Below are 56,156 nucleotides of genomic sequence, written 5' to 3'. Positions count from 1 at the left end.
TGCGATCGCGGCCCCGCTCGTCCCGCGCCGCCAGCGCGCTCGGAATCGAGGTGGTCAACAGCAGCAGCGCCACCCCGAGACCCACGCCGACAGCGGTCAACAGTGTGCGGATCCAGCCTTCCCGGCCGCCGGTGACCGCGAATCCGGCGCCCATCCTGAGATCACGGAAGACGTTCACGCGGCGCGCGCCATGTCTCGGGACCGGCCGTCGCGCACGACGATCTCCCGGTCTGAGTAGGCGGCGATCCGCGACTCGTGGGTGACCAGGACGATCGCGGCGTCGGTGGATCGGGCCGCCCCGATCAGCAGTTGCATCACCCGTTCGCCGTTGAGCGAGTCCAGCGCGCCGGTCGGCTCGTCCGCGAAGACCACCCGGGGACGGATCACCAGCGCACGGGCCACCGCCATGCGCTGGCCCTGGCCGCCGGAGATCTCGCCGGGCCGCTTGCGCGCGAGGTCGGCCACCTCCAGGCGCTCCATCCACTCCCGCGCCCGAGCCTCGGCCTCCTTGCGCTTGACCGCGTTCAGCCGCAGCGGCAGCGCGACGTTCTCCAGGCAGGTCAGTTCGGGTACGAGTTGGCCGAACTGGAAGACGAAGCCGAAGTCGCTGCGGCGCAGCGCGCTCCGCCCGCCGTCCGACATCGCGGTCAGGTCGCGGCCGTCGTAGCGGATGGTGCCGGAGTCGGGGCGCACGATGCCGGCCAGGCAGTGCAGCAGGGTCGACTTGCCCGATCCGGACGGGCCCATGATGGCCACCACCTCGCCCGAGCGGATGGTGAACTCCGCGCCGGCGAGGGCGGGCGTCGATCCGTAGGTCTTGTGCAGGTCGTGGCCGCTGAGCAGGGAGTCGGTCACTTGCGGATCTCCAGGGTGAGTTCGCCGAGCCGGGCGGCGGTGAGTTCGAGCCAGCGCAGGTCCGCCTCGAGGTGGAACAGCGCGTGGTCGCAGATCAGTCGGTCACTGAGGTCGCCGTCGATCTTGCGCCGGGTCAGCTCGCGCATCATGGTCAGGTGTTCGGCACGCTGGGTGTCGAGGATGTCCGCGGCGTCGCGGCCGGTCAGCAGCGCGAGGACGACCTTGGTGTAGAGCGTCGACTGGAGATAGGGCTCCGGCGTCTCCGGCCGGCCGAGCCACTGTTCGACGTCGGTGACACCGGCGTCGGTGATCGCGTAACGCTTGCGCTCGGGACCACCGCCGGATTCGAGCCCGTCTATCTCGACGAGGCCGTTCTTCAACAACCGCGACATGGTCGAGTAGACCTGGCCGTAGGCGAGGGTACGGTCGCGTCCGAAGCGCTCGTCGAAGCTGCGCTTGAGGTCGTAGCCGTGGCAGGGTCCGGACTCCAGGAGCCCGAGCAGGGTGTGGCCGATTGACATGCCGAGCACTATACGCACCAGGTATACCTCGTGTGTATAGCGGGGTGCCGTGAGCCCGTCGCCGTGCGGCGACGGGCTCACGAAGGGAAAAGCGCTAGAGACCCAGGTCCTTGGTGACCGCGCTCGCGCGGGTGAAGACCGAGCGGGGCTGGGCGCCGTCGCAATACTTGTTGCCCGACGACACGATGCCGATCAGCTTGCCGCCGGCCACCAGCGGCCCGCCCGAGTCGCCCCGGCAGATACTGGTTCCCGGGTTGGCGGCCGGCGGCAGGCCGCACACCTTGGTGGCCGTGGTGTCCCCGGGGAAGGTGTACGGCTCGCAGGACGCCACCGGCGACAACACCAGCGTGGTCCGCTGCTGCCGCGTGGTGGGCACGCCGCCGTCGCGCTTGCCCCAGCCGTAGACGGTCGCGGACTTGCCGAGGGTGTAGAGCGCGCCGTCCTTGGCGCCGGCGATCGGCAGTGTCGGGTCCTCGAGGGACCGGTCGAGCGTCAGTACCGCCGCGTCGTACGTGAGCGTGCCCTGGGTGTACTTCGAGTGCACGCGCGCGCCGGTCACCTTCCGGGTCCGACCGCCGGGCGCGGTCAACTCCACCTTGCCGGCGACCACGGTGATGCCGGTCGGGTCGTCCACCGCCGTGGCGCAGTGCGCCGCGGTGAGCACCTTGCGCGGGGCCACCAGCGTTCCGCCGCACAGCAGTTCGCCGTCGGCGGTGTACAGCGCGACGGTGTACGGCGCCGCTCCGGCCGGCGCATCGGTACCGTTGCGCACCGCCGAGGCGGACGGCGCGCAGAGTCCGACGGCGGCCAGGGCGACGACCGCCGCGCCGAACACCTTCGCCGCGCCGGGCCGGCGGGTGTCCGGCGTGTGCCGAGTACGAGTCATCCCGGGTACCCCTTTCGATCGCACGCCGGCGCAACGGGGGTTCCCGCCGCACGACGACGCTCCTGCCCCATGGACGCACACCGTCGCCGTCCGGATGCGTCCGCGCGGGATCCGTCACCCGAACGGGCGCCGACTCAGTCCTCGTCGACGTAGCGGGCCGGTCGGGTGTTCACCAGCTTGATGATGTGGAAGCCGTACTGGGCCGGAACCAGGTCGCTCACCTGCCCGGGGCGCAGCGCCACCAGGGCCTCGGCGAACGCGTCGGCGTAGTCGTCCTCCTGCCCCCAGCCCAGGTCGCCGCCCTTGGCCGCGGACAGCGGGTCCTTCGAGCGTTTGCGCGCGAGTTCGCCGAACCGGCCGGGGTCTCGGGCCAGTTCGTCGAGGATGGCGCGCCCCTCGCTCTCCGTCTCCACCGCGATGTGCAGAACGTGGTATTCCAGTGCGTCGGACAAGGTCGCTCCCGGGGTCGTCGCCACCCGGCGCGCCCGGGCCGAGCGCGGTCACCGAGTTGTCGATCAGGTGGATGATACGGCCGCCGCACAAGCACCCCGGGGAGGTGCCGACGGTGCGTGCGGCGGCTACTCCGCCGTCGCGTCGACGAAGGCGGCCAACGACGCCTGGTCCCAGGCCAGCCGGCCCGCCGCCAGATCGGCCGATACCGCGTCCACCCAGCGCAGTTCCGCGTCGGTCATCGCGCGCAGGTATTCGTCTTCCAACACCACCACACGCGGCAGGTTCATCCGCGTGGTCTGCGCCGCCTCCGCATCCAGATCGGCGAGCCGGGCGACCAGCGCCTCCCGACGCCGGGTCAACAACTCGCGCGCCGTCTCCGGGGTGACCAGCGCCAGGAAGGACAGCGCGGCCGGGAATTCGGGGAACTCGTTGCGCGGCGTACCCACCATCTCCGCCATCCAGGCGTGGCACGCGACGCGGCCCGCCTCGGTGATCTCGTAGACGGTCCGCTCCGGGTACTGCTGATCGCGCTCGGTCTCGCGCACCGCGATCAACCCGGCCTCGCGCAGCCGATTGATCGTCTTGTACAGCGACGCGCGCTGGCCCACGTTGACGACCTTGTCCTTGCCCCACTGCTTGATCCGCTGCTGGATCGCATACGGGTGCATCGGGTCGCGGTAGAGCAGGCCCAGCAGCGCCAGCGCAAGCGGTGACCTGCGGAAAGTCGTCGTCATGCGGCCAACCCTACTGGATTTCCGGCAACTAGCCCCGAGGGTACTAGTTGCTTAAACACTAGTCGCCATGCGACTATCGATTCATCGAAGCCATACACCGTCCCGAAGCCCCACAGCGATCCCGAGGAGCCTCCCGATGAACACCGCCGACCCGGTCCGCATCCACGCCGACCACGCCACCACCAAGCACCTGGGCCACTGGACCACCGCGACGACCTTCGAGGTCCGCGAACGGCGGGCCGCCGCCGTGCTCGACCTGCGCTCGCCGCGGATCGAGGAGGGCGACATCGAGATCCGGGTCGACCTGGACCACGCGATGCTCAAGCTCCTGGTCCCCGACGACGCGGTGATCGAGCAGAGCGGGTTGCGCTGGACCGGTCGCGGCCGGGTCAAGGACTCCGCCGCGCCGACTGCCGCCGAGGGCCGGGTAATCCGCCTGGTCGGTGCGATCGACCACGGCGAGGTCCGGATCCACCGCAGCGGCGTCGCGGTGTTGTCCGCGATGTTCAGCCGCGAGTTCGTCGAGGACGTACGACGCGCCCGCCGCGAGGGCACCACGCCCACCGTGGCCGACCCCGCGCACACTCCCTGACCGGGTAATTCCCGACATCCACCCGGGTCGGGCCCCGCCTGCCCCGCCCCACCCTCACCTCGGAGTACAGACATGAACCGCGTCAGGACCGCGATGATCATCGGCGGCGGCATCGCCGGACCGGTGACGGCGTGCGCGCTGCGCAGGGCCGGCATCGAGGCCACCGTGTACGAGGCGTACGCCGACATCGCGCCCGGCGACGCGTCGGGCGGCGCGCTGAGCATCGCGCCCAACGGGCTCGACGCGCTGCGGGTGATCGGCGCCGAGGAGGCGGTGTGCGCGATCGGCGAGCCGACCTCCGACATGGTCTTCGAGAACGGTCGCGGCCGACGCCTCGGCGCCGCCACCGGTCTGCCCGGCCTGCCCCCGAGCCGCACCGTGCTGCGCGCCGACCTGCACCGGGTGTTGCGCGAGCACGCCCTCGACCACGACATCCGCATCGAACACGGCCGCCGGCTCGTCGGGGTGCGGGAGGAACCCGACGGCGTCACCGCCGAGTTCGCCGACGGGAGCACCGCGAGCGCCGACATCCTGATCGGCGCGGACGGCATCCGCTCCACGGTCCGCACCCTGATCGACCCCGCCGCGCCCGCCCCGAAATACGTCGGCCTGCTCGGCTTCGGCGTCGGCGCCCACCTGCCGGGCGACCGCGACGCCCGGCCCGCCCCCGGCACCATGCACTTCGCCTTCGGCAAGCGCGCCTTCTTCGGCTACTGGACCCAATCCGACGGCGGCGTGGCCCTGTTCAGCAATCTGCCGCACCCGCCGATGACCACCGCGGAGGCCCGCGCGGTCCCCGCCGAACGGTGGCTCGGCCTGCTGCGCGAGGCGCACGCGGGCGACGTCCCCGCCGAGGCGGTGCTGCGCGCGGCCTCCGCCGACGACCTCCTGGTCGCCGGTCCGCTCGAACTGATGCCCCCGCTGCCGCACTGGCACCGCGAACGACTGGTCCTGGTCGGCGACTCCGCGCACGCCCCCTCGGCCAGTTCCGGCCAGGGCGCCTCACTCGCGATGGAAAGCGGTGTACAACTGGCCCGCTGCCTGCGCGACTTGCCCGACCCGATCGCCGCGTTCGCCGCATACGAGGCGATGCGCCGACCCCGGGTCGAGAAGATCGCCGCCGCTGCCGCCAAGACCAACAACAGCAAGGCCGCGGGGCCGCTCACCAAGGCCGTCATGGCCCTGCTGATGCCGATCATGACCCGCACCGTACTGACCCCGGAACGGATGTTCGGCGAGGCGCAGCGCCACCACATCGACTGGTCCGCGCCGGCCGCCGCCTGACCGACCCCTCCCACCCCCACCCGCTCCCCAACGCCCGTCGACCACCTCGCCCTTGCGGGGTGATCGACGGGTTTCGCGCGTTCCGACCCATTTCGCGCACCCGCCCGACCAAGAACTTGAACGTGTTCAAAAACAGGTCTAGAGTCACCGGCGTCGGCTGGTTTGAACACGTTCAAAAAGGAGCCGGTCCATGGACATGACCGTCCTGACCTATGCCATCTACCTGGGCATCAGCATCGCGCTCACCGTATGGGTGGCACGCACACTGAGCCGCAACGGACAGATCTTCCTGCAGGACGTCCTGCGCGGCCGCGAAGAACTCGCGGCCGCCGTCAACCACCTCCTGGTGGTCGGCTTCTACCTCGTCAACCTCGGCTTCGTCGCGCTCTACCTCAAGGTCGGCGACACCGTCGACGACGCCCGCGGCTCGGTCGAGGCGCTGTCCGTCAAGCTCGGCACCGTGTCGCTGGTCCTGGGCGGTCTGCACCTGCTCAACGTCTACGTGCTGAGTCGGATCCGGCGGCGCGGCCTGGACGAGGCGACCGATCCGGGCACGCACGCGCCCCAGCGGGCCCGGAAGTTGTCCGGCCGCGCCTACGGTCCGCCGATCGCGCCCCAGGGCTCCACCCACCCGGCTCCCGGGGTCTGATCCCGATGACCATCTCCCAGGGGAACACCGCGCCGGGCCGATCGGAGGGGACGGCCCGGCGCGGTACCCCCGCCCCACCTCCCCCGGTCCGCCGGATCACCGTCCTCTTCGACTCCGACTGCCCGCTGTGCACCGCGCTGTCCGGCTGGATCGCCCGGCAGCCGACCCTGATCGCGGTCGATCTGGTGCCGGCCGGCTCGCCGCGCGCCCGCAACCGCTATCCCGACCTGGACCACGAGGCCACCCTGCGCGAACTCACCGTGGTGGGCGGCTCGGGCGAGGTGTGGTCCGGCGCCGCCGCGTGGGTCACCGTGTTGTGGGCACTGCGCGCGTACCGCGGCCTGTCCTTCCGACTCGGCACGCCGATCGGGATGCCGATGGCCCGGGCCGCCGTCCTGGGCGCGGCCCGGATCCGCTCGGCCACACACCGGGGACCGCTGCCGCCCGACCCGGACGGGGACCCCTACCGGGAACCCTGGACGGTCGTCGAGTGTGACGACGCCTGCGACCTCGCCCACTAACCTTGCCTCTCGTGGAGCACGTGGCAGGCACCGACGCAGCGAACCCGACCGACGGCGGCGACAGGACGGACCCGGGCGGGCGCCCCGGCAAGAGCGAGCAGACGCGGTCCCTGATCCTGGAGACCGCGCTGCGGCTCTTCCGCGAACGCGGCTACGACAAGACGACCATGCGGGCCATCGCCCAGGAGTCCGGCGTCTCGGTCGGCAACGCCTACTACTACTTCGGCTCCAAAGAGCACCTGATCCACGGCTTCTACGACCGCCTCACCCACGAGCACATCACCCGCTGCCGGCAGGAGCTGCGCGGTGTCCGCGACTTCGGCGACCGACTCCAGGTGGTGTTGTCGGTGTGGCTGGAGGTGGCCGAGCCGTATCACGCGTTCGCGGTCCAGTTCTTCCGCAACGCCGCCGACCCGGAGAGCCCGCTCAGCCCGTTCTCGGCGGAGTCGTACCCGATCCGCGAACAGGTCACCGAGCTGTTCGCCGACGTGCTGCGCGGCTCCTCGCTCCGCATCGACGACGAACTCGGCGAACTTCTCCCGGAGTTGTTGTGGCTGCACCTGATGGGCATCGTGCTCTTCTGGGTATACGACCGCTCACCCGAGCGCACCAAGTCCCGCGCCTTCGTGGCCCGCACCACCCCGATGGTGGAACGCCTGATCACCCTGTCCCGCTACAAGGTCTTCCGCCCGCTGGTCCGCGACGCCGAACGCCTGATCCGCGACTACATCGTCCCGGAGGGCGTCACGCCCCCCGACCCGCCGAAGCGGCACGGATAACCCACCACATGCGTTCGGGAGGCGTGGCGCGGCGCGGCCGATTACGCCCGCACTCACCATGTACTCGGCGATGACGCTTCCGCACGTCACCTCCCGCCGGTCCTTGTGATGCCACGCAAACCCTGCGGTCGTGCGTGCCTCTTGTGTGCCCATCATGGCCATGATAGCCATGACGGATCGTCGGTTCGCACGGAAGTGGGCAACATGCGGGGTTTCGAGGTCGTCGTGGTCGGAGCCGGGTCGGCCGGGTGCGTGGTCGCCGCGCGGTTGTCGCAGCGCCACGACGTGCTCCTGCTGGAGGCCGGACCCGCCGCACTGCCCGAGGAGTTGCGGCGGCTGTCGCGCCCGATCCGGGCGCCCTACGACTGGGGCGACACGGTCGTCTCCGGCGATCGGGACCTGCGGTACGCGCGCGGCCGGGTGGTCGGCGGCTCGTCCGCCACCAACGGCGCGGTGGCCATGCGCCCCGAACCCGAGGACTTCGACACCTGGCCCGAGGGCTGGTCCTGGGCCGACATGTTGCCGTGCCTGAACCGGATCGAGCACGATCTCGACTTCGGCGACCGGCCCTACCACGGCACCGACGGGCCGATCCCGATCATCCGGCACCCGCGCGCCGACTGGGCCCCGCTCCAGGCCGCGTTCGCCGCCGGTTGCGCGGCCGTCGGCATGCCAAACTGCGCCGACCACAACGCGCCCACCGGCACCGGCGTCGGCCCGATTCCGATGAACCGCCGGGACCGCACCCGGGTCTCCAACGCCGCCGCCTACCTGGCCGGCGCGGCCGACCGGGTCACCGTACGCGCCGACACGCACGTGGCACGCGTGCTGGTCGAACACGGCCGTGCGGTCGGTGTCGAACTCGCCGACGGCGCCATCGTGCCCGCCGGTCGGGTGGTCCTGGCGGCCGGCGTGGTTCAGTCCCCGCTCCTGCTCGCCCGCTCCGGGCTCGCCGCCGCGAACCCGCACGTGGGCCGGCATCTGACCGACCACCCGGTGGTCTCCTTCGCCGCCCGGGTCGACCCCGACGCGGTCCCGGCCGACGCGCCCACCCTCCAGCTGATCGCCAAGGCGACCGCCCGCCGCCGCCACGACCTCCAGCTGACCCCCGTCGCCCGGCGCGACCCGGACGGCACGTGCGAGCTGGACATCAGCGTGAGCCTGCAACTCCCCGCCGGCGCCGGCACGGTGACCCCCACCGCCGCCGACCCCGCCGCACCCGCCCGGATCGACTGGCCGTTCCCGGCCCACCCCGACAACCTGGCCCGACTGCGCGAGGGCCGCCGCCTCGCAGCGCGCATCGCGCGCGAGAGCGGGATCCTCCTCGACAACACCGAGGCAGACCGCGCGGCCGCGCTCGGCGACGCCGAGTCCGACGAACTGATCCGGCGCACCCACTACGCGTTCTACCACGGCGTCGGCACCTGCCGGATGGCCGAAGACCCGGCCGCCGGCGTGGTCGACCCGACCGGGGCGGTATTCGGGTTGCGCGCATTGCATATCGTGGACGCGTCCGTGATCCCGACCGTGCCGCGTACCAACACCCACCTGCTGGTGACCGCGCTCGCGGAACGGTGGTGCGATCTGGATACCGCGTGATCGTTCGATCCAGTCAGGAGTCGTCTTGTCCGGTGTTCCCCTGTTCCCGCCCACCGACCCGCACCTCGCCGCACAGGTCGGCTTCATCCTGGAGATCGACCGGCTCAAGGGCGTGGTGCGGCGCAACCTGATCGCGGACGCCTCCCGGCGCGAGAACACCGCCGAGCACTCCTGGCACCTGGCCATGCTGGCCGGCACGCTGGCCGGGCACGCCGCGACCGATGTCGACGTGGCCCGGGTGACCCGGATGTTGTTGATCCACGACCTGGTCGAGATCGACGCGGGCGACACCTTCTACTACGACAGCGTCGCCGAGGCCGACCAAGTCGAGCGCGAGCAGCGCGGCGCGGACCGTATATTCGGCCTGCTTCCGGCGCCGCAGGGCGATGAACTCCGGGCGCTGTGGGAGGAGTTCGAGGCCCGCGAGACGCCCGACGCGCGCTTCGCGAAGGCGATCGACCGATTCCAGCCGTGCCTGCTCAACTTCCACACCGAGGGCGGCACCTGGCGCGAGTACGACCTCACCCGCACCGAGGTGCTGGCCAAACAGGGCAGCACGATCGAGGACGGCTCCCCGTCGTTGTGGGCCTACACCCTGGAACTGATCGACGAGGCGGTGCGGCGCGGCTACCTCAAGCCCTGACCGATGAGCCCCGACCGATGAGCCCCGACCGACGAATCCCGACCCACGCGCCCCGGCCAACCGTTTTGCCGGCGCCGGGTTACGCTGCCGAACATGACCAGTGACGCATCCTTCACCACCCACGTCACCCAACGTCTCGCCGCGCTGCCCGGAGTGGCCGCCGTGGTACTCGGCGGGTCTCGTGCCCAGGGCACCCACCGACCCGACAGCGACTGGGACTTCGCGGTCTACTACCGCGACGGCTTCACCCCCGACGCGATCCGGGGACTGGGCTGGCCGGGCGAGGTGTCGGAGTTCGGCGCCTGGGGCGGCGGGGTCTTCAACGGCGGCGCCCGGCTCACCGTGGAGGACCGGCCGATCGACCTCCACTATCGCGAACTCGCGGACGTGGAGCGGAGGTTGGCCGAGGCACGGGCGGGCCGCTTCGAGGTCGAGCGGTTGATGTTCCACCTCGCCGGCGTGCCCACCTACCTCGTGGTCGCCGAACTCGCGGTCAACCGGGTGCTGTTCGGCGACCTGCCGCGCCCGTCCTACCCGTCGGCGCTGCGCCGCGCCGCACACGCCCGGTGGAGCGACGACGCGCGCCTGACCCTGACCTACGCGGACCAGGCGCACGCCGCGCACGGGCATGTCACCGACGTCGCGGGGGCGATCGGCCGGGCGGCCTGCGAGGCGGCACACGCGGTGGCGGCCGGTCGCGGCGAGTGGGTGACCAACGAGAAGACCCTGCTCGACCGTACGGGCCTGCGCGACGTCGACGAGATCGCCGGCCGACTCACCGCGTCCACCCTGTCCACCGCGATCGCCGAGACGCGCGAACTGCTCGACGAGGCCCTGACGGCGAGCCGCCCGGACTGACGTGTCACCGTAACCCTATAGTACGCGGTCACTTATCACTCTCGGGTGGTACTTCCGTGTCATTCGCCCCGTCGCCGGCCATCCGCCGCATCAGGTCGGCGGCGAGGCGCAACACCTGCCGCTCGGTTTCGGTGAGCGATCCCATCGCCCCGGCCAGCCACGCGTCCCGCTCCGCCGCGTCGCGCACCAGCGCCGCGCGGCCGGCGGGGGTCAGCGTGAGCACCGACTGCCGCCCGTCCCGGGCGTCCCTGGCCCGGGTGAGCAGACCGTCCCGGGCCAGCTCCGCGAAGACCCGGGTGAGCGACTGGGGTTGCTGATGCTCGGCGGCGGCCAGTTCGCCCGGAGTACACGGCCCGTGCCGCAGCAGCCGGCCCAGCACCACCACCTTGTTGCTGCTCAACGCGTCGGCCGACCGACTCGCCCGCATGCGCCCGGCGACCGCGGTGATCCCGCGCCGAATCGCGGCCACATCGCCCGACGCGACCGGCCCGTCGGCCCGTCCGCCGCCCTGCCCGGTGGCCGTCGACGGCTCCATGCTCGCTCCCGCTCCGGTCATATTGCCAAGCTATCACTTACCATTTACTAAGCTTGCGCTTACGATTTCCGCCATGGAATCGCCTCGCGCGACCACCGTCGCGATGGTTTCGGTGCTCGCCGCCTACGGCTCGGCCCTCCTCCTGCAACGCACCGCCCACCTACACGCCGACATCGTCGTCGCGGCCGTGGTGATCGCGCTGACCCTGGCCCGCACGCAGCGCGACGCCGACCCGCTCGACCGCGCGCTCGCCTGCGTCGTCCTGCCCCCGGTCGCCATGCTCGCCGCCGAGATCGGCTCCCTGATCCCGCGTCATCCCGCCGTCGGCGGCACCCTGTTCGCACTCGCCATGGCAACCACCGTCGAACTGCGCCGCTTCGCCTCCCGGATCGCCGCCGCCGCGAATGTCGCGGCGCTGCCCCTGGTGGCGAGCCTGGTCCTGCCCGCCGTCGGCACCCGTCCCGCCGATCACACGCACACGTTGTGGGTCGGCCTGAGCACCCTGGTCACCGCCGTCTGGGTCGGCGCGGTGCACCTGGCCATCCCCGGCCCCGGCCCCGAGCCACGTCGACCCGGCACCTCCACCGGCACCCGGCGCCGCCTCCCCGCGAGTACGCGGATGGCCGTGCAGACCGGTCTCGCCCTCGGCGCGGCCTTCGCCCTCGGCCGCCATCTCTGGCCCACGCACTGGTCCTGGGCGGTGCTCACCGCCTACCTCGTCTGCGCCGGCACCCGCGGCCGCGGCGACGCGCTGCACCGGGGTGTGTTGCGCACCGTCGGCGCCGCGGCCGGCACCGCCTTCGCCGGCGTGCTCGGCGGCGCGTTCGCCGCCCACGACGCCGGCGCGATACCGGTCATGTTCGCCCTGCTCGCCCTCGGCTCCTGGCTGCGCACGATCGACTACGCCTACTGGGCCGCCTGCGTGACCGCCGTACTGTCCCTGCTCTATGGCTACTTCGGCCAACCCGCCGGCGACCTGCTGGTGGATCGCCTCGCCGCGATCCTGCTCGGGGCCGCGCTCGGCGTGGCCACCGCCTGGCTGATCCTGCCGATCCGCACCGTCGACATCCTGCGCCGCCGGGTCGCCGACGCCCTGGCCGCACTCACCCCGCTCCTCGCCGGCCCCATCGGCGCACCGTCGTCCACCGACCACCCGGTGCACCGCTTCGACGCCGCGGTCGCCGCGCTGCACCCGCTCGAACCGGCCCTGCGCGCCCACCACCGACTGGTCCGCCGACACCGCCCGGGCCCGCACCCCGTCCAGGCGATCGACGCGGTACGCGCCTGCGTGGGACCGGCCCACCGCCTCGCCGAACCCGCCCCCGGGCACACCCCGACCGCCGAGGCCAGGACCGCCGTGGCGGCCAACATCGGCGCCGTGCGCCGCGCGATCGGTCGTCGACCCGGCACGCCGTACCACCCGCTGCCCATCACCCACCGACCCCCGGGAAGCCCGCTCACCGACCTCGACACGGCACTCGCCGGCCTCGCCACGATCTTCCATCCGGCCGCACCGGAGCCGGCGGACGAGCACCCGGACGGTTTCGCCCCAGGGCCCGGATAGGCTCGGCGAATGCATTCCGTGGCGGTGGACTGGGACGACGCACACTGGCTCAACCCGCCGGCCGGCGCCGAGCGCGACGGCGACGCACTGGTGGTCACCCCGGTGCCGGGCGCCGACTTCTGGCGACAGACCTCCTACGGCTTCACCCGCGACACCGGGAGTGCGCTGCTCGCCGACCTGCCGCCGGGCACGGCGGTGGAGGTCACCTTCGAGGCGGAGTTCGACACGCTCTACGACCAGGCCGGGGTGTTCGTCCGGGTGGACGAGCAAACCTGGGTCAAGGCGGGCGTCGAGGTCACCGACGGCGCGCTGCACGTCGGAGCCGTGGTCACACACGGTGTCTCCGACTGGTCGATCGCCCCGGTACCCGAGTGGGCGGGCGGCCCGATCACCGTCCGGGTCAGCCGGGCCGGCGACGCGCTCACCATCCGGGCACGGCCGGCCGACGAGCCCTGGCGGACCATCCGACTCGCCCCGCTGTCCCCGGACGCGTCGGCCACCGCCGGGCCGTTCTGCTGCTCACCGGAGCGCGCGGGCCTGCGGGTGCGTTTCACGCGCTTCGTCCTCGGCCCCGCCGACGCGGGCCTGCACGAAAACCCCTGAAGCAGGCACCCTCAAAACAGGCACCCTCGGAACAACCACCCTGAAACAGGCGCCTCTGAATCAACCGCCCTCGAAGCCGGTCGGTGACCGCTCAGGTCTCGCCCGCCGGGGGAACGCTCACGCCGTACTCCCGCGCCTCGTGCAGCGCGTCCTCCAGCTCGTCGAGCGCCGGCGGCAAGGCGTTCGTGTCGTGCGCGTCACTCGCCTCCGTCAGCACGGAACGGGCCCGGATCACCCGCTCGCGCACCGCCCGGACGACCTCGGCCTGGTCGATGGCCGACTTCTCGTCGTATCCAGCCGTCATCACTTCCTCATTTCCCGCAGCCCCCGCGCGAGTACCCGTACACCCATTGGTGTTCCGACCTGAGGCGGGTTTCAACCGGCATGGGGCGTACGGGCGCGAGAAGTGCGTCAGGAAGTGTTTGGGGAGGCGTCCACCTCGACGAACGTACGCCCGGTCTCGCGGGCGCTCGCCCGGCCGCCCGTCAGGTCGGTCAACCGCCCCACGAAGCGGTCCCGGTCCGGCTCCGGGACACACACGTCGATCGCCACCTCGGCGCCGTAGCGGATGTCGCGCACCTCGTGGCCGAGCCCGCGCAGGTCGTTTTCCAGCCGCCCGGCGTGCGCGTGGTCGACATCCACGGTCAGCACCAGCATCGGGCGCAGCTCGACCACGCCGACCGCGTCCACCGCCTCGGTCACCGCCGAGCCGTAGGCGCGGATCAGGCCGCCGGCGCCCAGCATGATGCCGCCGAAGTACCGGGTCACCACCGCCACCGTCTCGGTCAGCTCGCGGCGCCGCAGCACCTGGAGCATCGGCGCACCGGCCGTGCCCGACGGTTCGCCGTCGTCGTACGCCTTCTCCTGCCCGCCCGCGATCCAGGCCGAGCAGTTGTGCCGCGCGGACGCGTGCAGCGCCCGGCGGCGGGCCAGGAACGCCTGCGCCTGCGCGTCGTCGGACACCCGCGCGAGGGCGCACACGAAGCGGGAACGCCGAACCTCGACCTCGACCTCACCTTCGGACTTGATCGTGAGCAGCGGCATGACCGGGGCCTTCGGTACGGGATCGACGGACGCCCTCCACGGTAGGGCCCGACGGCGCCCGACCCGGGCCCGGGCTCACCGTGCGCGGCTACGCCGGTACGATCTGCCGCCCCGAGGCCGCCACGAACGCGCGCAGCAGGGTGGTCTCGTCCCCGCGCCGCCAGGTGAGCGTCACCGCCGACTCGGTCAGCCCGGTCACCGGCAGGAAGGCCACGTCGGGGCGGCCGTTGTACGCGGCGAACTGGGCGCAGAACAGCAGCACGCCGTGGTCGCCCGCGATCAGCGACAGCACCTCCTGGAGGGTGCCGGCGCCCGGTCCACGCGGGATCGGCCGCCCGCCCGGGGTCACCGTCGGCGACTGCAGCTCACGCCAGGGCGCGGGCGCGGGTCCGGCGATCTCCACGAACACGCAGTCGGCCAACTCCTCCGCGTCCACCCGCGCACGCCGCGCGAACGGGTGCCGCGTCGAGACGCCGAGCACCAGCGGGTCGGCGGCGATCACCGGGCCGGTGCACAGCGTGGGATCGCCCACGGGCAGGGTCACGAAGGCGGCGTCGATCTCGCCGCGCAGCACCGGGCCGAACGGGTCCGACAGCGGCGTCTCGACCAGGTCGGCGCGGGCCTGCGGGTGCCGGGCGCGGAAGTCGCCGACCAGGTCGAGGAGAGCGCCGTACGGGGTGCCGACGAAGCCGATCCGCAGCACGCCCTCGATGCCCCGGGCGCGGGCCTTGGCCCGCTCGACCGCGCCGGTGAGAGTGACGTAGGCGGGTCGTACCTCGGCCAGGAACGACTCGCCCTGCCGGGTGAGCCGGACCCGGCGACTGCTGCGCTCGAACAGTCGTGCGCCGATTCGGTCCTCCAGTTGCCGCAGCAACTGGCTGACCCGGGCCTGCGAGGTGTAGAGCCTGGCGGCGGTACGGGTGAAGTGCAGCTCCTCGCTCAGCACGACGAAGCACTCCAGCTCCCGGAACTCCACACTCATCCCGTTCCCCTCCCCCGCTCGGTCCCGGCACCGGGCGCCGGGCCCGGGTGGGCCGTCTCCCATGTTCCGACCTGCGAGCATAAGCGGCCCCTATGCTCGCATGCGATCTTCGCCGTTGTTCGGGATCGGGGCCGTGCCCAGGGTGGAGGGCATGTCCAACCCGGTCGTCGACACCGACGCGTACCCTCCCGCCCCTGCCCGACCCACTCCCGCCGACCCGGCGCCCGGGACCGCGTCCGCGCGTTCCTGGCTCGCGGTGGCGGCGATCGCCGTCGGCACCTTCGCGGTGGTCAGCACCGAGATGATGCCGGTCGGCCTGCTCACCCCGATCTCGCACGGCCTGCGCGTCTCCGACGGCACCACGGGCCTGGCCATGGCCCTGGCCGCCGTGGTCGCCGGGTTCGCCGCCCCGACGGTGTTGGTCGCCGCCGGGCGGGTGGATCGGCGGGTCGTGCTCGCCGCGATGATGATCGTGCTGCTCGCCGCCAACACGATCGCCGCCCTCGCGCAGAACTTCGCCACGCTCCTGGTGGCCCGCGTCCTGGTGGGCGTCAGCATCGGCGGCTTCTGGGCGATCGGCGCGAGCCTGCCGATACGACTGGTGCCCGCCGGTTCGGTCGGTCGGGCCTCGGCGGTGATCTTCGGCGGCGTGTCCGTGGCCTCGGTGGTCGGTGTGCCGGTGGGCACGATGATCGGCGAGTGGGCGGGCTGGCGGGCCGCCTTCGCCGCGATGGCCGGGCTCAGCGCGGTGGTGCTGGTCGCCCTGCTCGTCCTGCTCCCGCCGCTGCCCGCCGAACGGGCGGTGCGGCTGCGCGAGATCCCGGCGCTGCTGCGGCGCGGTGGGGTGGTGGCCGGTGCGTCGGCGCTGGTCCTGGTGGTCACCGGGCACTTCGGCGCGTACACCTACGTACGACCGGTCCTGGAGGAGCTGGGCGGCCTGGGTCCGGGGCCGATCGGCGCGCTGCTGCTGGGCTACGGCGTGGCCGGGGTGGTCGGGAACGTGCTGGCCGGGGCGTACGCCACCCGCCCGCCGCACCGCACGCTCGCCCTCGCCGCCGGGCTGCTCACCGCGGCGGTCGTGGTGCTCGCGGTGTCGGGAACGTGGACGCCGGGGACCGCGGCAGCGATGCTCGTGTGGGGGTTGGCGTACGGCGCGGTGCCGGTCGCGTTGCAGGGGTGGATGTCGCGGGTGGCGCCGGACGCGCCCGAGGCGGGCTCGGCGGTCTTCGTCACCGGGTTCCAGCTGGCCATCTCGCTGGGTTCGCTGCTCGGCGGGGTCGCGGTGGACGCGGTGGCCACGTCGAGCGTGTTGTGGTTCGGCGCGGCCCTGGCCGCGGCGACCACGCTGCTCGCGCTGGTGTGGGGCCGGCGTGCCGGGCGCTGATCGGGGCCCGGGGCCGCCCCGGCGACACGTCCGATTCGTTCAAGACCACGAGCGCCGCGGCCGGCTAGCGTGCGGGCATGACTTCTCCTACGCCCCGCTTCCACTTCATCGGGCTCGTGGTCGCCGACATGGCCGCCTCGCTCGCGTTCTACCGGGCCCTGGGCCTGGCCGTCCCGGCCGACGCCGATGCCGAGCCGCATGTCGAAGTGCCGCTGCCGGACGGCCCGTTGCTGGTCCTCGACACGATCGCGACGGTCCGCTCGTTCGCCCCGGACTGGACCCCGCCCACGGGTGGCCACCGGGCCTCGCTGGCCTTCGCGTTCGCCGACCCGGCGGAGGTCGACAAGAAGTACGCCGACCTGGTCGCGGCCGGGTTCACCGGATACCGGGCGCCGTGGGACGCGTTCTGGGGACAGCGGTACGCCGTCCTGCACGACCCGGACGGCAACGGCGTGGACCTGCTCGCCCCGCGGTCGCAGGCCGCGTAGCCGGCAGGGGACCGCGCGCTCAGCCCAGCAGCGTGCGCAGCGGCACGCCCGCCAGCGCCTTGACGTCGCGGGCGAAGTGGGCCTGGTCGGCATATCCGGTGCCCGCCGCGACCCGGGCCGGCGGCATCCCGGTGCGGGCCAGGTCGAGCGCCCGTTCCAGGCGCAACACCCGGGCCAGCGTCTTGGGCCCGTAGCCGAAGGCGGCCAGCGAGCGGCGGTGCAGTTGACGCTCGCTCAGTCGCACGCCGGCGGCGACCGTCGCGACGTCGGCGCCGGCCCGCAACTCGCCGACCACGGTGCCGGCGAAGCGGGCCGCCTCGGGGTCGCGGTCGCGCAGCCGCGCGGCGGCCAGTTCCTCCAGGAACGCCGCCGGGTCGGGGGCGGCGGCGAGGCGTTCGCTCAGGATCCGCACATCGCGCTCGCCCCACACGTCGGCCAGCGGGATCCGCCGATCACGCAGCGCGTCGGCGGGCGTCCCGAGCAGCGCGGGCCCGACCCCGGGGGCGCAGCGCACCGCCGCGTAGCGCGCCCCGACCCGGTCCTCCACCACGTGGGCCAGCGTGTCGGGACCGGCCACGACCAACTCGTCCCCGGACCAGATCAGGTCGATGCAGCCGTCCGGGAGCACCCGCGCGGATCCGTCCGCCTCGACGGTTCGGGTCCAGACGATCAGCGGAGCCAGGTGGGAACGACGTTCGACGTACACCACCCCATTATCCCCGCGCCGCCGGAGGTACGGTTGAGCCGTCAAGCGGGCACGGCCTGAAGAGGGCAGGGGTAGTCATGGGCAACGAACGACGGTCCGACCTCGAACCACAGCCGGACGGCGAAGCACGACCCGACACCGGGCAACGGCTCGACGCCGAGCGGGGCCACGACCACCCGCAACCGCCGGCCGAGGCACGCACGGCGGCCGACCCGGAGGCCGATCAGGCCGCCCGCGCAGCGCGTTGGGGCCACCTGCCCGAGCGGGTGGCGGCGGCCGACCTGGTCGAGGAGAAGCCGGCCGACCCACCCAACGACCCCGAGTTCGGCCGCGACCCCGACCGCGACTGGCTCCTGCGCTACACCCCCTGACGAGGCGAGCGCCGGGCGGTCGGGGACTACCCGGCCGCCCGCCGCGTCGCCGGCGCCGCCGGGTGCAGCGACGCGTATTCCAGCGGCGCCGACGGGTCGATCGAGACGTCGAGGGGAGCCGGGGTGACGCCGGCGCGGATCAGCAGGTCGCCGACGGCCGCGATCATCGCGCCGTTGTCGGTGCACAGGCGCGGCGGCGGCACCCGCAATTCGATGCCCGCGGCGGCGCAGCGTTCCGCCGCGAGCGAGCGCACCCGGGAGTTGGCCGCGACACCGCCGACGACGACCAGGGTGCGTACGTCGTGGGCGCGGCAGGCGGCGACCGCCTTGCGGGTCAGCACGTCGGCCACCGCCTCCTGGAGCGCGGCGGCGCCGTCCGCGACCGGGAGTTCGGCGCCCTGTGCACGCACGCGCTCGGCCCAGCGGGCGGCGGCGGACTTCAGGCCGGAGAAGGAGAACGCGTACGGGTCGTCGCGCGGGCCGGTCAGTCCGCGGGGAAAGGCCACCGAGGCGGGGTCGCCGTCGCGCGCCGCCCGGTCGATGGCCGGGCCGCCCGGGTAGGGCAGGCCGAACACCCGGGCCACCTTGTCGAAGCACTCCCCCGCCGCGTCGTCGAGGGTGTCACCGAGGTGCACGATCGGGTCGCGGGCGAGGTCGCGCACCAGGAGCAGCGAGGTGTGTCCGCCGGAGACGATCAGCACCACGCTCGGGTCGGGCAGCGGCCCGTGTTCGAGGGTGTCGGCGGCGACGTGTCCGGCCAGGTGGTGCACCCCGTAAAGGGGCACGTCCAGGGCGAGCGCGAAGCCCTTGGCGGCGGCCACGCCGACCTGGAGCGCGGTGGCCAGGCCCGGCCCGGTGGTCACCGCCACCGCGCCGATGTCGCCGCGGCGCAGCCCCGCCGACTCCAGCGCGGCCCGGACCGTCGGGGTCACCGCGTGCACGTGCGCGCGGGCCGCGATCTCCGGCACCACACCGCCGAAGCGCACGTGTTCGGCGATGCTCGTGGACACGGCGTGGCCGAGCAGCCGGCCGTCGCGGACCAGGCCGACCCCGGTCTCGTCGCAGGACGATTCGATGCCGAGGACGATGGGAGAAGCGCTCATGCGCCGAGCCTAGTTGCCGCCCTTGGGTATTTGCACATCACCTGCAACAAACCGGCGACGCTCTCCCGGGTGGATCCGGGATCGCCCGCGAATCCTTGACACCACCTGTCAGGGACCCCTCCATACCGTGGCGGCATGAACTACGACGACATCGTGATCACCGGCGCCCGGGAACACAACCTCAGGAATGTCTCGCTCCGCATCCCCAAGAACCGGATCGTGGTGTTCACCGGGGTCTCCGGATCGGGCAAGTCGTCGATCGTGTTCGACACCATCGCCATCGAGTCGCAGCGGCAACTCGCGGAGACGTTCCCGGCGTTCGTCCGCAACCGGCTGCCCAAACACGAGCGGCCCCGGGCCGATTCGATCGAGCACCTGTCCACGGCGATCGTCGTCGACCAGCGCCCGATCGGCGGCAACTCCCGCTCGACGGTGGGCACCATGACCGACATCCATCCGCTGCTCCGGGTGTTGTTCTCCCGGCACGGCACCCCCTCGGCGGGGCCGGCCAACCACTATTCGTTCAACGCGCCCGGCGGCATGTGTCCGACCTGCGAGGGGCTCGGCCGGACCGTACGACTGGACCTGGACGCGCTGATCGATCCGTCGCGGTCGATCCGGGAGGGCGCGATTCGCCACCCCGCGTTCCCCGTCGGCGGCTGGCAGTGGCAGCTGTACTCGCACCACGGTCTGTACCCCACCGACGTCCCCGTGCGCGAGTTCACCGACGAGCAGTGGCGGTTGTTCCTGTACGGCACCGGCGCCAAGGTGGAGATCGTCAACAGCAACGGCCGGCACCACATCGACTACGAGGGTCTGGTCGACCGGTTCAATCGGCTCTATCTCAAGCGGGACACCTCGGCGCTGGCCGAGAAGAGTCGCGAGACGCTGGCCCGATTCGTCACCGAGGGCGCGTGTCCGGACTGCGCGGGGGCCAGGTTGAACGCGGCGGCGCGGGCGTCGCTGATCGAGGGGCGCTCGTTGCCGGACTACGCGGCGATGGAGATCGCCGACCTGGTGCCGGTGCTCACCGGGCTGAGCGATCCGGTCGCCCGTCGGGTGGCAGAGCCGGCCGCCGTCGCGTTGGAGCGGATCGTCGCGATCGGGCTCGGCTACCTGCACCTGGACCGGCCCACCTCGACGGTGTCCGGCGGCGAGGGGCAACGCCTGAAGTTGGTGCGCCACCTCGGGTCGAGTCTGACCGGGATGACGTACATCTTCGACGAGCCGAGCGTGGGCCTGCATCCGCGCGATGTGGTGCGGCTCAACGACCTGCTCACCCGGTTGCGGGACAAGGGCAACACCGTGCTCGTGGTCGAGCACGACCCGGATGTGATCGCGATCGCGGACCACGTCGTCGACGTCGGCCCCGGCGCGGGCGTACACGGCGGCACCGTGGTGTTCGAGGGCCCGTTCGCCGACCTGTGCACCGCCGACTCGCCGACCGGGCGGGCGCTGCGCCGGCCGGCCGCGCTCAAGCCGATCGTGCGCACCGCGACCGGCGTGCTGCCCATCCGCGGCGCGAACCTGCACAACCTGCGCGACGTCGACGCGGACATCCCCACCGGCGTGCTCACCGTGGTCACCGGCGTCGCGGGCTCCGGCAAGAGCACACTGATCTCGGACGTCCTGGTCGCCGCGCATCCGGAGGCGGTGGTGGTCGACCAGTCGGGCGTGGGCACCACCTCGCGTTCGACGCCGATCACCTACGTGGGTGTCCTCGACCGGCTGCGCCGGTTGTTCGCCAAGGCCAACGACGTGGACCCGGGGTGGTTCACCTTCAACTCGACCGGCGCGTGCCCGGAGTGCGAGGGGCGCGGCGTGATCCGTACCGACATGGCGTTCATGGACCCGGTGACCACCCGCTGCGAGGTGTGCGAGGGACGGCGGTTCCGCAACGAGGTGTCGGCGTACACCCTGCGCGGCAAGTCGATCGTGGACGTGCTGGCGCTGACCGCGGACGAGGCGGTGCACTGGTTCGTCGAACCGGAGCTGCGCGCCCGGGTGACCACGCTGGTCGAGGTGGGACTGGGCTACCTGACCCTGGGCCAACCGCTGTCCTCGTTGTCCGGGGGCGAGGCGCAGCGACTCAAGCTGGCGAGCGAGCTGCACAAGACGGGCAGCGTGTACATCCTCGACGAGCCGACCACCGGCCTGCACATGTCCGACGTGGACACCCTGGTCGGGCTGCTCGACCGGCTCGTGGACGCGGGCAACACGGTCGTGGTGGTCGAGCACAACCTGGACGTGATCCGGCGCGCCGACCATGTGCTCGACCTGGGTCCGGGCGGTGGCAAGCACGGCGGCACGGTCGTGTTCGAGGGCACCCCGGCCGAGTTGGTCGAGGCAAAGCACTCGGCGACGGGCGAGTTCCTGCGCGCCGCGCTCGCGTCCGCCGAGCGGGCGCGGGTGGGCCGACCCGCCACCGCGGCACGGGAGTCGCGGGCCGCCGGGATCGACGTCGGGGCGACACGATAGGCATGTCGGATGGCGAATACGACTGTCGACCCCCGTGACCAGTGGTTCTCCTCCGCGCTCGGCGGCCTCGTCACCGGCTCGGGCATGTGGTACCGCGAGATCCTGGCGGGCTTCACCCGGGTCGGCGGCTACCTCGACGGCACCTGGTCCCCGCCCGCCGAATCCGACGGGCCGGGCTGTGTCGGCGACGGGTCCTGGCCGGCGCTGATCGGCCGGATCGAGGCGGTCGCGCTGCGCGCGGCGGCGCCGTCGACCAAACCCGAGCACCGCGAGGCGCTGCTCGCGCTGCTCGACCTGTGGGCGGACACGGTGTTCGCCGACCCGACCGCGCGGATCCGCGTCGGCAACGCACGCGCCGAGGCGACGGCGGTGCGCGACGACCGGGGGGCCACCATCGCGACCTCGTGGCCCCGGGACGGCCGCTGCGACGTGCTCCAGGTGTGGACCGGGGACGCGGCGCCGCCCGAGTTCGGCGGGCCGGTCGAGTGGGTCGACGCGCCGCGCGGCTGGGGCGACGCGGGGCGGCTGCGCCGGTTGGTCGAGACGGTGCGCGCCCGCGGGCCGATGCCGTGGCGTGCCGACGCGGGCGGCCGACTGGCCGAGGCGACCGGGGTCTCCCGCGCGGCGTCGGCGTTGCTGCTCACCGGCAACGCCGGGGGCATCAACACCCTGCCCCGGATGGAGCCGGACCAGCGCCGGGAGTTGGGCCTCGGCCCGGCCGAACTGGAAGCCGGTTGCGACGAGTTGCGCCGCCTCACCGAGACCGACCGCCTGGAGGTGTTCGCGGGCGTGCTCCCGGACGATCCGGCCGACCTGTGGGAGCCGACCGGCGCCGACGCACTCGCCGAGCGCATCGGCGCCACGTGGGTGGCGCGGTTCGGGCGCACGATCCCGGTGCCGGAGGAGACGCTGGCGGTGCTGGCCGAACTCGACCACGTCACGCTGCACACCCCGGCCGCCCGAATCTGCGCCGCGTTCCTGGCCCCGGCCACCCACCCGCTGAGCGGCGTGGACCACGATCCCTGGCTGGCCGAGGGCCTCGGCGGGGTGTACTGCACCAGCGAGGAGCAGGGGGTGCGCTGGTTCGAGGAGTTCCTGAAGTCGCTCGCCGGCGCTCTGCCCGTGATCTACGCCGAGTTGCCCGCCGGGGACCCGGTCCGGGCCCAACTGCCCGCCCTGCTGGCCGAGTTGCGCGCCCGGTTCGATCATCCGGGCCTGCTCCTCGCCGCCGGCTACGCGGCGCGGACGTGCGACTCCGCCGACCGGCTGCGCGAGTTGTTCGGCGATCGCCCCTACGTCGGCCCGATCCCACTCACCACGACGACCTTCGACGACGGCCTGACCATCGCCTCGATCGCCGAGCCCACCGACCGCCACCCGGACCCGAGGAGCCGCCTGTACTTCCGGCCCGCGTTCTACGCCGACGACGAACGTTCGACGCTGCTGCGCGAGGTGGCCTCCGACGGCGCGTACGCCCGCGACGTGGTCGACCTGATCCGGGGCGACTGGAGCAGGCGGGTGACGGAGCGCATCACGAGCGGCGCGCTGCCGGTCGGCGGGTACGAGTGCGACCCGGCCGTCGCCGCGCCCGAAACGGTGGCCCGGGTCGCCAAGGCGCTGTCGGTGGACACCGACGCGGCGGCCCTGTACCTGCAGATCCTCGTCCTCGAACGCCCGAGCGATCGCCGGGTGCGCCGCTGGAACGGCTGGAACACCGCACGCCACAAGCGGGCGGCCGGCGCGCTGGAGGCGGCCGGCGTGGTGGTCGCGGACAAGCGCGCACGGGCCGGGCGCGGCATCTTCCTCCCGGGCGACTGGGCCAAGGCGACGCACAAGTGGCTGTGGCCGATGGAGATGTGGAAGGCCAGGCTGCTCGGCGTGCACGTGATCGGCGACCGGGTCTGGGGGCGGCACACCTGGCGATCGACCCTGCCCGAACTGTTCGCCCACGCGTGGGACGTCGTCGAGCGGGGCGACGGTCCGGCCTGACCGGGTCGGGCAGCCGTCGACCGCACCGACCGCCGACCGCCGAACCGAAGAAGGGAACTCGGTACGCCGTACGGAATTACTCCGCATAGCGTACGGTACGCCATACGGAGTTTTTGACGAAGGGCGTTACGAGTGGCACGGGAACGGGGTGGGCACGCGGATCCCGCGCGCACGCTCGCGCTGTTGTGGCGTACGGGCGACGGGCCCACCCGGGGGCCGAAGCAGGGGCTGACCGTGGATCGTGTCGTTCGCGCCGCGATCGAGCTGGCCGACGCCGAAGGGCTCGACGCGTTGTCGATGCGCGCGGTCGCCGAGCGCCTCGGCGTCGGCACCATGTCGCTCTACACCTACGTGCCGGGCAAGGCGGAGCTGCTGCACGTCATGTTCGACACCGTGCTCGGCGAGTGCGCCCCGCCCGATCCGACCGGGATCGGCTGGCGCGCGGCGCTCACACAACGTGCTCGCGCCGACCGGGAGTTGGCCCGCCGGCATCCGTGGGTGGTGCGCCTGTGGGGACCCGGCCTGCTGCTGATGGGCCCGCGACTGACCGCCCGGGCCGAGGCGGGGCTGCGCACGGTCGCCGACCTCGGGCTGTCCGACGCGGAGATGGCGTACGTCGTCGGCCTCGTCGACGGCTACGTGCGAGGCGTCGCCCAGGTGACCGTCGACGTCGGTCGGGACGCGCTCGCCGGCTACGACGACTGGTGGGCGGAGAGCACCCCCTACCTGGAGCAACTGATCCGGCCCACCCGCTTCCCCACCCTCACCCGGGTCTGGGAGGGCGGCGTCTACGACCAGGCCCCCGACGCGGGCTTCGAGTTCGGCCTGCGCCTGGTCCTGGACGGCGTCGAGAACCTGATCCGCTCGCGGCGCTCGCCCGCCGCGTCCCCGGCACCCCAGGAGTAACGGACATCGCCACCCGCGCCTCGCACCCCCCGCTCGACCTGACCCGCCACGCGGCCACCTTCGCGCCCGCCGATCCGCCACGCGCCGGCACCGTCGCGTTCTGGCCGCACGAGGACGGCCCGGACACGATCACCGTGCTCGACGCCGACGGCGTGGCCCACACCCATCCCGCCGTACGGTTGCCCGTCACCGACGCGGTCCGGGTGCTCTCCCGGGCCCGGCGCGCCCCCGACGCGCATCCGGCCGCCGCGTTCTGGGGCGCGGCCACCGTGCTGGCCCTGCAACTGGTGGCGCGCGGGCGCATGTTGCCCGGACTCTCCGCCGCCGACCACGACGCGTGGCGGGCCGGCCCGCTGGACGCCGCCGACGTCGAGCGGGTGCGGGCGCTGGCCGACGCGATGCCCGGCGAGGCGCGGGCGATCCCGACCGACGGCGGCACCCTGCTCCCGGCGGCGACCCCGCTGGTCCGGGCCTTCCTGGACGCGGTCGCCGACACCATGCCGCGCACCGCCGCCGGGCCGCACGCGGGCGACGGCGCGTTCGCCGCTCCCGCCGCGCGGAAGTTGCCCGCGCTGCGCCCGTGGTCGGACCGGGTGGCCGCCGGGCACGACCGGGGTGTCCGGATCTCGCTGCGGCTGGAGAGCAACGACGTCGAGCGTGCGCCCTTCGTGGCGATCGTCCAGGCGCACTCGCTCGCCGACCCGACCGCCGTGGTCGACGCCGACACGCTGTGGACCGGCACCGACGCGCGCTTCGGCGAACGGGCCCGGCCCGACGTGCTGGTGGCGCTGCGCCGGGCGGCCCGGATCTGGCCCGCCCTGGAACCGCTGCTGACCGCGAGCGTCCCGGACCGCGTGGTGGTCGCCGACGACGACCTGGGCACCCTGCTCGGCGCCGCGACCGCCCGACTCGCCGCCGCCGGCGTCGAGGTGCACTGGCCCCGCGACCTCGTCCGCGACCTCACCGCCCAGGCCGTGATCGGCGCCCACGACCACGCACCCCGGGACCTGCGCGCCTTCCTCGGCGGCGACACCCCGCTCGGCTTCGACTGGCAACTCGCGCTCGGCGGCGACACGTTGACCACCGCCGAACTGGACGCGCTGGCCGAGTCGCACCGCCCGGTGGTGCGCCTGCGCGACCGCTGGGTGCTGGTCGATCCCACCGTGATGGCCAGGGCCCGCAATCGTTCGATCAAGCCGCTCACCCCGATCGAGGCCCTGACCGGTGCGCTGACCGGCGGCATCGAGGTGGCCGGCAAGCGCATCGAGGTGGGTACCTCGGCATGGCTGGACGAGTTGCGCGCGCGAATCGCCGACCCGGACGGCGGCGGCGAGCCGATCGGCGCGCCCGCCGCGCTCGCCGCGACACTGCGCGACTACCAGCTGCGCGGACTGCGCTGGCTGGACCGGATGACCTCGCTGGGCCTGGGCGGTTGCCTCGCCGACGACATGGGCCTGGGCAAGACGATCACCCTGATCGCGCTGCACCTGCACCGCGCGGCCGACACCGAGGACCCGGCCGGCGCCGCGCCGACCCTGGTGGTCTGTCCCGCGTCGCTGCTCGGCAACTGGGAGCGGGAGATCACCCGTTTCGCGCCGGGCACCCCGGTGCGCCGCTTCCACGGCGGCGCCCGCAGCCTCGACGACCTCACCACCGGATTCGTCCTCACCACCTACGGCACGATGCGCCTGGACGCGGCCCGCCTGGCCGCCGTGCCGTGGGGCCTGGTGGTCGCCGACGAGGCGCAACACGTCAAGAACCACACCTCCGCCACCGCCAAGGCGCTGCGCCGCATCCCGGCGCGGGCCAGGATCGCGCTCACCGGCACACCGGTGGAGAACCGGCTGAGCGAACTGTGGGCGATCCTGGACTGGACCACCCCGGGCCTGCTCGGCACCGCGAGCACGTTCAGCCGACGCTGGACCAAGCCGGTGGAGGCGGACCGCGACGGGCCCACCGCCGAGCGACTGGCCAGGCTGGTCGCGCCGTTCCTGCTCCGCCGCCGCAAGTCCGACCCGGGCATCGCGCCCGAGTTGCCGGCCAAGACCGAGACCGACCAGCCGGTGGCGCTGACCCGCGAGCAGGTCGGACTCTACGAGGCGGCGGTGCGCGAGGCGATGGCCGAACTCGACGCGGCCGGCTCCGACATGGCCCGGCGCGGGCGCATCGTCAAACTGCTCACCGGCCTCAAGCAGATCTGCAACCACCCGGCCCAATATCTGAAGGAGCCCGAGCCCCGCCTCGCGGGCCGCTCCGGCAAACTCGAACTGCTCGACGAGTTGCTGGACACCATCCTGGCCGAGGACGGTTCGGTGCTGGTGTTCACCCAGTACGTGGCCATGGCCCGACTGCTGCGCACCCACCTGACCGCCCGCGGCATCGGCAACCAACTCCTGCACGGCGGCACCTCGGTGGCCCGCCGCGACGCGCTGGTCACCCGGTTCCAGGAGGGTGCGGTCCCGGTCTTCCTGCTCTCGCTCAAGGCCGCGGGCACCGGCCTCAACCTCACCCGCGCCGACCACGTGGTGCACTACGACCGCTGGTGGAACCCCGCCGTGGAGGAGCAGGCCACCGACCGGGCGTACCGGATCGGGCAGACCCGACCCGTGCAGGTGCACCGGTTCATCGCCGAGGGCACCATCGAGGACCGGATCGCCGAGATGTTGCGGGACAAGCGCGCGCTCGCCGACTCCGTGCTCGCCCACGGCGAGACCGCGCTGACCGAACTCTCCGACACCGAACTCGCCGACCTGGTCCGGTTGAGGAGTGCCCGATGACCGCCGCCGCGTCGGCCCGCGCCTTTCCCGCCTTCGCCCCGCGCCGCGCCCAGGGCCTCGCGGGCCGGACCTGGTGGGGCCGCGCCTGGACGGAAGCCCTCGAACACGCCGCGCTGGACGGCCGGCCGCTGCGCGACGGCCGCGCGTACGCCGCCTCAGGCCGGGTCGGGCCGATCACGATCGCACCGGGCCGAATCACCGCACGCGTGTCCGACGCCGACGGCACGTCGTACCGCACCGAGGTGCGGATCGAGCCACTGGACGACGCGCGCTGGGAGCGCCTGCTCGACCAGGTGGCCGCCGAGGCGGGGCACCTTGCCGCGCTCCTGGAGCGGGAGTTGCCGCGCGAATTGGTGGCCGCCGCCGCGGACGCAGACGTGTCCCTGCTGCCGGGCATCGACGAGCTGGATCACGAATGCGACTGCCCCGACTGGGAGTTGCCGTGTCGGCACGGCGCCGCCCTGGGCTATCAGACGGCCTGGCTGCTGGACGCGGACCCGTTCGTGTTGTTGCTGCTGCGCGGCCGGGACGAGCCGGCCGTGCTGGAGCGGTTGCGCGCGCGGCAGCCGCGTCCCACCACGAAAACGGACGACGCGGCCGGGATCGACGCGCGCGCGGCGTACCGTGCGGTCGACGCCCTGCCGGCCGACCCGCCGCCGGTGCGCGAACCCGCCGCGCCGCTGCGCGTCGCCCCCGCCCCGGGCATCCCGGCCGGCGAGCTGGAACGACTGGCCGCGGCGGCGGCGCGGCGGGCCCGGGAACTGCTCGCGGAGCGGGACGAGGCCACCGTCCGAAATCCGCCGGCGGAAGAGATAACCCGATGATCGTGCGGGGCTTTCGGCCCTAGGATGAACGGCGCCGTATCGCCGACCGGACAGAAATGAACCGAACCATGCACACCACAGCGGGCTCCCCTCGTCAGGTCCTGATCTTCGATGCGGACGACACTCTGTGGGAGAACAACATCCTGTTCGAGCGGGTCATCGACAACTACCTCGACTGGGTCGCCCACCCCACCCTGGACCGGACCCAGATCCGGGCGATCCTCAACGACGTGGAGGCCGCGAACGCGATCACCCACGGCTACGGCAGCAAGATGTTCCTGCGCAGCCTGGGTGAAACGCTGGAGCGGCTGTACGCCCGCTCCGCCACCGAGGCGGAGCTGCGGCACATCGACACGTTGGCGGTCGCGCTCTTGGAGGGCCGGATGGAACTGGTGCCCGGTGTGGTGGAGACGCTCACCGCGCTCGGCGCCCGGCACGACCTGATGTTGCTCACCAAGGGCGACACCGAGGAGCAACAGCGCAAGATCGACGCCTCCGCGCTGGCCCACCACTTCCGCAGCACGCACATCGTGCCGGAGAAGGGCGTCGACACATACGTCGACCTGATGCGCACCCACGAGCTGGTGCCGGAAACCACGTGGATGATCGGCAACTCCCCCAAGTCGGATATTTTGCCGGCGCGCGGCGCGGGCCTGGGCGCGGTGTTCATCCCGAACGCGCACACCTGGGTCCTGGAGCAGAGCGCGTTGGATCCGCACGACGAACGGGTGCTCACCCTGGACGCGTTCCCCGACCTGCTCCGGCACTTCTGATGGCCGCCGACCGGGCCGCGGACCGGCCCGCCGGGCCCTCGGTGTCCTGCGTCTTCGTCTGCCACGACGGCGCCGGGCGGGTGCTGCTGGCCCGCCGCGCGGCCGCCGCCCGGGACGAGCCCGGCACGTGGGACACCGGCGCCGGCGCGCTGGAGTGGGGCGAGACGTTCGAGGAGGCGGTCACGCGCGAGGTGCGCGAGGAGTACGGCACCGAGCCGCTGTCCATCGAGCCCCTCGGCGCCCGCAACGTCCTGCGCGGCGACCCGATCGCGTCGCATTGGGTCGCGGTCGTCTTCGCGGTCCGGGTCGACCCGGAGCGGGCGACCATCGGCGAACCCCACAAGTTCGACGCCCTGGCCTGGTTCACCCCCGACGCTCCGCCCGTACCGCTGCACTCGCAGTGCCCGGCCACCCTCGACCTCTTCCGCACCCACTCCGCCTCGGCGTGTTGACCGGCCGGCGCCTTCTTCATACGACACGTGTCAATGCGCACCGCTTGACCGAAAAGCCGTTGATATTCAGTAAACAAGCCAATGATGCGGAACTCGACGCCATCAAGCGAACCGCCTGTGTACGTTCGTGCTCGGTCCGGGTGACGTACCGCGTCACCTCGGCCGAGCAAGGCTCTTCACTGGAGGGCGGGCGTGCACGATCGGACGTCGGGCACGGAACAGCGTCGATGTCCGAGAGGAGACACGACCCGCCGGGGACAAGAGAGGAAGCCTCATGGCGGACATCGATCTCGGACTTGCCTCGGACTGGGACGAGGGCGACACCCACGGCCGGGTCAAGCTGCGGCAGAACCAGGTCTACCCGACCTCGCCCAAGAAGGACGTGCTGATCAGCTCGCCGGTGAGCATCGAGCTGTCGGTGAACACGAACCACTCCTCCTCCCAGGAGGCGGACAAGATCTACTTCACGACGTACCACGGCTCCACGAAGAAGATCATCGCGGTCCTCGACTCCGACGGAAACCTGCGCATCAGCGGGAAGCTGATCACGGACCAGAAGGACCTGACGTACTGACGGGTGACGCGCGTCGACCGCCCCGTGCCGGCGACACCGCGCACGACAGGCGCCGCGGCACACGGGCACCTATCGGCATCGGCGGCGCCGCCGTAGCCGAGCCCCGAGGAACGTGAACGGCACCAGGTCGCCCGAGCGCGTCCGAACGACGGTGGGGGTGGGGGCAAGGGCCCGCCGCCGCTCCCACCGTCGTTCCCGGCCGGCGGAGGTCTCGCGCGCGGTCGCGCGGATCAGGCGGGCTCGGCCGTGCGGGCCCGAGGGCGAAAGCCGTCCACGGCCAGGGCGACCCGGGCGGCGAGGATGCCGGCCGCGGTCGCCTTCGACAACAACGGGGCCACGCCCGGCACCGGCGGCAGCACGAACGAGGCGGGGATCGCGACGGTACGGGCCGCGCCGAGCACGCGGCAGCGCTCCAGGGCCCGGCCCAGGTCCGGGTCGCCGCCGATCAGCGCGACCTCGACGATCCGGTGGGTGCCGTACTGCCACACCAGCCGGGCCAGTCGGTACAGTTCCGCGTCCTCGTCCGGTCCCCCCGCCGGCGCGGTGACCAGGATCGCGGCCCGCGCGGGCACCCGCGCCGCCGCCGCGCGCAACCACCCGATCAGCTGCCCGGTGCCGCCGAACGGCCGGCCGAGCACCACCCGCGAGCGCTCCGCCGCCGGCAGCGCGCGCAGCGTCCGCGTGGTCTCCGCGAGCAGCCCGGCGTCCCGACCCAGCGTCATCGGCACCACGCACACCCGGTCCGCCCCGCGGTCCAGCAGCACGGACACCGCCCGTTGCGTCCGGCGGCCGGCGGCCACCGGGGTCACCTCGGGACCGAGCAGTCCCGGCAGCGCCGCGCCGTGCGCGCTCTCGTGCCCGCCGACCGCCACCACGGCCACCCGCTCCGCCACGACTCAACCGCCGTTCGGGGCACGACCGCACCCTGGCCGGCCGGCTGCCTCGCGGGGTTCGGGATTCATCGTGGATTCCTTTCTCGGCTGGCCGCGCCCGGGATGGTCGTCTCGTCCCGGGTATCCAACGAACCGACGCACCAACCCCGGCCATCGGAGTGAAATCCGACCATCCCCCGATCATCCGACCGCGCGGCGCCACGAGCACCGTCCGGATCCGGATCAACCCGCCGGGTCTGGCCGGTGCGCGAGTTCGTCGACGACGAGGTCGCCGGTCGGCAGGTGCGGCAGGCGGTACACCGCGTGGCCCACCAGGTGGGTGGCCACCGGGACCGTGGTCAGTTGGAAGAACGCCACCATCACCAGCATCCCGACGTCGATCCCGCTGCGCAGCCGCAGCCCGAGGCCGAGGGTGACCAGGAGCAGCCCGAGCACCTGCGGCTTGGCCACGGTGTGCATCCGCGACAGGGTGTCCGGGAAGCGCAACAGGCCCACCCCCGCGACGAAGGCGAGCGCGCAGCCCGCGAGCAGGCAGCCCACCGCCGCGCCGTCGGCGAACTCACCCGCGCGCACGTCGGCTCCCCTCCCGGGCGGAGAAGCGCACGATCGACACCGAGCCCAGGAAACCGACCAGGCCGAGCGCGAGCAGCACCGGAACGGTGGTGGTGTGCCGGTTCAGCGTCGCCTCGGCGGCGATCGCGGCCAACATCACCGCGAGCAGCATGTCCACCGCCACCGCCCGGTCCAGCGTGGACGGCCCGCGCACCAGCCGGATCAGCGCCATCAGCGCGGCCGAGCCGAGCAGCACGATCACGGTGCCGCCGACGAATGGATTCATGGGTGCTCTCCGGGAGTTCGAGCGGACAGGGACGGATCCTCCGACCCGGCGCGGTCCGCGCGGGTCCCGAACGCGCCGACCGCGCGGGCGGCCAACCGCAGCGCCGCCCGGCGGGCCGCCACCACCGCCGCCGGTGTGTCGGCGCCGAGCGCGTGGATGAACAGCGTGGTCGACCGGCCCCGATCGATCTCGATCACGATGCTGCCGGGCAGTACGTTCAAGGCCAGCACAGTGAGGGTGAGCACCAGGTCGGAGCGGGGCGCCAGTTCCACCGCGAGCACCGAATTGCGCGGCAACCTGCCCGGCCACAGCGCCTGCCACGCGACGCGCAGCGAGGACACCACCAGGTCGAGCCCGAAGCGCAGCACGAAGCGCACCAGCCCCCAGGGCCGGAAGGCGAGCCGATCCCGCGCCGGCGACAGCGGCAACAGGACGAGCATGAGCACCGCCGACACCACCCCGGTGAGCACGTTGGCCACGGTCAACGTGCCCCACAGCGCCACCCACACGGCGGTCAGCCACACCACGAGCAGCGGCGAGACGCGCCGTCGGCGGCGCGCCGCGTCGACCCGGGTGGCGTTCATCGGCCTCCGCTGCGGTGCACCCCGCCGGGCAGCGGGACGGCGTCGACGTAGGCGGAGCGGTCCACCAGTTCGGCCCCCGTACGATCGGCCAGCGCGACCAGCGGGCCGGCCCACACGGTGAAGGCCAACCCCATCGCCACCAGTGCGCAGGTCGCCACCGTCATCGTGCGCGGCAGCACACTGGTGGTCGCCGCGACATCGCGCCCGCTCAGGCTCGCGCCCGAGGAGTAGGCGGTCGCCCCCGAGTGGTCGGCCGTACCGCCGAACACCTGCCCCCACACCCGGGCCATCGCGTACAGCGTGAGCAGGCTGGTCGCCACCGCCGCGCCGATCAGCACGTACGAGGTGACCGTGCCGAACTCCGCACCCGCGCGCAACAACAGCCACTTGCCCAGGAATCCGGACAGCGGCGGAATCCCGCCCAGGTTCATCGCGGGCACGAAGAACAACACCGCGAGCACCGGCGACATCCGGGCCAGAGCGCCGAGCCGGCCCAGGTCGGTGCTTCCGCCGCGCCGCTCGATCAGCCCGGCGACCAGGAACAGCGAGGTCTGCACGGTGATGTGGTGGACCGCGTAGAACACCGCCCCGGCCAGCCCCGCGGCGCTCGCCAGGGCGATCCCGAACACCATGTAGCCGATGTGGCTGATCAGCGTGAACGACAACAACCGGTTCAGGTCGCTCTGCACGATCGCGCCCAGGATGCCCACGATCATCGTCGCCGCGGCGACCACGAGCAGCAGTTCGCGCACCCGCCCGTCCGGGAACAGCAGCGTCTGCACCCGGATGATCGCGTACACCCCGACCTTGGTCAGCAGCCCGGCGAACACCGCGGTGACCGGCGCGGGCGCGGTCGGGTACGCGTCGGGCAACCACGCCGACAGCGGGAACACCGCCGCCTTGACCCCGAACGCGATCAGCAGCATCGACTCCAGGATCAACCGCACCCCGGGGTCCACCTCGGGCAACCGCACCGCGAGCTGGGCCAGATTGACCGTGCCGGTGGCCGCGTACACCATCGCGATCGCGGCCAGGAACACCAGCGAGGACAGCAGGCCCACCACCACGTAGCCCGCGCCCGCGCGCACCCGCGCGGCGGTGCCGCCGACGGTCAACAACACGTAGCTGGCCGCGAGCAGCACCTCGAAGCCCACGTACAGGTTGAACAGGTCGCCCGCCAGGAACGCGTCGGCCACGCCGGCGACCAGGATCAGGTAGGTGGGGTGGAACACCGACAGCGGCGTGGCCTCGTCCTCGTCCGCGCGTCCCTGGCCGATCGAGTAGATCAGCACGCCCAGGGTGACCGCGCAGGAGATCACCAGCATCAGCGCGGAGAGCCGGTCCGCCACCAGCACGATGCCGGTCGGCGCGGGCCAGCCCGCCATCCGCGCCACCACCGGACCGTCCCGGTCGGCCGACACGAGCAGCGCGACGGCCACGCCGAGTACGGCGGTCAACACGCCGACGCTGATCACCCGCTGGCCCCGCGGCAGCCGGCCGCCGATGGCCAGCTTGAGGCCCGCGCCGAACAGCGGCAGCAGCACCGGCAGCGGGACCAGGTGATTCATCGGCGCGGCTCGTTCCCGACGTGGTCGCCGCCCCGGTCCGGCCGGAACGCCGTCGCGCCGTGACCGGACCCGATCGTGGTCGTCTCGCGCGGAAACTCGGTGTCCGGCACCGCGTCCACCACGCCGTCCGCCCGCGCCACGGCCGCGCGCTCGGCCCGCGCCTGCCGGTTCAACTCACGCCGCGCGGCCCGGAAGCGGGCGCGCAACTCGCGCTGCTGGACCCGGTGTTCGGACTTGATCCCGCGCAGCCGCAGGCGCAGCTCGGCGCGCCGCTCGCGGGCGATCCGCTGCTCCTCGGGCTGCCCGCCGTGCCCGCGCTCGTCCACGCCGAGCCGCCGGCACTCGGCCGCGTAGTTGGCCCGCGCCTCGACCGCGAGCCTGCGCACCACCGCCCCCCTGGCCGCGGTCTGCTCGCGCAACTCGCGCCGCAGCCGCCGGTGTTCGGCCCGCAGGTCGCCGCGTTCGGCGCGGCGCACCACGCGCAGGTCCTCGGCGTCGTCCTGGATCTCGTCGGTCCCGGTCAACTCCCAGTGCCGGTGCACCATCGACAACACGAACGCGGTCACCGCGAGGGTGATCACGATCGCGGTCAGCACCATCGCCTGGGGCAGCGGGTCGTTCATCCGACCCGGGAGGGTCACGCCGAGCACCGGCGCGCCGCCCGCGCGGCCGCCGCCGGAGAGCACGATCAGGTTGGCTCCGTTGCCGATCAGCACCACGCCCAGGAGCACGCGGGTGAGGCTGCGTTCGAGGATCAGGTACACCCCGACGCCCACCAGGACCGCCGCGGTGAGTACCAGGATCAGGGTGGGGCTTTTCATACGATCACCGTCCGTTCGGCGTCGGGGTCGTGGGTCTGTTCGATGCGTCGGTCCAACTCCGCGCCCAACGCGCTCAGCACGTCCTGCACGAGGCCGACCACGAGGAGGTAGACGCCGATGTCGAAGAACACCGACGTCGCGATGTGCACGCCGCCGAAGACCGGTAGATCGGCGTCGAGCACGGTGCTGCGCAGCGGTGCGCCGCCGACGATCAGGCCGACCAGGGCGGCGCCGGCGGAGACCACCAGGCCGGTGCCGAGCAGCCGCCCGGCGGGCAGCGGCGCGGCTTCGGCCAGTTCGTACCGGCCGCCGGCGAGGTAGCGCACCAGGAGCGCGAGTCCGGCGGTGATCCCGCCCGCGAAGCCGCCGCCCGGCGTGGAGTGGCCGCTGAACAGGAAGTAGAGGGAGAGGACGAGCACGGTCGGGAAGGCCACCCGGGCGACCACCTCGAACAGCACGGTGCGCCGCCCGGGGGCGAGCGTGCGGGCGGCGACCAGGCGGCCGGCCGGCTCGGGTTCGTGGCCCGGACGCGCGTCGTCACCGTCGGCGGGCGGCGGCGGCGCGTCGGCCGCGCGGTCGACGAGCCGGGGCAACTCCCGGGTCCGGCGCACGAAGATCAGGCTGGTCACCCCGATCGCGGCGACCGCGAGCACCGCGATCTCGCCCATCGTGTCCCAGGCCCGGATGTCCACCAGCAGCACGCTGACGATCTCCTTGCCCCCGGCCTCCTCGGCCGCGGCGGCGAACGCCTCGGACACCGGGGGCCGGGTCCGCGCGGCGAACGCCGACACCGCGACGCTCGCGAGCACGCCGCCGGTCAGCACCGCGATCACGATGTGCACGGCGCGGCGCACGGGTCGGATGGTGTCGCGGAAGCGGCCGGGCAGTCGGCGCAGCACCAGCAGGAACACCACCAGACTGACCGTCTCCACCAGGCCCTGGGTGAGCGCGAGGTCGGGGGCGCCCTGGAGGACGAACAACGTCGCGCAGCCGTAGCCGGTGACGCCGACGAGCAGCACGGTGGGCAGCCTGCCCCGGGTACCGGCGGCGATCAGCGCGGCGGCCACGACCAGGAGGGCGACCACGACCTGGGCGGCGGAGTCCCACCAGCGCGGCGTGTCCGGGAAGGGCAGCGGGAGTCGGCCGAGCGCGGCGGCGGCGGTGGTCGCGATCAGGCTGAGCAGGATCACCCCGACATACACCGGCATCGACCCGCGCTGGGTGGTGCCGGTCAGCTGCAACGCGCCCCGATCGACGCCGCGCACCAGCAGGTCGTACAGCCGCGAGGGCTCGACCCGCGCGGTGGCCAGTTGTACCCGTACCACCGGCTCGCGGGCCAGGAACAGCACGATGCCCAGGCAGACGGCGGCGGTCGACAGGTTCAGCGCGATGCCGGGGCCGTGCCACACGGCCAGGTGGTAGTCGGTGCCGTCGGCCGGGAACAGGTCGGCGTACGAGGAGATCCAGTGGTCGAGAGAGGGCGCGGCCAGGCCGAGCCCGAGGCAGCTCGCGCCGAGCAGCAGGGCGGGGGCCAGGAGCAGTCCGCCCACGGGCGCGCACGTGGTGGTGGGCACGCCGTGCTTGCGGGCGAAGGCGCCCCACACGAAGCGCAGGCTGTAGCCGGCGGTCAGCGCCGATCCGGCGACCAGGACGCCGAGCACGGCGGTGTCGGCCCGGCCCCGGTCCAGGAACGCCTCGTACACCGCCTCCTTGGCGACGAAGCCGACCGTCGGCGGCAGTCCGGCCATGGACAGCGCCGCGACCGCGGCGACCAGGCAGGTGACCGGCATGGCGCGGGCCAGGCCGGACAGTCGGCGCAGGTCGCGGGTGCCGGCGCCGTGGTCGATGATGCCGACCACGAGGAACAGGGTGGCCTTGAACAGGGCGTGCGCGACCAGCATCGCGATGCCGGCGAGCGCCGCGTCCCGGTTGCCGGCGCCGGTGACCACGGTGAGCAGGCCGAGTTGGCTGACCGTTCCGTAGGCGAGGACACGTTTCAGGTCGTTCTCGCGCAGCGCGCGCCACCCGGCCAGGAGCAGCGTGACGCAGCCGGTGATCAGGACGATCGGCCGCCAGGGCGCGACTTCGGCGAAACCCGGGGCGAGCCGGGCGATCAGGTACACGCCGGCCTTGACCATCGCGGCCGCGTGCAGGTAGGCGCTGACCGGGGTGGGCGCCGCCATCGCGGCGGGCAGCCAGGATCCGAACGGCACGATCGCCGACTTGGCCAGCGCGCCGACCAGGATCAGCACGATCGAGGTGGTCACGAGCGTGCCGCCGGGCGGATCGGCCAGGATCTCGGAGAGCCGGTAGGTGCCGGCTCGTTCGCCGAGCAGGATCAGCCCGACCAGCATCGCCAGGCCGCCGAAGGTGGTGATGGTCAGCGCCTGCATCGCGGCCCGGCGCGAGCCCCGGTGTTCGCTGCGATGGCCGATCAGCAGGTAGGAGAAGACCGTGGTCAATTCCCAGAACACGTACAGCAGGATCAGGTCGTCGGTGGTGACCAGCCCGATCATCGCGCCGGCGAAGGCGACCAGGACCCCGGCGAAGGCACCGAGCCCGGGCTCGTCGTCGTCGAAGTAGCGCGCGCAATAGACAAGGACGAGTACGCCCACGCCCGCCGCGAGGAACACCATCAGCAGTGCCAGGGCGTCACACCGGAAGGCGAGCGCGACGCCTTGCTGGGGAATCCACGCCCGCGACTCGACCAGGGCGTGGCCGTCGAACACCGAGCCGGCCTGGGCGAGCGCCCAGCCGGTGGTCGCGACCGGCAGCGCGGCGAGCACCACGAAGGCGTTGCGCCCGAGACGGCGAACCAGCCAAGGAGCGATCGCCGCGACCACGAAGTACGAGGCCACCGAGAGGATCATGACGCTACGTTAGGACGTAATCACTCAAAATCACCTCAAATCGGAAAAATGTCTTGATTTTCCCCTCGCTCCGACGAGCATCCGCCCTCATCCGAGAACCGAGCGCACCGCCTCGGGGCTGCGTCCCACCACCGTGTGACCGTCGTCGGCCGTGATGATCGGCCGCTGGAGCAACACCGGATGCGCCGCCAGCGCCGCGACCCAGCGCCCCCGATCCCCGGCTTCACGCCCCCAGTCGGCGATGCCGAGCCCCGCGGCGACCGCCTCCCCGAGGCGGGTGATGTCCCAGGGCTCCAGCCCCAGGCGCCCGAGCACCGCCTCGATCTCCGCCACGGACGGCGGCTCCTCCAGATACCGCCGCACGGTGTAGGCGGCGCCTTCCGCGTCCAACAGATCCACGGCGGCCCGACACTTCGAACACGCCGGATTGAGCCAAATCTCCACGCCACCGTCTCCCGACCCCACCGACAAGAACCGCCATTCAACCCCACCCCGCTCCCCGACGGCGAACGGCCGGAGCCGCGTTCGAAACCCCGTGGGAATCGGGGACACGGAGGGGCGGGCCCGAGGCGTTCGACCGTTCCGACTCCCCCACCACACAACGCCGGCCGGGCCACCCGAGGCCCGGCCGGCGCTCCCCCGTTCACGCGATGATCAGTCGCGCAACCCCATCGTGTCCGCCGGGTTTTTGCGCAGCGCGACCCTCGCCGGCGCCACCGTCGAGACCAGCGCCAACACCGCCGCCACGACCACCACGGTCGCGTAGGTCAGCGGCGGCGCGTAGGGCGACGCGCTCTTGGTCATGCCCATGCTGTACGCGGTCAGCGTCGCGTAGGCAACCAGCGAACCCAGCCCGGCGGCGAGCAGGACCACCGCTCCGGTCTCCCAGCGCAACATGCGCATCACCTGTCGGCGTGTGGTGCCCACCAGTTGCAGCAGCGCGAACTCGCGCCGCCGGGCCGAGGTGGCCATCACCAGCGTGTTCACCACGGCGATCCCGGTGAACGCGATGATCAGCCCCATCGCGACATAGTTGACCTGGGCCTGGGTGCCGGCCTGGTCCCGCCGGGCCTGTTCGACCTCGCCGCGGTCGAGCACCCGGACCCCGGGGAAGTCGGCCATCGCGCGCCGCAGCGGCTCCCGGGACAACGCGGGTGTCCCGGAGATCAGCACCGCCGCGGCGGCGGGCCGGTCCACGTGCGCCGCCGTCACCGCGTACGGCAGGGTCAGGTCGCCGAAGCCGAGGCCGCGTTCGTAGACCGCGACCACCTTGAGCGTGACCACCACGCCGTCGCCCATGGTGACCTTCAGGTCGTCGCCGACCCCGACCCCCTTGGTCTTGGCGGCCAGGTCGCTCACCGCGACCGTGGTGTCGGTCATCGCCGCCGACGATCCGGACTTCGTCTTCAAGTCGAGCGTGCGCTCCAGGCCCTGCGGCGTGACGCCCTGGGCGGGGAACTTGTCCTGGCCGGCCCGCACCAGCGTGTGCAGCACCTCGGTGACCACCTCGACCCCGGGCACCGCGCGCGCCGCGTCGGCCGCCCGGCCCGGTACACCGGGGCCGGCGGCCAGCGTGTACGACGCCAACGTGCCCGCCTTCGCCTGCTCCTGCGCGGCGTGGCTCGCGGTGGTCTGGGTGAACAGGATGGTCGAGGCCATCGCCACCGCCAGGCTCAACGGGGTGACCACGGCGGCCACCCGCTCGGCCGCGGCCCGGGCGTTGCGCGCGGCCAGGAAGCCGCTCACCGGCGACAGGCGCCCGACCACCGCGCCGAACACCGCGGTCGCCGCGCGGGCCACGATCGGACCGAGCAGCGCGATCGCGACGGCGGCCAGGATCACCGTGAGGAACGTGACGGGGGTGGACTTGGGCTCGGTGTCCAACCCGCTGAGCACCAGCAACAACACGGCGTAGCCCGCCGCCGCGATCAGCCCGCCGATCAGTCGCCCGACGCCCACCCGGGGCCGTTCGATCGCCGCGTCGGCCAGGGCCTCGGTGGGCCGCACCCGCGCCGCGCGCCGGACCGACACGCGGGCCGCGGTCCAGGCCGCGACCAGGGTCAGCAGTGCCGCGCCGATCAGCGGGAACGGGCCGAGCTTCAATTCCAGCGTGTCCGGCATCGCGCCGAACGCCACGAACCGCCCGTGCAGCCAACGGGCCAGGCCGAGTCCGGCGAACGCGCCGAGCGCGCCCGCGAGCAGGCCGACCACCAGCGCCTCGCGGCCCACCATGCGCCGGATCTGCCGGGGCGTCGCCCCGATCGCGCGCAGCAGCGCGATCTCGCGCCGGCGCTGCTGGATGGACAGCGCGAACGTACCCACCACGACCAGGACGGCCACCAGGAGCGAGGTGCCGCCGAGCGCGCCGCCGAGGCTGATCAGGGTGACCCGGGCCTTGGCCGCCGCCGGGAACTCGGCGGGGCCACGATCGGTACCGGTCCGTACCTGCGCGCCGGTCCCCGCGAGGGCCGTCTTCGCGGCCTTGCGCACGGTGCCCGGGTCCGCGCCGGGGGCGGGGAACAGGCCCACCGCCGCGACCTGTCCGGGGTGTCCGGCCAGCCGCCGGGCGTCCTCGGCGCCGAAGAACACGGTGGCCTGCCGGGCCAGCGCGTCCCGACCGGGCGGCGTCGCGACGCCCACCACACGGTAGGCGCCGGGGGCCGGTCCGGCCTGCACGGTGACCGTGCCGCCGACCTCGACCCGGGCCCGCCGGGCCAGGTCCGCGTCCAGCACGACCTCGCCGACCGCAGCCGGAGCGCGTCCCGCGCGCAACCCGAACGGGGTCAGCCGCGCCGACTCCCACGCGTGCCCCCACGCGTTGTCGTCGGTGTCCAGGGCCCGGCCGCCGGCGGTGAGCACGTGGGCGGAGAAGGTCAGTTCGGGCACCACCTCCACGCCGGGGATCGTGCGCAGCCGGTCCACGGCGGCGGCGTCCAGCCAGGCGTGCTCGGTCAGCGGCTTGGACTTGACCTTCGTCTTGCCCTTCTTGTGCTTGGTCCAGTGCAGGTTCTGGTCGGCGGTGATCACGGTGTCGGTGCCGGCGTAGCGTTCGACGCGGATGTCGCCGCGCAGGCCGGTTTCCAGGAGCGCGCCGCACGCGGTGACCAGGGCGGCGGCGCAGATCAGCGCGACGAACGCGCCGACGAAGCCGCCTTTTCGGGCGCGCAGCGTACGCAGGGCGAGGAAGAGCATCAGGCGGCCCACGCGCCCAGATGGGTCATCCGGTCCGCGATCCGCTCGGCGCTCGCCCCGGCGAGCCGGTCGGTGATCCGGCCGTCGGCGAGGAACAGCACGTCGTCGGCGTAGGAGGCGGCGACCGGGTCGTGGGTGACCATCACCACGGTCTGCCCCATCGTGTCCACCGTGTCGCGGAGCAGGACCAGCACCTCCTTGGCGGTGACCGTGTCCAGCGCGCCGGTGGGTTCGTCGGCGAAGACCACCTCGGGCCGGGTGACCAGCGCACGGGCGATCGCGACGCGCTGCTGCTGGCCGCCGGACAACTCGGCCGGGCGGTGTTCGGTACGCCCGGTCAGGCCCACCCGCCGGACGATCTCGGCGAGCCACTCGCGGTCCGCCTTGCGGCCGGCCAGGCGCAGCGGCAGCGTGATGTTCTCCAGCACGGTCAGCGAGGGCATCAGGTTGAACGCCTGGAAGACGAAGCCGACGCGCTCGCGGCGCAGTTCGGTCAGGCCGGTCTCGTTCAGCCCGGACAGGTCGGTCTCGCCGAGCCGCACGGTGCCGCTGGTCGGCCGGTCCAGACCGGCCGCACATTGCAGGAACGTGCTCTTCCCGGAGCCGGAGGGGCCCATGACCGCGGTGAAGCCGCCGCGGGGGATGCCGACGGTGACGTCGCTCAGCGCGGTGACGGCGGCGGTGCCCTTGCCGTGCACGCGTCCGACTCCGATCAGGGACACGGCTTCGGGTATCTGCTCGTGGGAACTCATGGTGCGGCGTCGCCCTTGTCTCGGATGTCGGGAGTGGTGGTGGTGCGCGCCGTCTCGGGCTCGCCGGTCCCGGGTGTGTCCGTCCCGGGCAGGTTCGTCCCCGCCCCGGTCGGGGACCGGTACGTGAAGAACCGGGTCTGCACCGCCCGCGCCCCCTCGGGCAGCGGGCCGGTGCGCTTGTATCGGTTCAGCAGGGCGATGTACTCCTCGAAGAACTCGCCCAGTTCGGCCTGGGTGACGTGGATCGTGCCGCGCGAATACGGCATGTCCATCTCCTCCTCGGCCTCGGGTGCGGTGCTCGCGTCGAGGAAGTCCCGGAGGTCGGCCGCGAAGACCAGGCGGGTCATCTCGTCGACCACCGGGCGGACCTCGGCGCTCTGTTCGCCGCGCGGCGGGAACCGCAGGTCCCGACGCACGGCGCGCCACCACCGCTCCCGGCCGTGCGCCTCGGGGTCGTCGAAGTCCTCCACGAAGCCGTGTCGGGCCAGTTCCCGGAGGTGGTAGCTGGTCGCGCCGGTGTTCAGGTCCAGCGAGCGGGCCAGCGTCGCGGAGGTGGCCGGACCGTCCACCTCCAGATGTCGCATGATCCGTTGCCGCCGGGGATGGGCGAGTGCCTTCAGCGCTTCGAGTTCGGTGACCTCGCGGCGTTCCGGCGTCTGTCCCATGAGTGCACATTAATCTGTGCACATAAAATTGTGCAATGTTTTCGGGCGGCTCCGCGTCATCCGGACGACACCGCGTTTTCCGGCTGCCCCGGCACCGGGGCAGTCGGCTCAGGTCGCCGGTTCCAGCAGCGCGAGCAGTTTGATCACCGTGTTCCAGTTGCGCACGGTCGCCCCGTCGCCGAGCCGACGGGACAGGATCGGGGTCAGCCGCGCCTTGCCGAGGCCGTCCGGGAAGTACATGTACAACTCGCGCCCGCCGGCGCTGAACTCCTCCGGCGCGTAGTCGGCCGGATCGACCCCGGCCAGCACCGCCGGGTCGAACGGCGCGCGCAGGAACGCCACCGCGAGCTTCGCCGGATCGCGCACCTCCAGCGGATTGGCCGCCACCACCGCCCGCCACTGCGCGTCGCTGCGCACCATCACGTCCACCGCGAACCCGAACTCGGCGGCCAGTCCCGCCTCGATCGTCGCCACGATGTCGTCGGTCGGCCGCTCGACGGCCGCGAAGACCGCGTTCCCGCTCTGCAGCAGCGTGCGCACCTCGGTGAAGCCGAGTCCGGTCAGCACCCGGCGCAGGTCCGCCATCGGCACCCTGCGGTGTCCGCCCACGTTGATCCCGCGCAACAGCGCCACGTACCTCGTCACCACACGCCTCCCTCGAACCCGGTGCCGCCCGACCGGCGACCCGCCGCCGGGCACCATGATCGAACCGCGCGCCGGCCGCTCGGGCAAGCACTCAGTCGGGCCACCGCTCCAGCGCGGCGTGCAGCGCCTGTACGGCCCGCTCGAAGGACTCCCCCGGCGGGCGCACGTGGCCGAACCCGCCGTTGGCCTCCAGGACCGCGAAACCGTGGAACGTGCTGCGCAACAGCCGCCCCGCGTCCGTCAGATCCGGTTCCTCCAGACCGTAGGCGCGCAACATCGCGTAGGTGTAGTCGACGTTGCGCCGGTGGCCGTCGGAGCACGCGAGCAGGGCCGGATCGATCCGCGCCTGGGTGGCCGCGTAGCGACCGGGATGCTCCAGCGCGAAGTCGCGGTACGCCCGGGCGAACGCCGTCAGCGCGTCCCGGCCGGCCCGGCCCGCCACCGCCGCCCCGATGCGATCGGCCAACTCGGCGGCGGCCAGCAGGGCGATCCCCACCCGCAACTCCTGAAGGTTGCGCACATGGGAGTACAGGCTCGCGTCCTTCACCCCGAAGCCGCGCGCCAGCGCGGTCAGGGTGATGTTCTCGAAGCCGACCTCGTCGGCCAGATCCGCGGCCGCCCTGGTCACCCGTTCCGCGGTCAGTCCCTTGCGCGCCAACCCGCCCCCTCCGTCGAGGCGCCGATCATCGCACCCCGGTGTTTTTCTCACTTCCTAGACCCTCTAGGTTGTTGCCTAGACTACACAGGCACTGTTAGTTTCCGCCGCATGAACCCACTGACCGAGCAGGACATCCGCACGTCGTTCGTCAACTGTTCCAAGGGCGAGGCGCAACGCCTGCCGATACCCCGTGACCTGGCCGAACGCCCATGGGCCGAGCTGGACTTCCTGGGCTGGGGCGATCCGGGCGCACCGGATCGCACCTACCTGGTGACCGAACACGCCGGCGACCTCGTCGGCGTCACCCTGCGCTTCCCCGCCCAGCGTCGCGGCTACCTGCACCGCAGCATGTGCTCGTTGTGTCTGACCACACACCCGGGCAGCGGCGTCTCGCTGATGACCGCTCGCCGCACCGGCCGCGCGGGCCGCGACGGCAACTCGGTCGGCGTGTACATGTGCACCGACCTGGCCTGCTCGCTCTACGTCCGAGGCCTGAAGAAGCCGGCCCCCGGCGGCCGGTTCGAGGAATCGCTGACCGTGCCCGAGCAGATCGAGCGCACCAAGGGCAACCTGTCCGCGTTCTTGGCCAAGGTCTTGGAATAAGCCGCGCCGCACCCCGGCTTGACCTCTCGTCCGCGTCGGTCGCGTGAGCGGCCGACGGCGGAGGGCGGCACCTCCCCCTCCGCCCGACGGCACGAAAGGACCGATGGATGATTCTGGTAACGGGGGCGACCGGCAACGTCGGCCGCCATGTGGTGGCCGAACTGCTCGCCGCGGGAGCCGAGGTGCGGGCGCTGGTCCGGCGTCCCGAAACCGCCGACCTGCCCCCCGGCGTCGAGGTGGTCGCCGGCGATCTGGCCGATCCGGCCGGCCTCACCGCGGCGCTGACCGGGGTCGAATCGGTGTTCCTGGTCTGGCCCTTCCTCACCGCCGAGGGCGCACCAAAGGTGCTGGCGGCGGTCACCGAGCACACCGACCGGGTCGTCTACCTCTCCTCGTCGCGGGTGCGCGACGCGCTCGCCGGGCACGACGACCCGATCGGCGCACTGCACGCCGATCTGGAGCGCACGATCACCCGATCCGGTGCGACGTGGACCTTCCTGCGCGCCGAGACGATCGCGAGCAACACGCTCGGCTGGGCGGGGCAGATCCGCGAGACGGGCGTCGTGCACGGGCCCGACCTGCCCGCCAAGCCGGTGGTGCACCCGGGGGACATCGCCGCGGTGGCGGTCCGGGTGCTGACCGAGGACGGCCACGCCGGCGCCGGCTACGTACTGACCGGCCCGGACGTGCTCGCGCGGGCCGACCAGGTGGCCCTGATCGGCGCGGCGATCGGCCGTCCGCTGCGGTTCGAGCCGGTCCCGCCGGCCGTCGCCCGGGCCCGAATGCTCGCCGACGGTCGCCCGCCCGCGCTGGTGGACGCGCTGCTGGCGGGCGCCGACGCCCCGCCGCGGCCGGCCGTGCCCACCACCACGGTGCGGGACCTCACCGGCACGCCTGCGCGCGGCTTCCGGGACTGGGCGAAGGAACACGCCGCCGACTTCGCCTGAGACCGCCGGGCGCCCGCCCCCGCCCCGTCGCGGGCGCCCGTCCGCCCCCGGCCGGCGCGCGGGCGCCCGCTAGCCTCACCGCCATGATCGACATCGACACGCACGTCCGTATCGCCCGCCCCTCCCTCGACCTCGCCGCCGCCGAGCGGTTCTACGTCGAAGGGTTGGGCCTGAGCGTCCTGTGGCGCACCACCGAGCAGGTCCCCGGCGAGCACGACCTGGTGATGGTCGGACTGCCCGGGGGCCACTGGCACTTCGAACTCACCCGGGACCCGGGAAACCCGCTGCCGCCGACACCGACCGTCGACGACCTGTTCGTGCTCTACCTGGGCGGCCCGATCGACCCCGATCTGGTGGACCGGCTGATCGCGACGGGCGGCACCCGCACCGCCGCGCACAACCCCTACTGGGACAGGTTCGGCGTCACCGTCACCGACCCGGACGGCTACCCGCTGGTGCTGTGCACCCGCACCTGGAACGCCTGAGCGGCGCCCGGCTCAGGCCGACCCGGCGCCGATCCCGGTGGACGCCTCCAGCGGGCGGCGACCGGCGAGGGCACGGCCGAGCGGGTACGCCAGCGCGTTCGGCGGGAGCGCGCCGGGGCGCCCGCTGAGCAGCACCTCGATGCCGCCCGGCGTCGCCCCGGCGTCCTCGCTCAGCCCGAGCCGGCGCAACGTCTGCCGCGCCACCGCCTCGGCGCTGTCGTACAGCACCACCTCGGCGGGCAGCGCGGCGGCGATCCGCTCGGCGACCAGCGGATAGTGCGTGCAGCCCAGGACCACGCCCGCGCAGCGGGCGGGCGTGCGGCGCGCCGCGGCGGCGAGCGCCACCTCGATGGCCGGCTCGTCGGCCCGGTCGATCGCCTCGGCCAGGCCCGGGCAGGCGATCCGGACGACGGTGTGTCCGGCGGCGAACTCCTCGATCAGCCGGGCCTGATAGGCACTCGCGGTGGTCGCCGCGGTGGCCCAGACCGCGAACGGCGCGCCGGCCGCGGCGGCCGGCTTGATCGCGGGCACCGTGCCCACCACCGGCAGGGCGGGTTCGTGTCGGGCGCGCAGCGTGTCGAGCGCGGTGACGGTGGCCGTGTTGCACGGCACCACCATGCCGTCGACACCGCCCGCGACGGCCAGTTCACCGGCGGCCAGCACCCGTTCGGTGATCACCGCCTCGCTCCGGTCGCCCCAGGGCATGTGATCGGGGTCCATGCACAACAACAGGTCCAGGTCGGGCCGCAACCGCCGCAACCAGCCGGCTGTCGGCAGCAACCCCGTCCCCGAATCGATCAACGCCACACGCATGCGCTCCAACCTAGCCTCCCGCGCCCGCCCGCGCCCACGAGGGGCACATCCGTGGGCGTGGTGTGCGCCGCCGTCCGGCAAGGCCCCGCGGGCGTAGCGACGCGCACCTGGGACACGACGCCGACCGTCCTCACAGGCCGGGGGGTTCGGGGCGCACCAGGCCGCTCTGGTAGGCGATGACGACGAGTTGGGCGCGGTCGCGCGCGCCGAGTTTGGTCATGGCGCGTTGGATGTGGGTGCGAACGGTCAGCACGCTCAGCACCAGCTCCGCGGCGATCCGGTCGTTGGACTTGCCGTGCGCCGCCAGGACGGTGACCTCTTGTTCGCGCGGTGTCAGGTCGGCGAGGCGTTCGACCGGGGCCAGCGGCGGTCCGGAGGCGGGGGTGGTCAGGAAGCGGGTGATCAGCGCCTGGGTGGCGCCCGGGGACAGTAGCGCCTCGCCCCCGGCGACGGTTCGGATGCCGTCGAGGAGCGCGTCCGTGGTGACGTATTTGCCGAGGAAACCGCTGGCCCCGACCCGTAGTGCCCGGGCGACGTATTCCTCGGTCTCGAACATGGTCAGGATCAGCACGCGCGTGCCGGCGAGGTCGGGGTCCTCGCAGATCGCGGCGGTGGCGGCGAGGCCGTCGGTGCCGGGCATGCGGATGTCCATCAGGACGACGTCGGGCCGGTGCGCGCGGGCCGCCGCCACCGCCTGCCCGCCGTCGGCGGCCTCGCCGACCACCTCCATGTCGGCGCAGGAGTCGATCAGAAGTCGGAAGGTGCCGCGCAGCAGGGCCTGGTCGTCGGCGAGCAGGACACGGATGGTCAACGGGGTTCCTCGTGTCGTCGTCCGGCCGGGGCGTCCGCCGGGGTGCGGGGCTGGAACGGGAGGGCGGCCGCGACTTCGAAGCCGCCCTCGGGTCGGGGGCCGGCGCGCAGGTCGCCGCCGACGGAGTGGGCGCGTTCGCGCATCCCCATCAGTCCGTATCCGCCGCCGGGCACCGGCGGCACGGGCCCGCCGTCGGTGGTGCCGTCGTTGGTGACGGTGATGAACAGGCGCGCGTCGTCGTAGCGGAGCCGGACCCGGGCCGCGTGGTCCGACGCGTGTTTCGTGGCGTTGGTCAGGGCCTCCTGGATGATCCGGTAGGCGGTCAGGTCCACGCCCGGGGACAGCGGTCGGGCCTGTCCTTCGGTGTCGACGGCGACCGTCAGACCGGCCGACGCGCAGGCCGCGACCAGCGTCGGCAGGCGGTCCAGGCCCGGCGCGGGCTCCAGCGGGTCGGCGTCCGGATCGGCGGTGCGGCGCAACACGCCGACCGTGGCGCGCAGTTCCAGGAGCGCGGCGGTGGTGGTGCCGACCAGGTCGGTCAGGATCCGCCGGGTCTGCTCGGGGTGCGTGTCGGCGAGGTGGGCGGCGGTACCGGCCTGGGCGTGCGCGACGGCCATGTGGTGGGCGACGGCGTCGTGCAGTTCGCGGGCGATGCGCATCCGTTCCTCGGCGACGCGAAGCCGGGCCTCCTCCTCGCGGGTGCGCTCGGCATGCGCGGCGCGGGCCTGCACCGACTCGACGTAGGCGCGCCGCAACCGGCTCCAACTGCCCAGGGACACCGGCAGCAGCAGCCACAGGACCGTGCCCACGGTCCGCAGGGTGAAGTCGTCGCCGATCGGCGCGCCGGCCAGCGAGGTGGCCAGGAGCACGGTCATGGTCGCCGAGCCGTAGCCGCCGACGGTCCGCGAATCCGTGAGCGCGGCGAGCCAGTACAGGGCGGTCATCACGGGGGCCAGCAGCAGGGGGCTGGGCAGGTAGCCCAGCGCGGTCAGCACGGCGGCCGCGGCGGCGGTGACCACGAGGGCGGCCCGTGGCCGGCTGCGGGAGCCCACCACGGCGACTCCGGACAGGAGCAGGATCCAGGCGGGCCACAGGGCGTGCGGCGGCGCGGACTCGGATGTACTGATCCGGGCCCCGAAGACCGTGCACACGCAGGACGCCACCGCCGTCAGCACGTCCGCGACCCGGGCGTGGCGTTGCGCGTACCGTTCGAGGTTGCCGGTCATCGTGCTCTCCGTGAGGGGGCGTGCCGAGGTCCATCGTCGCCGATGACGGCGTGGGTGGGCGCCGCGGACCGCCCGAGACGGCGTGCTCGGGCGGTCCCGCGGGCGAAATCCGCGGCCGGAGGCGTCACACGCGCGTCTGGACCGGGCCGTCCGGATCCGGGTGCGGGTGGTGCGGGCGCGTGTGGTCGAGTGCCGCGCCCTCCACGTCGACGCGGGGCAGGACCCGACCCAGCCACGTCGGCAACCACCAGGCCCGGTCGCCGAGCAGGGCCAACACCGCGGGCACGATGGCCATCCGGACCACGAAGGCGTCGAAGAGCACCGCGGCGGCCAGAGCGAACCCGAGCATCTTGATCAGCGACCCGTCCTCCCCGATGAATCCGGAGAAGACCGCGACCATGATCAGCGCGGCGGCGGTCACCACCCGGGAGCTGTGCCGGAACCCGGACACGACGGCTTGGTGGGCGCCCTCCCCGTGGGTGTACGCCTCCCGCATCCGCGAGACCAGGAACACCTCGTAGTCCATGGCCAGCCCGAAGACGATGCCCATCATGAAGATCGGCATCAGGCTCATGATCGGCCCGGTCTGCTCCACTCCGAACAGGTCCGCGGCGTGTCCCTTCTGGAAGACCAGCACCAGTACACCCAGCGCCGCCAGCACCGACAGCACGAAGCCCAGCGCCGCCTTGACCGGCACCAGCACCGACCGGAAGACCACGAGCAGCAGGACCACCGCCAGTCCGCCCACCACCGCGAGGTACGGGGCCAGCGCGGACTGCACCTTGGCCGCGACGTCGATGTTCAGCGCGGTCGTACCGGTGACCTCGAACGTCGCCGACGCCTGTCGCTCCACGGCCGGACGGTTGCGGCGGATCGTCTCCACCAGGTCCTTGGTCTTCTCGTCCGTGGGGCTGGTCGACGGGGTGGCCCGGAAGACCGCCGTGTCGCCGGCCTCGTTGAAGCGGGCCGGCGCGACCGACACGATGCCCTCGGTACGGGCGATCCGGTCGCCGACGGCGCGCACCGCGGCCTGCGGGTCGGGCGCTCCCTTCGCGTCCACGACGATGGTCAGCGGGCCGTTGAAGCCCGGGCCGAAGCCCTCGGCGAGCGCGTCGTAGGCACGCCGCTCGGTGGTGGCGGTGGACTTGGCCTCGTCGCCCGGCATGCCCAGGCGCAGCGACGCCATCGGCACGGCGAGCGCGATCAGGCCCACCACGCCGAGCACCAGCACCGCCACGGGACGGCGCAGCACGAAACGCGCCCAGCGGGTGCCGAGGTTGTCCCTCCCGGCGGCCGGGCCGCCGCGCGCGCGGCCCTTGCGCACCCGGCGGGCGAGCACCGCGTTCGGCCAAAAGCCGAGCAGCGCGGGCACGACGGTCAACGCGACCAGCACGGCGACCGCGACGGCTCCGGCGGCGGCCAGGCCCATCTTCGTCAGCGTCGGAATCCCGACCACCGACAGGCCGGCCAGCGCGATGATCACGGTGACCCCGGCGAACACGACCGCCGATCCGGCGGTACCCACCGCCACCCCGGCCGCCTCGTGCGGCGCCCGCCCGCGCCCGCGCTCCTCCCGATAGCGCGAGACCACGAACAGGGCGTAGTCGATGCCCACCGCCAGGCCCAGCATCATCCCGAGGGTGAGCGTGTCCGAGGACAGGCCCAGAGGGCCCGCGAGGAGCAGGATCGCGAACAGGCTCACGGCGACCCCGACGATCGCGGTCAGCAGCGGCAGGCCCGCGGCGGCCAACGACCCGAAGGTGAACAGCAGTACGATCGCCGCCGCCGAGAGGCCGACCAGCTCCGCGCTCCCGCCCGGTCCGCCGCCGGCGTCCATCGCCGATCCGCCGGTCTCCACCGTCAGGCCCGCCGAACGCGCCCGGTCCGCCGCCTTGTTCACCGCCGCACGGGCGGCGTCGGTGACGTCGTTGGACTCCACCTTGTAGGTGACGGTCGCGTACGCGGTCGCACCGTCCTTGCTCACCGCCTTCGACGCGAACGGGTCCGCGACGCCGGCCACCTGCGGGCCTTCGCCCAGCGCCGTCACCGCCTGTTCGACGGCCTTGCGCAGGTCGCCCTCGGTCACCGTGCGTCCGCTCGGGGCGACGAAGACGATCCTGGCGGTGGCGCCGTCCGCGGCGGTTCCGGGAAAACGCTCCTCCATCAGATCGAACGCCTTTTGCGACTCGATCCCCGGCATCGAGAACTCCTCGTCCGAGGGCCCCGACGCCTGCGCGGCGCCCACCGCGACCACGACCAGCACCCCCAGCCACACCAAGAGCACCCGACCGCGCCGCCGAAAGGCCGCGAGGCCGAGCCGATACAGAAAAGTCGCCACGTCAGGGTCTCCCTATCCACGAGCGATGACCCTTCGAGCCTCGTTCGGGAAGACCCCTCCCGTCGTCATGCCGCTACGGACACCACGACCTACCGAAACCGCACGACGGCCTACCGAGATCGCAGTAGTGGCCCAGGTCGGCGGCCCTTCAGCCGACCCGGCGGGCAGCGTGTACGAGCCGATCCGCCCGGGCCGATCGAGGCGGCGAAGTCGCGTACCAACGACGACTTTCCGGTCCCGGGAACGCCCCACACGAAGACCGGTCGCACTTGCGCGGCACGTCGGGCGGTGCCGCGGGGGTGATCGTGTGTGCGGCCGACGACCTTCCGGCAACGCGAACCGCGTCGACGGCTACCCGGCCCTGCTCGGCGTCCCTCGCCCGGCGACCCCCGGATCCGCAGGCACCGGCCGAGTCGCAGTGGCGGCACCTGTCGACCGTCCCGTTCGAGAACCCGGACATCCACCTGGGTCGCCCGCTCTCGCTCGACGAGGACACGCTGCCCGCGAAGATCCCGGATCGGCGGCGCGGCGGCCTGTGTTACGAACTCTGCGGTGCGTTCGCCGTGTTGCCGCGCGAACTCGGCTACCGCGTGACCCTGTTGTCCGCGTACACCTTCGACGGCTCGGGGCACGTGGGGATCGCGTTCGACCCCCTGGCGCTGCGCGTCGACCTGGGGCATCCATGGCTGGTCGACGCCGGTTTCGGGCGCTTCTCCGACCGCACCCTGATCCGGACCACCGGCATTGACCGCCACGAGGAGCCACTCGTCGACGGCGCCGCCCTCCCGGCCGCCTACCGCGAGCATTTCGGGATCACCCTGGACCGGGTCCCGACCCGACCGGCGAACCCGCCGATTCCCGCCGACACCCCCTGACCGCCGATCGGCCGCGCGCTCCCCGGGGCACGCGGCCGACCCGTCACTGTGATCGGCGCCACAGGAAATCCGGGGGGCTCACCCGTTAGATCGCCTCCCGCTCGACGCGTCTAGTCACCAGTGGGTTCGGCCGCCGCGCCCACGCGCCGAGCCAACCCGCCGGTCTCCCCGACCCCGAGCCCCCGTTCGCCCGATTTCCTTCGCGCTCCTCCACCGTCGGGGCGCCGACGGTGAGGTCAGTCATGCCCGAAACGAGCTACGAACCGGTTGTTCATCCGGCCGTCCGAGCGATGTCCGCGGGCATTTCCGCGCCGGCCGCGCCCCGCCGACCGCGCCTGTCCGCGCCCGCCCGCCGGGTGCTGCTCCTCGTGGCGTGCGTCGCACTGGCCGCGTACACCGGGATCCGGGCGCCGAGCGCGTGGACCGCGACATTGCAGTCGATCTCGCTCCAGGACGGCTTCCACCGGCGGTTCGTGGTCGGCACGGTGCTGCATCCGGTCGCGGAGGCGACGGACTACCCGTACGCGCTGTTCGCCGGCACGTCGTTCGTGATCCTGGCCGCGCTGCTCGCGGTCGTGGTGGTCGCGGCGACGCGCACCCGGCTGCCGGCCCGGCGGGCCCTGGTGGCCGGTTGGCTGGTGCTGCCCACCGGCGGCTACCTCTTCCACGAGGTCGGCTACTTCGAACAGCTGCTGTTCCTGGCCCTGTTCGGCGCGTGGTGGCTGCTCGCCCGGGGTCGTGTGATCGCCGCCGCGCTGGTGATGGCGGTCGCGGTGTACGTGCACGAGATCGCGATGCTGACCGTGATCCCGCTGTTCACCCTGCTGGTGGTGGACCGGCTGCCGATCCGCCGGGCGGCGGCCGTACTGCTGCCCGCGGTGCTCGTCGGCGGCACCGTGCTCCTCGTCTCGCCGGCCGACGGCGGGGCGGCGCCCGGTCTGCGGGCTCGGCTGCGCGAGGGCGGATTCCCGGCCCGGGCCGACGTGTTCGAGATATTCGGCCGGACGCAGGCGGAGAGTCTGCGGATGTACGAGCCGTTCGAGGTGTTGTGGTTCCTGGTCCCGCTCGCGGTGCTCCTGGCCGCGGCGCTGGCCCTGGCGTTCGCCGGGGGCACCGTGGTGGGGCCGCGCCGACTGCTGGCGATCGCGGCGGCCGGCGCACCGCTGGTGGCCGCGTTCGCCGGATGGGACACCCACCGCTGGGCGTTCCTGCTCCTGGCCAACACGGCCGTGGTGGCGTGGTGGTGGCTGGGGCAGGAGCCGCCCGACGCGACCCCGTCCCGGGTGCGCTCACGCCACCGGGTAATGGTGGCCGCGGCACTGCTGTGCGTACACGTACCGCTGGCCTACTTCGACAACTTCACCCCCCGCGAACTCACCGGCCCGGGAATCCGCGCCTTCGTCGACGACACGATCTCCGGCGACCTGCTGCGCACGCCGACCCGATGACGGCGCCCCGGCCCCGCGGTCCCCGCGCGTCCAGGCACGGGCCGCCCGGCGGTCAGTTCCCGTAGGTGTCGAGTGCCGCGAGGACCGCCTCGGCCACGTGGTCGCCGTCGGGGGTCGCCGGCAGGTCCAGGGGAGCGGTCCAGAGCGCCGCGGCCGGGTCCACCACGCCGTACACGTGCGGGAACAGCGCGCCGCCGCGCGAGGGTTCCCAGCGCAGCGCCGCACCCAGAACGGCCGGGTCCAGTGCCACCAGGACCAGTTCGTCACGGCCGGCGAAGTGCCGCCGGGCGGTCTCGGCCACCTGCGCGCCGGTGGACAGGTGCACGTAACCGTCCACCAGGTCGATCCCGGACCCCGCGAACCGGCCGGCCCGCACCGCCTCGGCCCACTCGTCGGCGCCGACCAGTTTGTAGACGATCTCCTCGCTCATGCCCCGACCCTAACGCCGCGCCCCCGGGCGGCGGCCGGTCACCCGACACCGGCCCGCCGGCGCCCGCGGCGCGGGTCACCGATCCGGTGTGCCGCCGGGAACGCTCGCCGATCGTGGATTACCGCGGCCCTTCGCCGACGTTGTGTCCCTCACACGCAGCACTCGGCAGACGACGGACCCGGCCAACCGCGGCGACGGTTGCCCAGAACTCGGGAGACGCACCTGATGACCACCGACCCCCGCACCGACCCCCCGGGGCGGGACGCGGGCCCGCTCCTCGAACGCGAGGCCGAGCTGCACGCCCCCTTCCTGGAGGAGGCCGCCGCACGGCTGCGCGATCTGGCGCTGTACGGCGACCGCACGCTGACCCGGGTGGACCGGATCCTCGATCTGGGCGGCGGCCCCGGGGTCGCGTCCTGCCTGCTGGCCCGCTACTTCCCCAACGCCGACGTGGTCGCCGTCGCGCCGAACCCCGCCCTGCTGGCCCGCGCCGGCGCCCGCGCACACCGGGAGGGCCTGGGCCACCGGGTACACACCCACCACGTCGAGTTGCCCGCCGACCTGGACACCCTGGGCAGCGCCGACCTGATCTGGGCGGGCGACGTGGTCCACCACCTCGGCGACCAGCAGGCCGCGCTGGACGCCCTGGCCCGGGTGCTGCGTCCCGGCGGGATGATCGCGATCGCCGAGCGCGGCCTGTCCACCCGCTTCCTGCCCCGCGACATCGGCATCGGCCGCCCCGGCCTCCAGGCCCGGCTCGACGCCGCCCACGAGGACTGGTTCGCCGAGTTGCGGGCGAGCCTGCCCGGCACCCGGGCGGCGGTCGAGGACCGGCCGGCCATGCTGGCCCGCGCGGGCCTGGTCCCGACCGGCACCCACTCGTTCCTGATCGACCTGCCCTCACCGCTGGACGCCCTGCCGCGCGAGCACCTGCACGCCGAACTCACGCACCGCCGCGCCCTGTTGGCCGACCGCCTGGACGCGCAGGACCTGGCCACTCTCGACGCCCTGCTCGATCCCGACACGGACACCGGCATCCTGTGGCGCCCGGACGCCTTCTACCTCGCCGCGACCACGATCCACACCGCCCGCGCCTGCCCGCGCCGCTGAGCCGACGACCGCGCGCCGGGGTCAGCGGGCGTCGACCGGCACGTCGACCGCGGGCGTGTCCGCGACCGGTGCCCCGACGAGCGCCGAAGTCCCCTCCCCCGCCCCGGCGTCGGCCACCGGCACCCCGCGCAGGAACCGCACGCAGTAGCCCGCCCCGATCGCCATGACCACCGCCGCGCCGACCGCCGCGGCGTTCATCCCGTCGCAGAACGCGTCCCGGGCCGTGTCCAGCAGGGTCCGCCCCGCGTCCCCCGACAACCGGGCCGCGGTCGCCTGCGCCCCGCCCAGCGTCTCCCGCGCCGGCCCCGCGGGACCGGTGTCGGCCATCGCCCGGTGGTAGACCGCGTCGCCGATCGTGCCGAGCAGCGCCATGCCGAGCGCGCCGCCGAGTTCGCTGCCCGACTCCAACACGGCGGAGGCGGAGGCGGCCCGGTCGGCCGGCGCGACGCCCATCGCCATCTCGGTCACCTGCGTCATCACCGCGACCACGCCGGCCGCGTACACCGCCGCGCCGCCGAGCAGCAGTGCGAGCGAGGATTCGGGCCGAGCGGTCGCCAGCACCGCGAACCCGCCGATGGCCACCGTGAATCCGCCGCTCATCACCCAGGCCCGATCGAACCGCCGGGCCAGCACGGTGGCCACGGGCGTGGCCACCGCGACCGCCAGCGACGGCACCAGGCTCCACAGCGCGGCGCGCAGCGGGCTCATCCCGAGCACCGATTGGAGGTATTGCGTGGTGAAGATGGCGAATCCGACGATCGCGAACATCGACATCACATTGGCGAACACCGCCCCGCCGAAGGCCCGCATCCGCAACAGTTCCAGGTCCAACAGCGGATGCTCGGCGGTGAGTTGGCGCCGTACGAAGAGCGCGCCGATGATCAGCCCGAAACCGATGCTCGCGATCGGCCACGTCTGAGCCCCGGACCGGGCGATCTCCTTGATCCCGTACACCACCGGCAGCAGCGTGCCCAGCGAGAGCACCGCGCCGATCAGGTCGAACGACCCGTGTGCGACGCCGCGATGACGCGGGACGAAGACCGGGACCAGGATCAGCAGGATCGCCATCGCCGGCACGTTGATCAGGAAGATCGAACCCCACCAGAAGTGTTCGACGAGCACGCCGGACAGGATCGGCCCGAGCGAGATGCCGCCGGTCATCACCGCGGTCCAGATCGCGATCGCCGTCCCGCGCTGCCTGGGATCGACGAACATGGTGCGGATCAGCGCCAGCGTGGACGGCATCAGCGCCGCCCCGCCCACCCCGAGCAGGGCCCGTGCGGCGATCAGCGTCTGCGCGTCGTGCGCGTACGCCGCGAGCAGCGACGCCCCGGCGAACAGCCCCGCCCCCACCAGGAGCAGCCGCCGCCGACCGATCCGGTCGCCGAGCGCGCCCATCACGATCAGCAGGCCGGAGAGCACGAACCCGTACATGTCCAGGATCCACAACTGCTGCGTGCCGGTGGGCTCCAGCGCCCGGCCGATGAACGGCACCGCGAAGTAGAGCACCGACACGTCCATGCTCACCAGCAGCAGCGGCACCAGCAGGACGGCCAGCCCGATCCACTCCCGCCGCCCCGCCGATGGCGCCGCCCCCGGCTTTCCGGTCGTCTCGTCGATCGCCACTGGAATCTCCCCCGTTGTTCGCACTGTCGCG

58 protein-coding genes (1 of these 58 running past the window's edge) are annotated in these 56,156 nt (G+C 73.1%); 27 read left to right on the top strand and 31 right to left on the bottom strand.

The window, feature by feature from the left end; genetic code table 11:
• From ACFRCG_RS14030 to ACFRCG_RS14005, 6 genes are all read right to left on the bottom strand, one after another.
• Positions 1-154, bottom strand: the 5' end (the start) of a protein-coding gene (locus ACFRCG_RS14030; protein ID WP_380031267.1) for an FtsX-like permease family protein. The gene continues 2,147 nt to the left of window position 1, outside the view; only the first 154 of its 2,301 coding nucleotides appear in the window; its start codon is at positions 152-154; the stop codon falls past the left edge of the window.
• Between the two features lie 20 nt (positions 155-174).
• Complete coding sequence (locus ACFRCG_RS14025) at positions 175-855, bottom strand: ABC transporter ATP-binding protein (protein WP_380031243.1); 681 nt, start codon at positions 853-855, stop codon at positions 175-177.
• On the bottom strand, positions 852-1,376 hold the full coding sequence (locus ACFRCG_RS14020) for a PadR family transcriptional regulator (protein ID WP_380000465.1): 525 nt from the start codon (positions 1,374-1,376) through the stop codon (positions 852-854). Before ACFRCG_RS14020 ends, ACFRCG_RS14025 begins: the two co-directional genes overlap by 4 nt.
• A 94-nt stretch (positions 1,377-1,470) precedes the next feature.
• Entirely contained in the window at positions 1,471-2,262 is a 792-nt protein-coding gene (locus ACFRCG_RS14015) for a S1 family peptidase (protein ID WP_380031241.1), read from the bottom strand.
• Positions 2,263-2,396: 134 nt separating this feature from the next.
• Complete coding sequence (locus tag ACFRCG_RS14010) at positions 2,397-2,714, bottom strand: peptidylprolyl isomerase (protein ID WP_380031239.1); 318 nt, start codon at positions 2,712-2,714, stop codon at positions 2,397-2,399.
• 126 nt (positions 2,715-2,840) lie between these two features.
• The gene (locus ACFRCG_RS14005) at positions 2,841-3,449 is read right to left on the bottom strand and encodes a PadR family transcriptional regulator (RefSeq protein ID WP_380000471.1); all 609 of its coding nucleotides are present in this window, start codon (positions 3,447-3,449) and stop codon (positions 2,841-2,843) included.
• Between the two features lie 136 nt (positions 3,450-3,585).
• Between ACFRCG_RS14005 and ACFRCG_RS14000 the strand changes: the two genes are divergently transcribed.
• The 8 genes from ACFRCG_RS14000 to ACFRCG_RS13965 all read left to right on the top strand — a co-directional run bounded on the left by ACFRCG_RS14000 (position 3,586) and on the right by ACFRCG_RS13965 (position 10,374).
• The gene (locus ACFRCG_RS14000) at positions 3,586-4,041 is read left to right on the top strand and encodes a hypothetical protein (RefSeq protein ID WP_380031238.1); all 456 of its coding nucleotides are present in this window, start codon (positions 3,586-3,588) and stop codon (positions 4,039-4,041) included.
• 72 nt (positions 4,042-4,113) lie between these two features.
• Positions 4,114-5,325: an FAD-dependent monooxygenase gene (locus ACFRCG_RS13995; RefSeq protein WP_380031236.1), complete on the top strand. Its 1,212-nt coding sequence runs from the start codon at positions 4,114-4,116 to the stop codon at positions 5,323-5,325.
• 190 nt (positions 5,326-5,515) lie between these two features.
• Positions 5,516-5,974, top strand: a complete 459-nt coding sequence (locus ACFRCG_RS13990; protein ID WP_380000477.1) for a hypothetical protein — start codon at positions 5,516-5,518, stop codon at positions 5,972-5,974.
• 5 nt (positions 5,975-5,979) lie between these two features.
• Complete coding sequence (locus tag ACFRCG_RS13985; RefSeq protein WP_380031234.1) at positions 5,980-6,495, top strand: thiol-disulfide oxidoreductase DCC family protein; 516 nt, start codon at positions 5,980-5,982, stop codon at positions 6,493-6,495.
• 11 nt (positions 6,496-6,506) lie between these two features.
• Positions 6,507-7,274, top strand: coding sequence for a TetR family transcriptional regulator (locus tag ACFRCG_RS13980; RefSeq protein WP_380031232.1), 768 nt, complete (start codon positions 6,507-6,509; stop codon positions 7,272-7,274).
• Between the two features lie 204 nt (positions 7,275-7,478).
• Positions 7,479-8,873 (top strand): GMC family oxidoreductase, encoded by a 1,395-nt coding sequence (locus ACFRCG_RS13975; RefSeq protein ID WP_380031230.1) that lies wholly within the window; start codon positions 7,479-7,481, stop codon positions 8,871-8,873.
• A 25-nt stretch (positions 8,874-8,898) separates the two neighbouring features.
• Positions 8,899-9,516, top strand: coding sequence for an HD family hydrolase (locus ACFRCG_RS13970; RefSeq protein WP_380031228.1), 618 nt, complete (start codon positions 8,899-8,901; stop codon positions 9,514-9,516).
• A 93-nt stretch (positions 9,517-9,609) separates the two neighbouring features.
• Positions 9,610-10,374: a nucleotidyltransferase domain-containing protein gene (locus ACFRCG_RS13965; protein ID WP_380031226.1), complete on the top strand. Its 765-nt coding sequence runs from the start codon at positions 9,610-9,612 to the stop codon at positions 10,372-10,374.
• Positions 10,375-10,402: 28 nt separating this feature from the next.
• Here the strand turns inward: ACFRCG_RS13965 and ACFRCG_RS13960 are convergent, their stop codons facing one another.
• Positions 10,403-10,930, bottom strand: coding sequence for a MarR family winged helix-turn-helix transcriptional regulator (locus tag ACFRCG_RS13960; RefSeq protein ID WP_380031224.1), 528 nt, complete (start codon positions 10,928-10,930; stop codon positions 10,403-10,405).
• Positions 10,931-10,982: 52 nt separating this feature from the next.
• Here ACFRCG_RS13960 and ACFRCG_RS13955 point away from each other — a divergent pair, with 52 nt between their 5' ends.
• Positions 10,983-12,473 carry an FUSC family protein gene (locus ACFRCG_RS13955; RefSeq protein WP_380031222.1) on the top strand — a complete coding sequence of 497 codons (1,491 nt, stop codon included), beginning with the start codon at positions 10,983-10,985 and terminating at the stop codon, positions 12,471-12,473.
• A 9-nt stretch (positions 12,474-12,482) separates the two neighbouring features.
• Positions 12,483-13,076 (top strand): DUF1349 domain-containing protein, encoded by a 594-nt coding sequence (locus tag ACFRCG_RS13950; RefSeq protein ID WP_380031220.1) that lies wholly within the window; start codon positions 12,483-12,485, stop codon positions 13,074-13,076.
• Positions 13,077-13,167: 91 nt separating this feature from the next.
• Here the strand turns inward: ACFRCG_RS13950 and ACFRCG_RS13945 are convergent, their stop codons facing one another.
• The 3 genes from ACFRCG_RS13945 to ACFRCG_RS13935 form a co-directional block, all read right to left on the bottom strand.
• Positions 13,168-13,380, bottom strand: a complete 213-nt coding sequence (locus tag ACFRCG_RS13945) for a hypothetical protein (protein ID WP_380031218.1) — start codon at positions 13,378-13,380, stop codon at positions 13,168-13,170.
• A 107-nt stretch (positions 13,381-13,487) separates the two neighbouring features.
• Positions 13,488-14,120, bottom strand: coding sequence for a YigZ family protein (locus ACFRCG_RS13940; RefSeq protein ID WP_380031216.1), 633 nt, complete (start codon positions 14,118-14,120; stop codon positions 13,488-13,490).
• 88 nt (positions 14,121-14,208) lie between these two features.
• Entirely contained in the window at positions 14,209-15,102 is an 894-nt protein-coding gene (locus tag ACFRCG_RS13935) for a LysR substrate-binding domain-containing protein (RefSeq protein ID WP_380031214.1), read from the bottom strand.
• A gap of 151 nt (positions 15,103-15,253) precedes the next feature.
• Between ACFRCG_RS13935 and ACFRCG_RS13930 the strand changes: the two genes are divergently transcribed.
• Positions 15,254-16,486: an MFS transporter gene (locus ACFRCG_RS13930; RefSeq protein ID WP_380031213.1), complete on the top strand. Its 1,233-nt coding sequence runs from the start codon at positions 15,254-15,256 to the stop codon at positions 16,484-16,486.
• A 77-nt stretch (positions 16,487-16,563) separates the two neighbouring features.
• Entirely contained in the window at positions 16,564-16,974 is a 411-nt protein-coding gene (locus ACFRCG_RS13925; protein WP_380031211.1) for a VOC family protein, read from the top strand.
• Between the two features lie 19 nt (positions 16,975-16,993).
• Here ACFRCG_RS13925 and ACFRCG_RS13920 read toward each other — a convergent pair whose 3' ends face one another.
• Positions 16,994-17,680: a helix-turn-helix domain-containing protein gene (locus ACFRCG_RS13920; protein ID WP_380031209.1), complete on the bottom strand. Its 687-nt coding sequence runs from the start codon at positions 17,678-17,680 to the stop codon at positions 16,994-16,996.
• Between the two features lie 77 nt (positions 17,681-17,757).
• On the opposite strand from ACFRCG_RS13920, the gene ACFRCG_RS13915 reads away from it, so the two are divergent.
• Positions 17,758-18,051: a hypothetical protein gene (locus ACFRCG_RS13915; protein WP_380031208.1), complete on the top strand. Its 294-nt coding sequence runs from the start codon at positions 17,758-17,760 to the stop codon at positions 18,049-18,051.
• Between the two features lie 26 nt (positions 18,052-18,077).
• Here the strand turns inward: ACFRCG_RS13915 and tsaD are convergent, their stop codons facing one another.
• Complete coding sequence (tsaD, locus tag ACFRCG_RS13910) at positions 18,078-19,154, bottom strand: tRNA (adenosine(37)-N6)-threonylcarbamoyltransferase complex transferase subunit TsaD (protein ID WP_380031206.1); 1,077 nt, start codon at positions 19,152-19,154, stop codon at positions 18,078-18,080.
• 135 nt (positions 19,155-19,289) lie between these two features.
• Between tsaD and ACFRCG_RS13905 the strand changes: the two genes are divergently transcribed.
• The 8 genes from ACFRCG_RS13905 to ACFRCG_RS13870 all read left to right on the top strand — a co-directional run bounded on the left by ACFRCG_RS13905 (position 19,290) and on the right by ACFRCG_RS13870 (position 29,927).
• A complete protein-coding gene (locus ACFRCG_RS13905; protein WP_380031204.1) occupies positions 19,290-21,632 on the top strand; it encodes an ATP-binding cassette domain-containing protein in 2,343 nt (780 codons plus the stop codon).
• Positions 21,633-21,641: 9 nt separating this feature from the next.
• On the top strand, positions 21,642-23,621 hold the full coding sequence (locus ACFRCG_RS13900; RefSeq protein WP_380031202.1) for a hypothetical protein: 1,980 nt from the start codon (positions 21,642-21,644) through the stop codon (positions 23,619-23,621).
• A gap of 132 nt (positions 23,622-23,753) precedes the next feature.
• Entirely contained in the window at positions 23,754-24,527 is a 774-nt protein-coding gene (locus ACFRCG_RS13895; protein ID WP_380031200.1) for a TetR/AcrR family transcriptional regulator, read from the top strand.
• 5 nt (positions 24,528-24,532) lie between these two features.
• Entirely contained in the window at positions 24,533-27,304 is a 2,772-nt protein-coding gene (locus ACFRCG_RS13890; protein ID WP_380031265.1) for a DEAD/DEAH box helicase, read from the top strand.
• Positions 27,301-28,128 (top strand): SWIM zinc finger family protein, encoded by an 828-nt coding sequence (locus tag ACFRCG_RS13885; RefSeq protein ID WP_380031198.1) that lies wholly within the window; start codon positions 27,301-27,303, stop codon positions 28,126-28,128. Before ACFRCG_RS13890 ends, ACFRCG_RS13885 begins: the two co-directional genes overlap by 4 nt.
• A 68-nt stretch (positions 28,129-28,196) precedes the next feature.
• Entirely contained in the window at positions 28,197-28,901 is a 705-nt protein-coding gene (locus tag ACFRCG_RS13880; RefSeq protein ID WP_380031196.1) for an HAD family hydrolase, read from the top strand.
• Positions 28,901-29,353: an NUDIX hydrolase gene (locus tag ACFRCG_RS13875; protein ID WP_380031195.1), complete on the top strand. Its 453-nt coding sequence runs from the start codon at positions 28,901-28,903 to the stop codon at positions 29,351-29,353. The genes ACFRCG_RS13880 and ACFRCG_RS13875 overlap by 1 nt, the downstream gene beginning before the upstream one ends.
• A 274-nt stretch (positions 29,354-29,627) precedes the next feature.
• Complete coding sequence (locus tag ACFRCG_RS13870; protein WP_380031193.1) at positions 29,628-29,927, top strand: DUF6342 family protein; 300 nt, start codon at positions 29,628-29,630, stop codon at positions 29,925-29,927.
• A 230-nt stretch (positions 29,928-30,157) separates the two neighbouring features.
• Here ACFRCG_RS13870 and ACFRCG_RS13865 read toward each other — a convergent pair whose 3' ends face one another.
• From ACFRCG_RS13865 to ACFRCG_RS13805, 13 genes are all read right to left on the bottom strand, one after another.
• The gene (locus tag ACFRCG_RS13865) at positions 30,158-30,820 is read right to left on the bottom strand and encodes a cobalamin biosynthesis protein CbiX (protein ID WP_380031191.1); all 663 of its coding nucleotides are present in this window, start codon (positions 30,818-30,820) and stop codon (positions 30,158-30,160) included.
• A 222-nt stretch (positions 30,821-31,042) separates the two neighbouring features.
• A complete protein-coding gene (locus ACFRCG_RS13860; protein ID WP_380031189.1) occupies positions 31,043-31,393 on the bottom strand; it encodes a cation:proton antiporter in 351 nt (116 codons plus the stop codon).
• Positions 31,380-31,658 carry a monovalent cation/H+ antiporter complex subunit F gene (locus tag ACFRCG_RS13855; RefSeq protein WP_380031187.1) on the bottom strand — a complete coding sequence of 93 codons (279 nt, stop codon included), beginning with the start codon at positions 31,656-31,658 and terminating at the stop codon, positions 31,380-31,382. The genes ACFRCG_RS13860 and ACFRCG_RS13855 overlap by 14 nt, the downstream gene beginning before the upstream one ends.
• The gene (locus ACFRCG_RS13850; protein ID WP_380031185.1) at positions 31,655-32,242 is read right to left on the bottom strand and encodes a Na+/H+ antiporter subunit E; all 588 of its coding nucleotides are present in this window, start codon (positions 32,240-32,242) and stop codon (positions 31,655-31,657) included. Before ACFRCG_RS13850 ends, ACFRCG_RS13855 begins: the two co-directional genes overlap by 4 nt.
• Positions 32,239-33,810, bottom strand: a complete 1,572-nt coding sequence (locus tag ACFRCG_RS13845; RefSeq protein WP_380031182.1) for a Na+/H+ antiporter subunit D — start codon at positions 33,808-33,810, stop codon at positions 32,239-32,241. The genes ACFRCG_RS13850 and ACFRCG_RS13845 overlap by 4 nt, the downstream gene beginning before the upstream one ends.
• A complete protein-coding gene (locus ACFRCG_RS13840; protein WP_380031181.1) occupies positions 33,807-34,631 on the bottom strand; it encodes a Na(+)/H(+) antiporter subunit C in 825 nt (274 codons plus the stop codon). Before ACFRCG_RS13840 ends, ACFRCG_RS13845 begins: the two co-directional genes overlap by 4 nt.
• A complete protein-coding gene (locus ACFRCG_RS13835; protein ID WP_380031179.1) occupies positions 34,628-37,501 on the bottom strand; it encodes a Na+/H+ antiporter subunit A in 2,874 nt (957 codons plus the stop codon). Before ACFRCG_RS13835 ends, ACFRCG_RS13840 begins: the two co-directional genes overlap by 4 nt.
• Before the next feature lie 87 nt (positions 37,502-37,588).
• The gene (locus tag ACFRCG_RS13830; protein WP_380031177.1) at positions 37,589-37,945 is read right to left on the bottom strand and encodes an ArsC/Spx/MgsR family protein; all 357 of its coding nucleotides are present in this window, start codon (positions 37,943-37,945) and stop codon (positions 37,589-37,591) included.
• A gap of 210 nt (positions 37,946-38,155) precedes the next feature.
• Entirely contained in the window at positions 38,156-40,693 is a 2,538-nt protein-coding gene (locus ACFRCG_RS13825; RefSeq protein WP_380031263.1) for an ABC transporter permease, read from the bottom strand.
• Positions 40,693-41,445, bottom strand: coding sequence for an ABC transporter ATP-binding protein (locus tag ACFRCG_RS13820; protein WP_380031174.1), 753 nt, complete (start codon positions 41,443-41,445; stop codon positions 40,693-40,695). The genes ACFRCG_RS13825 and ACFRCG_RS13820 overlap by 1 nt, the downstream gene beginning before the upstream one ends.
• Entirely contained in the window at positions 41,442-42,110 is a 669-nt protein-coding gene (locus ACFRCG_RS13815) for an ArsR/SmtB family transcription factor (protein ID WP_380031172.1), read from the bottom strand. The genes ACFRCG_RS13820 and ACFRCG_RS13815 overlap by 4 nt, the downstream gene beginning before the upstream one ends.
• Positions 42,111-42,218: 108 nt before the next feature.
• Complete coding sequence (locus tag ACFRCG_RS13810) at positions 42,219-42,755, bottom strand: DUF1697 domain-containing protein (RefSeq protein WP_380031171.1); 537 nt, start codon at positions 42,753-42,755, stop codon at positions 42,219-42,221.
• Positions 42,756-42,846: 91 nt separating this feature from the next.
• A complete protein-coding gene (locus tag ACFRCG_RS13805; RefSeq protein ID WP_380031169.1) occupies positions 42,847-43,413 on the bottom strand; it encodes a TetR/AcrR family transcriptional regulator in 567 nt (188 codons plus the stop codon).
• 108 nt (positions 43,414-43,521) lie between these two features.
• On the opposite strand from ACFRCG_RS13805, the gene ACFRCG_RS13800 reads away from it, so the two are divergent.
• The 3 genes from ACFRCG_RS13800 (at position 43,522) to ACFRCG_RS13790 (ending at position 45,448) form a co-directional block, all read left to right on the top strand.
• Positions 43,522-44,016: an FBP domain-containing protein gene (locus ACFRCG_RS13800; RefSeq protein WP_380031167.1), complete on the top strand. Its 495-nt coding sequence runs from the start codon at positions 43,522-43,524 to the stop codon at positions 44,014-44,016.
• Between the two features lie 107 nt (positions 44,017-44,123).
• The gene (locus tag ACFRCG_RS13795) at positions 44,124-44,963 is read left to right on the top strand and encodes an NAD(P)H-binding protein (protein WP_380031165.1); all 840 of its coding nucleotides are present in this window, start codon (positions 44,124-44,126) and stop codon (positions 44,961-44,963) included.
• A gap of 83 nt (positions 44,964-45,046) precedes the next feature.
• Positions 45,047-45,448 carry a VOC family protein gene (locus ACFRCG_RS13790; protein ID WP_380031163.1) on the top strand — a complete coding sequence of 134 codons (402 nt, stop codon included), beginning with the start codon at positions 45,047-45,049 and terminating at the stop codon, positions 45,446-45,448.
• Between the two features lie 12 nt (positions 45,449-45,460).
• On the opposite strand, the gene ACFRCG_RS13785 is transcribed toward ACFRCG_RS13790, so the two are convergent.
• The 4 genes from ACFRCG_RS13785 to ACFRCG_RS13770 all read right to left on the bottom strand — a co-directional run bounded on the left by ACFRCG_RS13785 (position 45,461) and on the right by ACFRCG_RS13770 (position 50,636).
• Positions 45,461-46,261 (bottom strand): glutamate racemase, encoded by an 801-nt coding sequence (locus ACFRCG_RS13785; RefSeq protein ID WP_380031161.1) that lies wholly within the window; start codon positions 46,259-46,261, stop codon positions 45,461-45,463.
• A gap of 130 nt (positions 46,262-46,391) precedes the next feature.
• Positions 46,392-47,072: a response regulator gene (locus ACFRCG_RS13780; RefSeq protein WP_380031159.1), complete on the bottom strand. Its 681-nt coding sequence runs from the start codon at positions 47,070-47,072 to the stop codon at positions 46,392-46,394.
• On the bottom strand, positions 47,069-48,298 hold the full coding sequence (locus ACFRCG_RS13775) for a sensor histidine kinase (protein WP_380031157.1): 1,230 nt from the start codon (positions 48,296-48,298) through the stop codon (positions 47,069-47,071). The genes ACFRCG_RS13780 and ACFRCG_RS13775 overlap by 4 nt, the downstream gene beginning before the upstream one ends.
• 124 nt (positions 48,299-48,422) lie before the next feature.
• A complete protein-coding gene (locus tag ACFRCG_RS13770; RefSeq protein WP_380031155.1) occupies positions 48,423-50,636 on the bottom strand; it encodes an MMPL family transporter in 2,214 nt (737 codons plus the stop codon).
• A gap of 269 nt (positions 50,637-50,905) precedes the next feature.
• Between ACFRCG_RS13770 and ACFRCG_RS13765 the strand changes: the two genes are divergently transcribed.
• Positions 50,906-51,511, top strand: a complete 606-nt coding sequence (locus ACFRCG_RS13765) for an arylamine N-acetyltransferase (RefSeq protein ID WP_380031153.1) — start codon at positions 50,906-50,908, stop codon at positions 51,509-51,511.
• Positions 51,512-51,801: 290 nt separating this feature from the next.
• Positions 51,802-52,959 carry a hypothetical protein gene (locus ACFRCG_RS13760; protein ID WP_380031151.1) on the top strand — a complete coding sequence of 386 codons (1,158 nt, stop codon included), beginning with the start codon at positions 51,802-51,804 and terminating at the stop codon, positions 52,957-52,959.
• Positions 52,960-53,011: 52 nt separating this feature from the next.
• Here ACFRCG_RS13760 and ACFRCG_RS13755 read toward each other — a convergent pair whose 3' ends face one another.
• A complete protein-coding gene (locus ACFRCG_RS13755; protein ID WP_380031149.1) occupies positions 53,012-53,389 on the bottom strand; it encodes a DUF952 domain-containing protein in 378 nt (125 codons plus the stop codon).
• 225 nt (positions 53,390-53,614) lie between these two features.
• Here ACFRCG_RS13755 and ACFRCG_RS13750 point away from each other — a divergent pair, with 225 nt between their 5' ends.
• Positions 53,615-54,499: a class I SAM-dependent methyltransferase gene (locus ACFRCG_RS13750; RefSeq protein WP_380031146.1), complete on the top strand. Its 885-nt coding sequence runs from the start codon at positions 53,615-53,617 to the stop codon at positions 54,497-54,499.
• Positions 54,500-54,520: 21 nt separating this feature from the next.
• Here ACFRCG_RS13750 and ACFRCG_RS13745 read toward each other — a convergent pair whose 3' ends face one another.
• A complete protein-coding gene (locus tag ACFRCG_RS13745) occupies positions 54,521-56,119 on the bottom strand; it encodes an MFS transporter (protein WP_380031262.1) in 1,599 nt (532 codons plus the stop codon).
• Positions 56,120-56,156: the final 37 nt, after the last annotated feature.

It is taken from the genome of Embleya sp. NPDC056575 (assembly GCF_042793325.1).
In the GTDB taxonomy this organism is placed as follows: Bacteria; Actinomycetota; Actinomycetes; order Streptomycetales; family Streptomycetaceae; genus Embleya.
The sequence above is the reverse complement of the archived record's forward strand: the minus strand, read 5'-3'. Positions and strand labels throughout refer to the sequence as shown.

Coding starts and splice junctions, on each gene's coding strand:
- ACFRCG_RS13815 (WP_380031172.1), bottom strand. CDS start 42,110: ATGGGACAGACGCCGGAACGCCGCGAGGTCACCGAACTCGAAGCGCTG.
- ACFRCG_RS13990 (WP_380000477.1), top strand. CDS start 5,516: ATGGACATGACCGTCCTGACCTATGCCATCTACCTGGGCATCAGCATC.
- ACFRCG_RS13945 (WP_380031218.1), bottom strand. CDS start 13,380: ATGACGGCTGGATACGACGAGAAGTCGGCCATCGACCAGGCCGAGGTC.
- tsaD (WP_380031206.1), bottom strand. CDS start 19,154: ATGAGCGCTTCTCCCATCGTCCTCGGCATCGAATCGTCCTGCGACGAG.
- ACFRCG_RS13835 (WP_380031179.1), bottom strand. CDS start 37,501: ATGATCCTCTCGGTGGCCTCGTACTTCGTGGTCGCGGCGATCGCTCCT.
- ACFRCG_RS13820 (WP_380031174.1), bottom strand. CDS start 41,445: ATGAGTTCCCACGAGCAGATACCCGAAGCCGTGTCCCTGATCGGAGTC.
- ACFRCG_RS13875 (WP_380031195.1), top strand. CDS start 28,901: ATGGCCGCCGACCGGGCCGCGGACCGGCCCGCCGGGCCCTCGGTGTCC.
- ACFRCG_RS13955 (WP_380031222.1), top strand. CDS start 10,983: ATGGAATCGCCTCGCGCGACCACCGTCGCGATGGTTTCGGTGCTCGCC.
- ACFRCG_RS13785 (WP_380031161.1), bottom strand. CDS start 46,261: ATGCGTGTGGCGTTGATCGATTCGGGGACGGGGTTGCTGCCGACAGCC.
- ACFRCG_RS13795 (WP_380031165.1), top strand. CDS start 44,124: ATGATTCTGGTAACGGGGGCGACCGGCAACGTCGGCCGCCATGTGGTG.
- ACFRCG_RS13755 (WP_380031149.1), bottom strand. CDS start 53,389: ATGAGCGAGGAGATCGTCTACAAACTGGTCGGCGCCGACGAGTGGGCC.
- ACFRCG_RS14015 (WP_380031241.1), bottom strand. CDS start 2,262: ATGACTCGTACTCGGCACACGCCGGACACCCGCCGGCCCGGCGCGGCG.
- ACFRCG_RS13800 (WP_380031167.1), top strand. CDS start 43,522: ATGAACCCACTGACCGAGCAGGACATCCGCACGTCGTTCGTCAACTGT.
- ACFRCG_RS13840 (WP_380031181.1), bottom strand. CDS start 34,631: ATGAAAAGCCCCACCCTGATCCTGGTACTCACCGCGGCGGTCCTGGTG.
- ACFRCG_RS13995 (WP_380031236.1), top strand. CDS start 4,114: ATGAACCGCGTCAGGACCGCGATGATCATCGGCGGCGGCATCGCCGGA.
- ACFRCG_RS13940 (WP_380031216.1), bottom strand. CDS start 14,120: ATGCCGCTGCTCACGATCAAGTCCGAAGGTGAGGTCGAGGTCGAGGTT.
- ACFRCG_RS14005 (WP_380000471.1), bottom strand. CDS start 3,449: ATGACGACGACTTTCCGCAGGTCACCGCTTGCGCTGGCGCTGCTGGGC.
- ACFRCG_RS13965 (WP_380031226.1), top strand. CDS start 9,610: ATGACCAGTGACGCATCCTTCACCACCCACGTCACCCAACGTCTCGCC.
- ACFRCG_RS13790 (WP_380031163.1), top strand. CDS start 45,047: ATGATCGACATCGACACGCACGTCCGTATCGCCCGCCCCTCCCTCGAC.
- ACFRCG_RS13845 (WP_380031182.1), bottom strand. CDS start 33,810: ATGAATCACCTGGTCCCGCTGCCGGTGCTGCTGCCGCTGTTCGGCGCG.
- ACFRCG_RS13855 (WP_380031187.1), bottom strand. CDS start 31,658: ATGAATCCATTCGTCGGCGGCACCGTGATCGTGCTGCTCGGCTCGGCC.
- ACFRCG_RS14000 (WP_380031238.1), top strand. CDS start 3,586: ATGAACACCGCCGACCCGGTCCGCATCCACGCCGACCACGCCACCACC.
- ACFRCG_RS13870 (WP_380031193.1), top strand. CDS start 29,628: ATGGCGGACATCGATCTCGGACTTGCCTCGGACTGGGACGAGGGCGAC.
- ACFRCG_RS13900 (WP_380031202.1), top strand. CDS start 21,642: ATGGCGAATACGACTGTCGACCCCCGTGACCAGTGGTTCTCCTCCGCG.
- ACFRCG_RS14020 (WP_380000465.1), bottom strand. CDS start 1,376: ATGTCAATCGGCCACACCCTGCTCGGGCTCCTGGAGTCCGGACCCTGC.
- ACFRCG_RS13985 (WP_380031234.1), top strand. CDS start 5,980: ATGACCATCTCCCAGGGGAACACCGCGCCGGGCCGATCGGAGGGGACG.
- ACFRCG_RS13960 (WP_380031224.1), bottom strand. CDS start 10,930: ATGACCGGAGCGGGAGCGAGCATGGAGCCGTCGACGGCCACCGGGCAG.
- ACFRCG_RS13935 (WP_380031214.1), bottom strand. CDS start 15,102: ATGAGTGTGGAGTTCCGGGAGCTGGAGTGCTTCGTCGTGCTGAGCGAG.
- ACFRCG_RS13880 (WP_380031196.1), top strand. CDS start 28,197: ATGCACACCACAGCGGGCTCCCCTCGTCAGGTCCTGATCTTCGATGCG.
- ACFRCG_RS13885 (WP_380031198.1), top strand. CDS start 27,301: ATGACCGCCGCCGCGTCGGCCCGCGCCTTTCCCGCCTTCGCCCCGCGC.
- ACFRCG_RS13925 (WP_380031211.1), top strand. CDS start 16,564: ATGACTTCTCCTACGCCCCGCTTCCACTTCATCGGGCTCGTGGTCGCC.
- ACFRCG_RS13915 (WP_380031208.1), top strand. CDS start 17,758: ATGGGCAACGAACGACGGTCCGACCTCGAACCACAGCCGGACGGCGAA.
- ACFRCG_RS13850 (WP_380031185.1), bottom strand. CDS start 32,242: ATGAACGCCACCCGGGTCGACGCGGCGCGCCGCCGACGGCGCGTCTCG.
- ACFRCG_RS13930 (WP_380031213.1), top strand. CDS start 15,254: ATGTCCAACCCGGTCGTCGACACCGACGCGTACCCTCCCGCCCCTGCC.
- ACFRCG_RS13950 (WP_380031220.1), top strand. CDS start 12,483: ATGCATTCCGTGGCGGTGGACTGGGACGACGCACACTGGCTCAACCCG.
- ACFRCG_RS13825 (WP_380031263.1), bottom strand. CDS start 40,693: ATGCTCTTCCTCGCCCTGCGTACGCTGCGCGCCCGAAAAGGCGGCTTC.
- ACFRCG_RS13775 (WP_380031157.1), bottom strand. CDS start 48,298: ATGACCGGCAACCTCGAACGGTACGCGCAACGCCACGCCCGGGTCGCG.
- ACFRCG_RS13750 (WP_380031146.1), top strand. CDS start 53,615: ATGACCACCGACCCCCGCACCGACCCCCCGGGGCGGGACGCGGGCCCG.
- ACFRCG_RS13905 (WP_380031204.1), top strand. CDS start 19,290: ATGAACTACGACGACATCGTGATCACCGGCGCCCGGGAACACAACCTC.
- ACFRCG_RS13760 (WP_380031151.1), top strand. CDS start 51,802: ATGTCCGCGGGCATTTCCGCGCCGGCCGCGCCCCGCCGACCGCGCCTG.
- ACFRCG_RS13975 (WP_380031230.1), top strand. CDS start 7,479: ATGCGGGGTTTCGAGGTCGTCGTGGTCGGAGCCGGGTCGGCCGGGTGC.